The sequence below is a fragment of the Micromonospora cynarisoli genome (assembly GCF_030518815.1).
GTDB lineage: Bacteria > Actinomycetota > Actinomycetes > Mycobacteriales > Micromonosporaceae > Micromonospora > Micromonospora wenchangensis.
The window spans coordinates 2,519,701-2,576,508 of the sequence record NZ_CP130426.1 but is presented as its reverse complement, the minus strand read 5'-3'; the positions used below and the strand labels follow the sequence as shown (position 1 = coordinate 2,576,508).

General features: G+C 72.8%; 53 protein-coding genes and 2 pseudogenes (1 of these 55 only partly in view). 34 read left to right on the top strand and 21 right to left on the bottom strand.

Annotation, left to right across the window (positions count from 1 at the left end):
- Both Q2K16_RS10515 and Q2K16_RS10510 read left to right on the top strand, forming a co-directional pair.
- Window positions 1-63: the final stretch of a helix-turn-helix domain-containing protein gene (locus Q2K16_RS10515; RefSeq protein ID WP_302745058.1), read on the top strand. Its footprint begins 738 nt before the window's first position; the window shows 63 of its 801 coding nt (coding positions 739-801); its start codon lies beyond the left edge, outside the window; the stop codon is at window positions 61-63.
- Complete coding sequence (locus tag Q2K16_RS10510; RefSeq protein ID WP_302745057.1) at window positions 54-242, top strand: DUF397 domain-containing protein; 189 nt, start codon at window positions 54-56, stop codon at window positions 240-242. Before Q2K16_RS10515 ends, Q2K16_RS10510 begins: the two co-directional genes overlap by 10 nt.
- Window positions 243-417: 175 nt before the next feature.
- Here Q2K16_RS10510 and Q2K16_RS10505 read toward each other — a convergent pair whose 3' ends face one another.
- On the bottom strand, window positions 418-621 hold the full coding sequence (locus Q2K16_RS10505; RefSeq protein WP_067314937.1) for a cold-shock protein: 204 nt from the start codon (window positions 619-621) through the stop codon (window positions 418-420).
- 181 nt (window positions 622-802) lie between these two features.
- Between Q2K16_RS10505 and Q2K16_RS10500 the strand changes: the two genes are divergently transcribed.
- A complete protein-coding gene (locus Q2K16_RS10500) occupies window positions 803-1,486 on the top strand; it encodes a class I SAM-dependent methyltransferase (protein ID WP_302745056.1) in 684 nt (227 codons plus the stop codon).
- 127 nt (window positions 1,487-1,613) lie between these two features.
- A complete protein-coding gene (locus Q2K16_RS10495) occupies window positions 1,614-2,231 on the top strand; it encodes a DedA family protein (protein WP_302745055.1) in 618 nt (205 codons plus the stop codon).
- A 36-nt stretch (window positions 2,232-2,267) separates the two neighbouring features.
- Here the strand turns inward: Q2K16_RS10495 and Q2K16_RS10490 are convergent, their stop codons facing one another.
- Together Q2K16_RS10490 and Q2K16_RS10485 are read right to left on the bottom strand one after the other, a co-directional pair.
- Entirely contained in the window at window positions 2,268-2,921 is a 654-nt protein-coding gene (locus Q2K16_RS10490) for an MBL fold metallo-hydrolase (protein ID WP_302745054.1), read from the bottom strand.
- Between the two features lie 7 nt (window positions 2,922-2,928).
- Complete coding sequence (locus tag Q2K16_RS10485) at window positions 2,929-3,648, bottom strand: maleylpyruvate isomerase family mycothiol-dependent enzyme (protein ID WP_302745053.1); 720 nt, start codon at window positions 3,646-3,648, stop codon at window positions 2,929-2,931.
- 177 nt (window positions 3,649-3,825) lie between these two features.
- Between Q2K16_RS10485 and rsgA the strand changes: the two genes are divergently transcribed.
- The 3 genes from rsgA (at window position 3,826) to Q2K16_RS10470 (ending at window position 8,737) form a co-directional block, all read left to right on the top strand.
- Entirely contained in the window at window positions 3,826-4,905 is a 1,080-nt protein-coding gene (rsgA, locus tag Q2K16_RS10480; RefSeq protein ID WP_302745052.1) for a ribosome small subunit-dependent GTPase A, read from the top strand.
- A gap of 221 nt (window positions 4,906-5,126) precedes the next feature.
- Complete coding sequence (gene uvrA / locus Q2K16_RS10475) at window positions 5,127-8,072, top strand: excinuclease ABC subunit UvrA (protein WP_302745050.1); 2,946 nt, start codon at window positions 5,127-5,129, stop codon at window positions 8,070-8,072.
- 203 nt (window positions 8,073-8,275) lie between these two features.
- Window positions 8,276-8,737, top strand: a complete 462-nt coding sequence (locus tag Q2K16_RS10470) for a Rieske (2Fe-2S) protein (protein ID WP_302745048.1) — start codon at window positions 8,276-8,278, stop codon at window positions 8,735-8,737.
- A 48-nt stretch (window positions 8,738-8,785) separates the two neighbouring features.
- Here the strand turns inward: Q2K16_RS10470 and Q2K16_RS10465 are convergent, their stop codons facing one another.
- Window positions 8,786-12,028 carry a penicillin acylase family protein gene (locus tag Q2K16_RS10465; protein WP_302745046.1) on the bottom strand — a complete coding sequence of 1,081 codons (3,243 nt, stop codon included), beginning with the start codon at window positions 12,026-12,028 and terminating at the stop codon, window positions 8,786-8,788.
- A gap of 139 nt (window positions 12,029-12,167) precedes the next feature.
- On the opposite strand from Q2K16_RS10465, the gene Q2K16_RS10460 reads away from it, so the two are divergent.
- Together Q2K16_RS10460 and uvrC are read left to right on the top strand one after the other, a co-directional pair.
- Window positions 12,168-13,508 (top strand): jacalin-like lectin, encoded by a 1,341-nt coding sequence (locus Q2K16_RS10460; protein WP_302745045.1) that lies wholly within the window; start codon window positions 12,168-12,170, stop codon window positions 13,506-13,508.
- A 10-nt stretch (window positions 13,509-13,518) separates the two neighbouring features.
- Entirely contained in the window at window positions 13,519-15,459 is a 1,941-nt protein-coding gene (gene uvrC, locus Q2K16_RS10455) for an excinuclease ABC subunit UvrC (protein ID WP_302745044.1), read from the top strand.
- Window positions 15,460-15,697: 238 nt separating this feature from the next.
- Here uvrC and recQ read toward each other — a convergent pair whose 3' ends face one another.
- On the bottom strand, window positions 15,698-17,542 hold the full coding sequence (gene recQ, locus Q2K16_RS10450) for a DNA helicase RecQ (protein ID WP_302745043.1): 1,845 nt from the start codon (window positions 17,540-17,542) through the stop codon (window positions 15,698-15,700).
- Window positions 17,543-17,668: 126 nt separating this feature from the next.
- Here recQ and Q2K16_RS10445 point away from each other — a divergent pair, with 126 nt between their 5' ends.
- From Q2K16_RS10445 to Q2K16_RS10405, 9 genes are all read left to right on the top strand, one after another.
- Complete coding sequence (locus Q2K16_RS10445; protein WP_302745042.1) at window positions 17,669-18,145, top strand: hypothetical protein; 477 nt, start codon at window positions 17,669-17,671, stop codon at window positions 18,143-18,145.
- 221 nt (window positions 18,146-18,366) lie between these two features.
- Window positions 18,367-19,278, top strand: coding sequence for an RNase adapter RapZ (gene rapZ, locus Q2K16_RS10440; protein ID WP_302745040.1), 912 nt, complete (start codon window positions 18,367-18,369; stop codon window positions 19,276-19,278).
- Window positions 19,275-20,237, top strand: a complete 963-nt coding sequence (locus Q2K16_RS10435) for a gluconeogenesis factor YvcK family protein (RefSeq protein ID WP_302745038.1) — start codon at window positions 19,275-19,277, stop codon at window positions 20,235-20,237. Before rapZ ends, Q2K16_RS10435 begins: the two co-directional genes overlap by 4 nt.
- Before the next feature lie 54 nt (window positions 20,238-20,291).
- Window positions 20,292-21,272 (top strand): DNA-binding protein WhiA, encoded by a 981-nt coding sequence (whiA, locus tag Q2K16_RS10430; protein ID WP_067304387.1) that lies wholly within the window; start codon window positions 20,292-20,294, stop codon window positions 21,270-21,272.
- Between the two features lie 339 nt (window positions 21,273-21,611).
- A complete protein-coding gene (gene gap, locus Q2K16_RS10425; protein ID WP_302745036.1) occupies window positions 21,612-22,616 on the top strand; it encodes a type I glyceraldehyde-3-phosphate dehydrogenase in 1,005 nt (334 codons plus the stop codon).
- A gap of 52 nt (window positions 22,617-22,668) precedes the next feature.
- On the top strand, window positions 22,669-23,868 hold the full coding sequence (locus Q2K16_RS10420; protein ID WP_302745035.1) for a phosphoglycerate kinase: 1,200 nt from the start codon (window positions 22,669-22,671) through the stop codon (window positions 23,866-23,868).
- Window positions 23,868-24,659 (top strand): triose-phosphate isomerase, encoded by a 792-nt coding sequence (gene tpiA, locus Q2K16_RS10415; RefSeq protein ID WP_088645053.1) that lies wholly within the window; start codon window positions 23,868-23,870, stop codon window positions 24,657-24,659. The genes Q2K16_RS10420 and tpiA overlap by 1 nt, the downstream gene beginning before the upstream one ends.
- Window positions 24,660-24,754: 95 nt before the next feature.
- On the top strand, window positions 24,755-25,015 hold the full coding sequence (secG, locus tag Q2K16_RS10410; RefSeq protein ID WP_204959149.1) for a preprotein translocase subunit SecG: 261 nt from the start codon (window positions 24,755-24,757) through the stop codon (window positions 25,013-25,015).
- A gap of 122 nt (window positions 25,016-25,137) precedes the next feature.
- Window positions 25,138-25,482, top strand: coding sequence for an RNA polymerase-binding protein RbpA (locus Q2K16_RS10405; protein ID WP_302745032.1), 345 nt, complete (start codon window positions 25,138-25,140; stop codon window positions 25,480-25,482).
- Between the two features lie 46 nt (window positions 25,483-25,528).
- Here the strand turns inward: Q2K16_RS10405 and pgl are convergent, their stop codons facing one another.
- From pgl to tkt, 6 genes are all read right to left on the bottom strand, one after another.
- Entirely contained in the window at window positions 25,529-26,299 is a 771-nt protein-coding gene (gene pgl / locus Q2K16_RS10400) for a 6-phosphogluconolactonase (protein WP_088645094.1), read from the bottom strand.
- A 167-nt stretch (window positions 26,300-26,466) separates the two neighbouring features.
- Window positions 26,467-27,483 (bottom strand): glucose-6-phosphate dehydrogenase assembly protein OpcA, encoded by a 1,017-nt coding sequence (locus Q2K16_RS10395; protein ID WP_302745031.1) that lies wholly within the window; start codon window positions 27,481-27,483, stop codon window positions 26,467-26,469.
- Between the two features lie 46 nt (window positions 27,484-27,529).
- A complete protein-coding gene (gene zwf / locus Q2K16_RS10390) occupies window positions 27,530-29,071 on the bottom strand; it encodes a glucose-6-phosphate dehydrogenase (RefSeq protein WP_302745030.1) in 1,542 nt (513 codons plus the stop codon).
- Window positions 29,072-29,082: 11 nt separating this feature from the next.
- Window positions 29,083-29,310, bottom strand: a complete 228-nt coding sequence (locus Q2K16_RS10385) for a hypothetical protein (protein WP_302745029.1) — start codon at window positions 29,308-29,310, stop codon at window positions 29,083-29,085.
- A 75-nt stretch (window positions 29,311-29,385) separates the two neighbouring features.
- Window positions 29,386-30,588, bottom strand: a complete 1,203-nt coding sequence (gene tal / locus Q2K16_RS10380) for a transaldolase (RefSeq protein WP_302745028.1) — start codon at window positions 30,586-30,588, stop codon at window positions 29,386-29,388.
- Window positions 30,589-30,604: 16 nt separating this feature from the next.
- Window positions 30,605-32,734: a transketolase gene (tkt, locus tag Q2K16_RS10375; RefSeq protein ID WP_302745026.1), complete on the bottom strand. Its 2,130-nt coding sequence runs from the start codon at window positions 32,732-32,734 to the stop codon at window positions 30,605-30,607.
- Window positions 32,735-32,998: 264 nt separating this feature from the next.
- Between tkt and Q2K16_RS10370 the strand changes: the two genes are divergently transcribed.
- The 3 genes and pseudogenes from Q2K16_RS10370 to Q2K16_RS10360 form a co-directional block, all read left to right on the top strand.
- Window positions 32,999-33,958 (top strand): heme o synthase, encoded by a 960-nt coding sequence (locus tag Q2K16_RS10370; RefSeq protein ID WP_302745025.1) that lies wholly within the window; start codon window positions 32,999-33,001, stop codon window positions 33,956-33,958.
- A 302-nt stretch (window positions 33,959-34,260) separates the two neighbouring features.
- The gene (locus Q2K16_RS10365) at window positions 34,261-34,593 is read left to right on the top strand and encodes a hypothetical protein (RefSeq protein ID WP_302745024.1); all 333 of its coding nucleotides are present in this window, start codon (window positions 34,261-34,263) and stop codon (window positions 34,591-34,593) included.
- Window positions 34,590-35,513 (top strand): annotated as a pseudogene (locus Q2K16_RS10360) (ATP-grasp domain-containing protein); the annotation flags it as partial. The gene Q2K16_RS10365 and the pseudogene Q2K16_RS10360, both read left to right, overlap by 4 nt.
- Window positions 35,514-35,588: 75 nt before the next feature.
- On the opposite strand, the gene Q2K16_RS10355 reads toward Q2K16_RS10360, so the two are convergent.
- Window positions 35,589-36,554 (bottom strand): COX15/CtaA family protein, encoded by a 966-nt coding sequence (locus tag Q2K16_RS10355; protein ID WP_302745021.1) that lies wholly within the window; start codon window positions 36,552-36,554, stop codon window positions 35,589-35,591.
- Window positions 36,555-36,732: 178 nt separating this feature from the next.
- On the opposite strand from Q2K16_RS10355, the gene Q2K16_RS10350 reads away from it, so the two are divergent.
- From Q2K16_RS10350 to Q2K16_RS10310, 9 genes are all read left to right on the top strand, one after another.
- Complete coding sequence (locus Q2K16_RS10350) at window positions 36,733-37,476, top strand: helix-turn-helix transcriptional regulator (protein WP_489671910.1); 744 nt, start codon at window positions 36,733-36,735, stop codon at window positions 37,474-37,476.
- Window positions 37,473-38,903 (top strand): Fe-S cluster assembly protein SufB, encoded by a 1,431-nt coding sequence (sufB, locus tag Q2K16_RS10345; protein ID WP_302745018.1) that lies wholly within the window; start codon window positions 37,473-37,475, stop codon window positions 38,901-38,903. The genes Q2K16_RS10350 and sufB overlap by 4 nt, the downstream gene beginning before the upstream one ends.
- Before the next feature lie 54 nt (window positions 38,904-38,957).
- Window positions 38,958-40,100: a Fe-S cluster assembly protein SufD gene (gene sufD / locus Q2K16_RS10340; protein WP_302745016.1), complete on the top strand. Its 1,143-nt coding sequence runs from the start codon at window positions 38,958-38,960 to the stop codon at window positions 40,098-40,100.
- A 1-nt stretch (window position 40,101) separates the two neighbouring features.
- The gene (locus Q2K16_RS10335; protein ID WP_302745014.1) at window positions 40,102-40,446 is read left to right on the top strand and encodes a non-heme iron oxygenase ferredoxin subunit; all 345 of its coding nucleotides are present in this window, start codon (window positions 40,102-40,104) and stop codon (window positions 40,444-40,446) included.
- On the top strand, window positions 40,446-41,219 hold the full coding sequence (gene sufC, locus Q2K16_RS10330; protein ID WP_302745013.1) for a Fe-S cluster assembly ATPase SufC: 774 nt from the start codon (window positions 40,446-40,448) through the stop codon (window positions 41,217-41,219). Before Q2K16_RS10335 ends, sufC begins: the two co-directional genes overlap by 1 nt.
- A gap of 25 nt (window positions 41,220-41,244) precedes the next feature.
- Window positions 41,245-42,549: a cysteine desulfurase gene (locus Q2K16_RS10325; RefSeq protein ID WP_088645040.1), complete on the top strand. Its 1,305-nt coding sequence runs from the start codon at window positions 41,245-41,247 to the stop codon at window positions 42,547-42,549.
- On the top strand, window positions 42,549-43,025 hold the full coding sequence (gene sufU / locus Q2K16_RS10320) for a Fe-S cluster assembly sulfur transfer protein SufU (protein WP_302745012.1): 477 nt from the start codon (window positions 42,549-42,551) through the stop codon (window positions 43,023-43,025). The genes Q2K16_RS10325 and sufU overlap by 1 nt, the downstream gene beginning before the upstream one ends.
- Entirely contained in the window at window positions 43,022-43,537 is a 516-nt protein-coding gene (locus tag Q2K16_RS10315) for a metal-sulfur cluster assembly factor (protein WP_302745011.1), read from the top strand. The genes sufU and Q2K16_RS10315 overlap by 4 nt, the downstream gene beginning before the upstream one ends.
- Before the next feature lie 241 nt (window positions 43,538-43,778).
- Window positions 43,779-44,444 carry an acVLRF1 family peptidyl-tRNA hydrolase gene (locus Q2K16_RS10310; RefSeq protein WP_302745010.1) on the top strand — a complete coding sequence of 222 codons (666 nt, stop codon included), beginning with the start codon at window positions 43,779-43,781 and terminating at the stop codon, window positions 44,442-44,444.
- Between the two features lie 289 nt (window positions 44,445-44,733).
- Here Q2K16_RS10310 and ypfJ read toward each other — a convergent pair whose 3' ends face one another.
- Window positions 44,734-45,648: a KPN_02809 family neutral zinc metallopeptidase gene (gene ypfJ, locus Q2K16_RS10305; RefSeq protein ID WP_302746429.1), complete on the bottom strand. Its 915-nt coding sequence runs from the start codon at window positions 45,646-45,648 to the stop codon at window positions 44,734-44,736.
- A gap of 246 nt (window positions 45,649-45,894) precedes the next feature.
- Here ypfJ and Q2K16_RS10300 point away from each other — a divergent pair, with 246 nt between their 5' ends.
- Window positions 45,895-47,499, top strand: coding sequence for an ABC-F family ATP-binding cassette domain-containing protein (locus Q2K16_RS10300; protein WP_302745009.1), 1,605 nt, complete (start codon window positions 45,895-45,897; stop codon window positions 47,497-47,499).
- Window positions 47,500-47,611: 112 nt separating this feature from the next.
- Here Q2K16_RS10300 and Q2K16_RS10295 read toward each other — a convergent pair whose 3' ends face one another.
- Complete coding sequence (locus tag Q2K16_RS10295; protein ID WP_302745008.1) at window positions 47,612-48,214, bottom strand: cadmium resistance transporter; 603 nt, start codon at window positions 48,212-48,214, stop codon at window positions 47,612-47,614.
- A gap of 202 nt (window positions 48,215-48,416) precedes the next feature.
- Here Q2K16_RS10295 and Q2K16_RS10290 point away from each other — a divergent pair, with 202 nt between their 5' ends.
- The 3 genes from Q2K16_RS10290 (at window position 48,417) to Q2K16_RS10280 (ending at window position 51,567) form a co-directional block, all read left to right on the top strand.
- Window positions 48,417-48,644 (top strand): helix-turn-helix domain-containing protein, encoded by a 228-nt coding sequence (locus Q2K16_RS10290; protein ID WP_007072022.1) that lies wholly within the window; start codon window positions 48,417-48,419, stop codon window positions 48,642-48,644.
- Window positions 48,645-48,687: 43 nt separating this feature from the next.
- Complete coding sequence (locus Q2K16_RS10285) at window positions 48,688-49,455, top strand: enoyl-CoA hydratase/isomerase family protein (protein ID WP_302744990.1); 768 nt, start codon at window positions 48,688-48,690, stop codon at window positions 49,453-49,455.
- A gap of 126 nt (window positions 49,456-49,581) precedes the next feature.
- Entirely contained in the window at window positions 49,582-51,567 is a 1,986-nt protein-coding gene (locus Q2K16_RS10280) for an ABC transporter ATP-binding protein (RefSeq protein ID WP_302746428.1), read from the top strand.
- 231 nt (window positions 51,568-51,798) lie between these two features.
- On the opposite strand, the gene Q2K16_RS10275 is transcribed toward Q2K16_RS10280, so the two are convergent.
- From Q2K16_RS10275 to Q2K16_RS10245, 7 genes and pseudogenes are all read right to left on the bottom strand, one after another.
- Window positions 51,799-52,236, bottom strand: coding sequence for a hypothetical protein (locus Q2K16_RS10275; protein ID WP_302744989.1), 438 nt, complete (start codon window positions 52,234-52,236; stop codon window positions 51,799-51,801).
- A 233-nt stretch (window positions 52,237-52,469) separates the two neighbouring features.
- Window positions 52,470-53,102, bottom strand: coding sequence for a G/U mismatch-specific DNA glycosylase (gene mug / locus Q2K16_RS10270; RefSeq protein WP_489671873.1), 633 nt, complete (start codon window positions 53,100-53,102; stop codon window positions 52,470-52,472).
- Window positions 53,099-53,816, bottom strand: a pseudogene (locus Q2K16_RS10265) (SDR family oxidoreductase). The gene mug and the pseudogene Q2K16_RS10265 overlap by 4 nt, the downstream one beginning before the upstream one ends.
- 48 nt (window positions 53,817-53,864) lie before the next feature.
- A complete protein-coding gene (locus tag Q2K16_RS10260; protein ID WP_302744987.1) occupies window positions 53,865-54,359 on the bottom strand; it encodes an SCO6045 C-terminal-like domain-containing protein in 495 nt (164 codons plus the stop codon).
- Complete coding sequence (locus Q2K16_RS10255) at window positions 54,356-55,174, bottom strand: MbnB/TglH/ChrH family RiPP precursor modification enzyme (protein ID WP_302744986.1); 819 nt, start codon at window positions 55,172-55,174, stop codon at window positions 54,356-54,358. Before Q2K16_RS10255 ends, Q2K16_RS10260 begins: the two co-directional genes overlap by 4 nt.
- Window positions 55,171-56,118, bottom strand: a complete 948-nt coding sequence (locus tag Q2K16_RS10250; RefSeq protein WP_302744984.1) for a TIGR04222 domain-containing membrane protein — start codon at window positions 56,116-56,118, stop codon at window positions 55,171-55,173. Before Q2K16_RS10250 ends, Q2K16_RS10255 begins: the two co-directional genes overlap by 4 nt.
- Window positions 56,119-56,234: 116 nt before the next feature.
- Entirely contained in the window at window positions 56,235-56,807 is a 573-nt protein-coding gene (locus Q2K16_RS10245) for a TetR/AcrR family transcriptional regulator (RefSeq protein WP_088645028.1), read from the bottom strand.
- Between the last annotated feature and the right edge of the window lies 1 nt (window position 56,808).

Sequence of the window (56,808 nt, the reverse complement as noted above, 5' to 3'; positions counted from 1 at the left end):
GAGGCGCTGTCCCACGGGGCCACCGTCAAGCTGATCTCGGAGGCGGCAGACTCATGGACCTGACCGGCGCGATCTGGCACAAGAGCACCCGCAGCAGCGGCAACTCCGGTGACTGCGTGGAGGTGGCCGCCAACCTGCCAGGCGTCGTCGGCGTCCGCGACAGCAAGGACCGGTCCGGCCCGGTGCTCACCTTCGCGCCGACCGCCTGGCGGTCGTTCCTGCGCTACGCCAAGCGGCCCTGACCGGGGGCCACGCGCCCACCGGCGACGCGGCACCAACCGCAGCACGGTCGGCCGACGGGAGGTAACCCGGTCCGGGAACACCCGGCCGGGTTTCAGTGGATCCGGCAGCGGAGTCGACGGCTGCCGGAAGCGCTCGGTGGCGGCGGCCCCGGGCCGCCGCCACCGGCACGGAGACTTACAGCGGGCGGACGTTCTCCGCCTGCGGACCCTTCTGCCCCTGGGTCACATCGAACTCGACCTTCTGGGCCTCCTGCAGTTCCCGGTAGCCGCTGGTGGCGATCGCCGAGTAGTGAACGAAGACGTCGGGGCCCCCGCCGTCCTGCTCGATGAAGCCGAAGCCCTTTTCCGAGTTGAACCACTTGACCGTGCCGGTTGCCATGCATCTCTCCCTGTTTACAACGGGTGATCCCGCCGCTTCGGCGGACGATCGCCCTGTACTGCCCCGACAGTAGCCGGCCGAGGCGGTTTTTGCCGGCTGAAAAGCCGCAGGATGCGGACGGAAACTCGCAGGTCGCCGGAATGCCGCCCCGGCGGGAGGCCCGCTGCGGCACACTCGACCGGTGAACCGACCGTGCGTCGACGCGTTGACCGAGCTGGAACGCGAGATCGACGCGCCGGGCGGCGGGCTGGACCGGCTGCGGCTGGTACCCACCCCCTTCGTGCCCGAGGTGCGGCTGCACCTCGCCGAGGACGCGATCGTCTGGTGGGCCCGGATGGAGGCCAGCGCCGGGCACACCCTGCCCCCGCCGTTCTGGGCGTCGGCCTGGGCCGGTGGGCAGGCCCTCGCCCGCCACCTGCTCGACCATCCCGACCTCGCCGCCGGCCGCCGGGTGCTCGACCTGGCCGCCGGCTCCGGACTCGTCGCCATCGCCGCCGCCCTGGCCGGTGCCAGCCAGGTCGTCGCCAACGACGTCGATCCCTACGCGGTGGCGGCGGTGACCGTCAACGCGCGGGCCAACCGGGTCCACGTGCAGGCCAGCCACCAGGACCTGCTCGACGACGACGGCACCCAGGCCGACCTGCTGCTCGCCGGGGACGTCCTCTACGACCGGGACCTGGCCGTACGGGTGCTGCCGTACCTGCGGCGGGCCGCCGACGGCGGGGCGCAGGTGCTGGTCGGCGATCCGGACCGGGGACACCTGCCGCCGGACGTGCTGGAGGTGGTGGCCAGCTATCCGGTGCCGACCACCGAGCCCTCCGTCGACTCCCCGGTCCGCCGGGTCCAGGTGCTCCGACCCCGGTGAACCACTCCGCCGGAAAGCCCCGGGCCGCGCCGGCGCGCCACTCCCGGGGGGCCCACCGGAAAACTCGGGGAGTGATCAGGGTCGCGACCCGATGCGCCGGGACGCCCGAGGGTCGTAGCGTCATCCCGTGCCCGACGAACTGGCCCAGCTCGCAGACCTGCCGACCGCACTGTTGATGGCGGCGCTCGGGCTGGTGATGCTCGCCGACGCCGTACCCCTGCTCGGGGTGCTCGTCCCCGGCGACGTGGCGATCCTCGCGGCGGTGGGGGTGGGTCGGCCGGTCGCCGGCGTGGCCACCGTCGTCGCCGTGGTCGCCGGCTGCCTCACCGGCTGGTCCCTGAGCTTCCTCGCCGGGCGGATCTTCGGCGAGCGGCTGCGGCACAGCCGGGTCGGCGACTGGATCGGCGAGGGCCGCTGGTCGGCCGCCGAGCAACTGCTGCGCTCCGGCGGTGGGCGGATGGTGCTCGTCGCGCCCTTCCTGCCGGTGTTCAACACGCTGCTGCCGCTGGCGGCCGGCAGCCTGCGGATGTCGTACCGCCGGTTCGTCGTCTGCGCCGCGCTCGGCGCGGCGGCGTGGGCCGGCCTCTACCTGGCCCTGGGCACGGCGTCGCGGGCCCTGGCCGGGCTGCTGCCCGGCAATCCGCTGCTGGTCACCATGGCCGTCGGGCTGGTGCTGGCCGGCCTGGTGCTGCTCGGCACCCGGCGTCGGCTGCGCGCGGTGACAGGCGTCGGCCAGCCGGGCTGACCGACGCCTGACGGTCACCGACGGCGCGTCACCGGCTCACCAGCCGCGCGCCCGCCACTGGGGCAGCGACGCCCGTTCCGCGCCGAGGGTGCTGTCGGCGCCGTGCCCCGGGTAGAACCAGGTCTCGTCGGGCAGCCGGTCGAACAGCTTGTGCTCGACGTCGTCGATGAGCTGGCCGAACCGCTCCGGGTCCCGGTCGGTGTTGCCCACCCCGCCGGGGAACAGCGAATCGCCTGTGAACAGGTGCGGGGTGCCGGCCGGGTCGCGGTAGAGCAGCGCGATCGACCCCGGGGTGTGCCCCTTGACGTGGATCACCTCCAGCGTCTGGTCGCCGACCGCGACGGTGTCGCCGTCGGTCAGGGTCTGTGCCGCGATCGGCAGCCCCTCGGCGTCGTCGGCGTGCACCAGGGCGGACGCGCCGGTCGTGGCCACGACCTCCTCCAGGGCGACCCAGTGGTCCATGTGCCGGTGGGTGGTGACCACCGAGGTCAGCCCGGCGTCGCCGATCAGGTCGAGCAGCCGGGGCGCCTCGTTCGCGGCGTCGAGGAGCACCTGCGCGCCGGTGTCGCGGCAGCGCAGCAGGTAGGCGTTGTTGTCCATCGGGCCGACCGACACCTTGGTGACGGTGAGCCGGTCCAGTTCCCGCACGGCGGGTGGGCCGCCGGGGGTGACGTCTCCGGTGTAGCTCATGCGTGGTCTATATCCATTCCGGTGGGGTCGGCAGGGCACCGTCCGGGGTGACGGTCAGCCCGTCGCCGCTGCTGCGGCCGATCAACCAGGCGGCCAGCGCGGCGGAGGTGCCGGTGACCTGCGGGGCGTCCTGCGCGTCACCCAGCACCAGCTCCGGCCGGTTGCCGTCGGTGGGCCGCAGCACCAGCGCGGGCGCGTCGGGCCGTCCGGTGAGCCCACCGGCCACCTCGTGCAGCAGGTGCGGGGCGAACGCCGTCGGCCAGTCGGCCGGCCGATAGCCGGTGGCCAGGTCGACGTGGTGCACCTCCACCTCGCGCCACCGGGCCCAGACGACCAGGGCGGCCTGCCACGGGCCGCGTCGGGTCTGCACGGTGGCGCTCCACGCCGACGCCGGCATCGCGGCCACCGCCTCGGCGAACCGGTCGGTGCCGCGGCGCAGGTCGGCCAGCAGCTCGGCGGGCGGGCGGCCGGCGCCGGCGGCGATGTCGGCGTCGCGGGCGGCGGCGCTGGCGTACATCGGGATGTCCTCGCCGGTGCGGGCGGAGGTGAGCAGGTTGACGAGCCCGTCGGCGTTGCGGGCCAGGTGGGTCAGCACGTGGCCCCGGGACCAGCCGGGCAGCAGGCTGGGGGCGGCGACGGCCGCCGCGTCGAGCCCGGCCGCGGTGTCCAGTAGGCGGGCGGCCGAATCGGCCACCTCGCCTGTCAACAGCAGTGGATCCGTCGTCACGCCACGACCCTAACGGTCCGGGGGGCGTTGCGCCGCCGGGGAATTCGCTTTCGGCGCGTCGGTCGGCGGCCTACCGTCGGCCTGACACGGTACCGGGACGACGGACGGGGGTGGTGATCATGCCGGTCGCAGTACGCGTGTTGCGCCACGACCAGTTCCGACCCCGGTGAGGATGACATGACCATCGATCTGACCGCCCTCGGTCTCGACGCCGAACGGGCGGCGTACGCGCGGCGGCGTCCGGACCGTCGGCCCGGGCGGGTGGCCCGGGTCGACCGGGGGGTGTGCACCGTGCTCGGCGCGGACGGACCGGTCCGGGCCAGCCTGGGCCCGGCGGTGCTGGCCGCTGCCGCCCGTGACCTGACCGCTCTGCCGTGCGCCGGCGACTGGGTGCTGCTGGCCCGCTGGCCGGACGGCCCGGTGACAGTCGACGCGGTGCTGCCCCGGCGGACCGCGCTGGTCCGCCGTACCGTAGGCAAGGACGCCAGCGGCCAGGTGCTCGCCGCCAACCTCGACACCGCCGCGGTGATCGAGCCGGTGCACCCGGAACCGGACGCGGCCCGGATCGAACGGCTGCTCGCCCTGGCCCACGAGTCGGGGGCCACCCCGCTGGTGGTGCTCACCAAGGCCGACCTGGCCGCCGACCCGCAGGCGGTGGCCCGGCAGCTCGCCGCGGTCGCCCCCGGGGTGCCGGTGCTGCCGGTCAGCGCCGAGCGGGGCACCGGCCTGGCACCGTTGCGTCCGCTGGTCGCGGCGGGGCGCACGCTGGCCCTGCTCGGCCCGTCCGGGGCGGGCAAGTCGAGCCTGGTCAACGCCCTGGTCGGGGCGGAGGTCATGCCGACCCAGGCGATCCGGCGGGTCGACGGCAAGGGCCGGCACACCACCACCTGGCGGGCGCTGGTCCCGGTGCCCGGCGGCGGTGCGGTGCTGGACACCCCCGGGGTCCGGGCGGTCGGCCTGCTCGACGGGCACGCCGGGCTGGACCGGGCGTTCACCGACATCGCCGAGCTGGCCACCGGCTGCCGGTACGCCGACTGCGGGCACACTGCCGAGCCGGCGTGTGCGGTGCGCGAGGCGGTGGAGACCGGGGAACTGCCGGGCCGGCGCTTCGAGAGCTGGCGTCGGCTCCAGCGGGAGCTGGCGTACGAGAGCGGTCGCCGGCAGAGCCGGCTGGCGGCCGAGCGGCGGGGCGGCTGGCGGGGTGGCCGCCGGCGGCCGGCCCGGCCGACGACGCCGCCCCTGCCCGGCGGGTTCTGACCGTCCCGGTCCGGCCGGCCACGGCCGGTCGGACCGGGACGCGGGGCGCGTACGGCGGGTCGGCCGACCGGTGTGAGCTGGGGGAATGTTGGCGTGCGGGAAGTTGTCGTACCCCGGGGCTAGAGTTGCGCAGGCGTTCCTTCTGCGCCCGTAAAACCGCTCAGATCCCACTCGGAGCGGACAGATCCGCCTCATATTCTTCTTCCGGGAGCACCCGCACCGTGGCCGACCGTCTGATCATCCGTGGCGCGCGCGAGCACAACCTGCGTGACGTCAGTCTCGACCTGCCCCGGGACGCCCTCATCGTCTTCACCGGGCTGTCCGGCTCCGGCAAGTCGAGCCTGGCCTTCGACACCATCTTCGCCGAGGGGCAGCGCCGCTACGTCGAGTCACTGTCGTCGTACGCGCGGCAGTTCCTCGGCCAGATGGACAAACCCGACGTCGACTTCATCGAGGGCCTGAGCCCCGCCGTCTCCATCGACCAGAAGTCCACCTCGCGCAACCCGCGTTCCACCGTCGGCACCATCACCGAGGTCTACGACTACCTGCGGCTGCTCTTCGCCCGCATCGGCGAGCCGCACTGCCCGGTCTGTGGCGAGCGGATCTCCCGGCAGAGCCCGCAGCAGATCGTCGACCGGGTCCTCGCGATGGCCGAGGGCACCCGGTTCATGGTGCTCGCCCCGGTGGTCCGGGGCCGCAAGGGCGAGTACGTCGACCTCTTCGCCGAACTCCAGGCCAAGGGCTACGCCCGCGCCCGGGTCGACGGGGTGGTGCACCCGCTGACCGAGCCGCCGAAGCTCAAGAAGCAGGAGAAGCACACCATCGAGGTGGTGATCGACCGGCTCAGCGTCAAGCCCACCGCCAAGCAGCGGCTGACCGACTCGGTCGAGGCCGCGCTCGGCCTCTCCGACGGCCTGGTGCTGCTCGACTTCGTCGACCTGCCGGAGAACGACCCGGCCCGGGAGCGCCGCTACTCCGAGCACCTGGCCTGCCCCAACGACCACCCGTTGGCGATCGAGGACCTGGAACCCCGGGTGTTCTCGTTCAACGCGCCCTACGGAGCCTGCCCGGAGTGCACCGGCCTGGGCACCAAGAAGGAGGTCGACCCGGAGTTGGTCGTCCCCGACCCGGAGCGCACCCTGCGTGAGGGCGCGCTGCAACCCTGGGCCACCGGGCACAACCTGGAATACTTCCTGCGCCTGCTGGAGGCGCTGGGCGAGAGCCAGCACTTCGACGTCGACACCCCGTGGCGGGCGCTGCCGGCCCGGGCCCAGAAGATCATTCTGCACGGCTCCGACGACCAGGTGCACGTGCGCTACCGCAACAAGTACGGCCGTGAGCGTTCCTACTACACCGGCTTCGAGGGCGTGGTGCAGTGGATCGAGCGCCGGCACACCGACACCGAGAGCGAGTGGTCGCGCGACAAGTACGAGGGCTACATGCGCGACGTGCCCTGCGCGGCCTGCGGCGGCACCCGGCTCAAGCCCGAGGTGCTGGCGGTCACCATCGCCGGCAAGAGCATCGCCGAGGTGTGCAACCTGTCGGTGGGCGAGGCGGCCGAGCTGCTGGCCGGCATCGCGCTGACCGACAGGCAGAAGATGATCGCCGAGCGGGTGCTCAAGGAGATCAACGCCCGGCTGCGGTTCCTGCTCGACGTCGGCCTGGACTACCTCTCCCTGGACCGGCCGGCAGGCACCCTGTCCGGTGGCGAGGCGCAGCGCATCCGGCTGGCCACCCAGATCGGCTCCGGCCTGGTCGGCGTGCTCTACGTGCTCGACGAGCCGTCGATCGGCCTGCACCAGCGGGACAACCACCGGCTGATCGAGACCCTGTTGCGGCTGCGCGGCCTGGGCAACACACTGATCGTCGTCGAGCACGACGAGGACACCATCCGGGTGGCCGACTGGATCGTCGACATCGGCCCCGGCGCGGGCGAGCACGGCGGCCGGATCGTGCACAGCGGTTCGGTGCCGGCGCTGCTGGACAATCCCGAGTCGGTGACCGGGGCGTACCTGTCGGGCCGGCGGGAGATCCCGACGCCGCAGCAGCGTCGGCCGCAGACGCCGGGGCGGGAACTGGTGGTGCACGGGGCGCGCGAGCACAACCTGCGCAACCTCACCGTGCCGTTCCCGCTGGGCCAGCTCATCGCGGTCACCGGGGTCTCCGGCTCGGGCAAGTCGACGCTTGTCAACGACATCCTGTACGCGGTGCTGGCCAACCAGATCAACGGCGCGCGGCTGGTGCCCGGTCGGCACACCCGGGTCTCCGGGCTGGAGCACGTCGACAAGGTGGTCGGCGTCGACCAGTCGCCGATCGGCCGTACCCCGCGCTCCAACCCGGCCACCTACACCGGGGTCTGGGACCACGTCCGCAAGCTGTTCGCCGAGACCACCGAGGCCAAGGTCCGGGGGTACGGCCCGGGCCGGTTCTCGTTCAACGTCAAGGGCGGCCGCTGCGAGGCGTGCTCCGGCGACGGCACCATCAAGATCGAGATGAACTTCCTGCCGGACGTCTACGTCCCGTGCGAGGTGTGCAAGGGCGCCCGGTACAACCGGGAGACCCTGGAGGTGCACTACAAGGGCAAGACCGTCTCCGACGTGCTGGAGATGCCGATCGAGGAGGCGGCCGAGTTCTTCTCCGCCATCCCGGCCATCCACCGGCACCTGCGTACGCTGAACGACGTGGGCCTGGGCTACGTCCGGCTGGGCCAGCCCGCGCCGACGCTGTCCGGCGGTGAGGCGCAGCGGGTCAAGCTGGCCTCCGAGTTGCAGAAGCGCTCCACCGGCCGCACGGTCTACGTGCTCGACGAGCCCACCACCGGCCTGCACTTCGAGGACATCCGCAAGCTGCTGATGGTGCTGGAGGGGTTGGTCGACAAGGGCAACACGGTGATCACCATCGAGCACAACCTCGACGTGATCAAGACGGCCGACTGGCTGATCGACATGGGCCCCGAGGGCGGGCACCGGGGCGGCACCGTGCTCGCCACCGGCACCCCGGAAGAGGTCGCCGAGGTCGCCGAGAGCCACACCGGCCAGTTCCTGCGTTCGGTGCTCAAGCTCGACGGGCAGGCCCGGGGCGCGAAGGCGGCGGTGACCCGGGCGGCCCGGGCCAACGGCTCGACGCCGAAGGCGCGTACCCGCAAGGTGCCGGCCGGGGCCCGCTGACCCGGCGGGGCCGGCCCACGCCGGGCGTCGCCGGGCCCGCCCGGGTGCCGGCGACGTGTGGTGGGCCCGGTCGGTGGCGGGTGGGCCGCTCCGCAGGGGCGTCACCGGGTGGCCGGGGTGAACCGTCGGGCACAGTGGTGCGTGTGCTCCAGTGAGCCGCGCGGGTCGACGACCGGCGGCAGCAGTCGAGAGAAAGGCCGGAGATGACAGACGACCAGGTGCCGACCGGGCCCGGTACGCAGACCCGACGTGCCCTGCTGGCCGGGGCCGGCGCGGTGGGGGCGGCGGTCCTCCTGACCGCCTGCGGCGACGACTCCGGTGACGAACCGGCCAGCCCGGCCACCGGCGGACCGGCCGCGACCACCGGCGGGTCCGGTGCCGCCGCGATCGCCAGGACCGGCGACATCCCGGTCGGCGGCGGGCAGGTCTACGCCGCGCAGGGCGTGGTGATCACCCAGCCGACGGCGGGGCAGTTCAAGGGGTTCGACCCGATCTGCACCCACCAGGGCTGCCCGGTGTCGAACGTCGACGGCGGGACGATCAACTGCACCTGCCACAACAGCAAGTTCGCCATCACCGACGGCGCGGTCAAGCAGGGTCCGGCGACCCAGCCGCTCGCCGCCAAGGAACTCAAGGTCGACGGCGACCAGATTTCGCTGGCCTGACCGCTGCCGGCCGGCCCGGAGGTCACCCTCCGGGCCGGCCGGGCGGGTTCACTGCGCGTAGACCGCCAGCTCCCAGATCGAGTAGCCGTACGTGGTGGCTCGGGTCACCCCGTGCATCCGGACGTACCGGGCGGTCGTGGTGGGGAAGGCGGCCACGTCGGTGCCGCCGTCGCCGGCCGTGGTCGACCAGACCGTCCGCCACGTCGACCCGTCGGTCGACACCTCGATCCGGTACGACCGGGCGTACGCCGACTCCCAGGCCAGCGTCACCCGGCCCACCTGGCGGGCCGACCCGAGGTCGACGCTCAGCCACTGGTCGTCGGCCCAACTGCTCGCCCAGCGGGTGCCGAGGTCGGAGTCGACGGCCTTGGCCGCCCCGAAGAACAGCTCGCTGCCGGACGCGGTCGCCGTCCGCCCGGCGGCCAGGTTGGTCAGGTCGTCACCCCGCCGCGACGGGAACGACACCACCTGCTGGAAGGTGGGCCGGTTCTGCCAGGCGATGGTGGCGTGCTTGATCCCGCCCAGCGGCGACTGGACGATCGCGTCCGCGCACCACTGGTCACCGGCGGCGCAGCTCGCGTCGCCGGGGTACACCTGGGCCGCCGGGGTGGCCGCCGCCGTCCGCAACGTGTCCAGCAGCACCTGCCGGCAGCCGGCCAGGTTCCCCGCGCCGCAGAAGCCCCGGCCCAGCCCGCCGCGCACCGGGTCGCCGAGCACCGCGCGCAGGTCCTTGTCGACGTAGCCCCACCAGCCGTACTGGAAGGACGAGCCCTTGTGCGCCTGGGCCTCGTTGGCCGAGGTCGGCAGGTTGGACCTGTCGCCCTGCTGGTGCCCGGACGGGGACTCGTTGATCTGGATCGCGTTGATCAGCGACTGGTAGAGGTCCGGGCCGAGCTGGTCGCGGAACATCCCCCGGACCAGCAGCGGCCACCAGGCGTCGAAGGTGCGGATCGCGTCGGCGTGCCGGTAGACCTTCGACCCCTTCGCCGTCTCCACCCGCAGCGCGCCGTCCTGCCGCCACGCCCTGAGCCGGCTGATCTCGCTGGCCAGCGTGGCGTCGGCGACGGGCTGGCTCTCCAGCACCCGGATCAGCTCGTCGAGCACCTCGGCCCCGCGCAGGTCGGTCACGCCGGCCTGCTCCACCAGCGCGGTCAGCGAGCCCCGGTCGAACTTCCGGCCGGCGGCCAGGCCCGCCTTGAGCGGGCGGTCCAGCAGGTCGGCCCGGTGCACCGCGCCGAAGCTGTAGTTGCCGTCCGCGCCGCCGAAGTCCTTGGCCTGCTTGTTGTTCCAGCTGACGTAGTAGTCCTGGTTGACCGACCGGGGATGGGCGGCCAGCGGGGCGTAGCCTGCGGTGTTCGTCGCCGGGTCGAAGCCCTGCCACTCGTAGGCCGGCTCGGCCTTCATCGGCAGATTCGGGTTGGACCCGGCGGCTCGCACCGGGTTCAGCCCGGAGTTGAAGTACGCCGACTCGGTGGAGTTGACGTAGAACCAGTTGAACGCGTACTCGACGTTGTTGGCCGAGGCGACGAAGGCGTCCGCCGAACCCATCTGGGTCGGGTCGTTGAACATCTGGAAGCCGATCGCCGAGTCGGCCTCGTGCCGGTAGGTGGAGCGCAGCTGGGTGAACGCGTGCGGTTTGCCGCCGACGGTGCCCCGCCAGGAGACCAGGCCGAGCTTCGTCCGCCAGGCCACCAGCTTGTACGAGCCCTTGGCGGTGCCGTCGGCGAGGGTCGGGCTCCACTTGTTGACGTGCGCAAGTTGCTCCATCGCCACGCACTGCCCCCGGTAGAGGTAGTGGTCGGCGGCGAGGGTGGGGGCGCTGCCGTCGGTGGTGCACAGCGGCACCGCGTAGGTGTCGGTGATGTCGTGGATCGACGAGGTGGCGCTCCACGCGTAGTCCTGGCCCCGCCCGAGCAGCACGTAGAGGTTGAGACCGGCGAACGCCGCGCCCCGGGCGCTGATCCCCGGGCCCTGCAACTCCTGCACCATCAGCAGTTGCGGGGAGAAGTAGCCGGTCTGCGGGCCGAAGACCGCGACCGGGTGCCCGGTGGCCGAGTTCGCCGCCGAGACCACCGCCGCGTTGGACATGCCCCGGTGCGCCGGGCTGATGGTCAGCCCGGACAGCGCGGCGGCCAGCTCACCGGACGCGCCGACGCCTGTGGTACGGGCCGGGGCGGCGGTGCTGCCGGCGGAGCCGGTCGGGTCGGTGAAGATCGGCTCGACCCGGGCCGAGCCGGCGTCGGGCAGCGCCACGCTCGCCGCGTCCGGGGAGGCGTCGCCGTACGGGAAGCTCTGCCCGTCGTGCAGGGTCAGCACGGTCTCCGGGTCGTTCTGGTTGCGGAACGCCGTCCACACCCTGTCGCCCTCGGTGGTGCCGTACTTGGCGCGGGCGGCGATGCGGACCAGCGCGGACTGCATCTCGGTCCCGCCCCCGCCACCGAACAGTCCGCCCACCACGCCGGCGATGGCGATCAGGTCGGTGAGCTGGAACGGCTCCGGGCCGCCGGCGTTGGTGACCGCGTCCAGGTGGCCGGTGAGCACGTACTCGCCGGGGCAGTTGCGGGCACCCATGCAGACGCCGATGTAGGCGTTGATGCCGGCGATGTACTCCTGCACGTCGGCGTAGAGTTGCTGGCCGCGCGGCCCCTTCGTGCGCAGCGCCTCGACCTGCGCCTGGAGGTCCGCCTCGGTGTACGGCGAGTTGCGCCAGACGCTCTGCTCCAGCGCCCGGTTGCCGGGTGCGCCCCCGGCGAACGAGGTGAGGGTGCCCCGGCCCACGTGCCGCAGCAGGTCCATGGTGAACAGTCGGTCCTCGGCCCCGGCGTAGCCCGCGCCGTACATGGTGCCGCCCCGGGTGGTGCCGGTGACGTGCGGCACCCCGGTGGCCTTGTCCCGCAGGATGCGCACGTCGGAGCGGGGCGAGTAGTCGCGTTCGACCTGCCCCTGCGGCACCCCGAAGGAGGCGTCGTCGAAGAACGAGCCGATCTGTTCCTCGCGTAGCCCGGCGTAGCCGTAGACCAGGTCGGCGTACCGGTCGAGCTGGTCGGCGGAGTGCCGGGGCAGGGTGCCGAGGGTCTGGTTGCCCAGCACCTCGACGAGGGTGGCGTTGCCGTTCTGGCCGGGCGGCAGGATGTCGCCGCACTCGCCGAGGCAGTAGTCATCGGGGGCGAACGCGGCACGCGGCGGGGCGGCTCCGGCGGGTGCGGCGGGTGTCGCGGTGAGCAGGGCGGCGACGCTGATGCCGGCGGTCAGACCGGCGAGCAGGCGGCGGACGGTGGGGGGACGGGGCATGGCGATCCTCCGATGAGGATGGGGGTCTTTTACGTGAATAACATTCGGTTACCGGATGGTAATCTCCGTTCGTCGATATCGGAAGACGTCCATCGACCGGCGCGTCCGCCGGTCCCGCCGCTCCAGATTGGACCGCTCGATGAAGGTCGTCCGTCTGCTCGCGTCCGCGACGCTGCTCGCGGTCGCGCTCACCCCGTCCGGGCCGGCCGCCGCCTCGGCCGCCCCCGCCGGGACCGCCGCCGCCCCCACCTCGGGCGCGTTCTCCGTGCTCACCTACAACGTCGCCGGCCTGCCCGACATCCTGTCCAGCGGCGACCCGGCGACGAACACCCGGCCGATCGGCGAACGGCTCGGCGGGTACGACATCGTGCACGTGCAGGAGGACTTCAACTACCACGCCGACCTGTACGCCACCGACCGGCACCCGTACCGGACGCCGACCAGTGGGGGCGTGCCGTTCGGCAGCGGCCTCAACACGCTGTCGAACCACCCGTACAGCGACTTCGCCCGGGTGAAGTGGAACTCCTGCAACGGCACCGACTGCCTCACCCCGAAGGGCTTCACCGCCAGCCGCATCCGGCTCGCCGAGGGCGTCTTCGTCGACTTCTACAACGCCCACCCGAACGCCGGCACCACCGACGCCGACCTGGCCGCCCGGCGGTCCAACCTCAACCAGCTCTCCGCGTACGTGGCCGCCAACTCGGCCGGCAACGCGGTGGTGTTGATGGGCGACCTGAACGTCCGCTACACCCGTACCGGTGACAACATCCGCGACCTGGTGGCGGCCAACGGGCTCACCGACGTCTGGGTGCAGCAGGAACGGGCCGGCCAGCCGCCGGCCGCCGGTGACCCGGCCCTGGTCTGCGACGAGGCGAACGTGACCGACTCCTGCGAGGTGGTCGACAAGATCCTCTACCGGGGCAACCGGCTGGTCCGGCTCGCCCTGAACCGCTACCACAACGAGCACGCCCGGTTCCTCACCCCGGCCGGCGGACCGCTGTCCGACCACTACCCGCACGCCGCCTGGTTCGACTGGACCCTCGCCCCCGACCTGCGGGCCAGCGACACCTGGGGCGGCCCGCACGGCACGCCGTTCACCGACGCCGACCGGGCCGGCCCGGCGGTGACCCGGGTCACCCTGCGCGGCGGCTCCCGGCTCGACGCCGTCGGCGTCGACCTCGCCGACGGCAGCCAACTGCGCCACGGCGGCACCGGCGGGACCGAGACCGGCCTCACCCTGGCCCCCGGCGAGCGGATCACCCGGGTCACCCTGAGCCAGGGGCAGAAGGACGGCCGGACCCGGATCTTCTCGGCCCGACTCGACACCGACCAGGGGCGCACCCTCACCGCCGGCACGCCCACCTCCGCGGCGGTCACCTTCACCGCGCCGGAGGGCGGTCGGCTGGCCGGATTCTTCGGCCGCAGCGGCAGCGAGGTCGACCAGCTCGGCGTGATCTGGACTGTCGGGGGCAACGGATAGTCTCGGTGCCGTGGCTGATCCCTCGACCTACCGCCCCGCGACCGGCACGATCCCCGAGTCCCCCGGGGTCTACCGGTTCCGCGACGGCACCGGCCGGGTGATCTACGTCGGCAAGGCCAAGAACCTGCGCAGCAGGCTCAACTCCTACTTCGCCGACCCCTGGGGGCTACACGACCGCACCCGGCAGATGGTCACCACGGCCGAGTCGGTCGACTGGGTCACCGTCGGCACCGAGGTCGAGGCGCTCCAGCTCGAATACACCTGGATCAAGCAGTACGACCCCCGGTTCAACGTCAGGTACCGCGACGACAAGTCGTATCCCTACCTGGCGGTCACCCTCGACGAGGAATACCCGCGGCTGCAGGTCATGCGGGGCGCGAAGCGTAAGGGCGTGCGGTACTTCGGGCCGTACTCGCACGCCTGGGCGATTCGCGAGACGCTCGACCTGCTGCTGCGGGTCTTCCCCGCCCGCACCTGCTCCGCCGGGGTGTTCAAGCGGGCCGGGCAGGTCGGCCGCCCCTGCCTGCTCGGCTACATCGGCAAGTGCTCCGCGCCCTGCGTCGGCACCGTCTCCGCCGAGGCGCACCGGGGGATCGTCGACAACTTCTGCGAGTTCATGGCCGGCCGCACCGACACCATGGTGCGTCGCCTCGAACGCGAGATGGCCGAGGCCAGCGAGCAGTTGGAGTTCGAGCGGGCGGCCCGGCTGCGCGACGACGTGGCCGCCCTGCGCCGGGCCATGGAGAAGCAGACCGTGGTGCTCGGCGACGGCACCGACGCCGACGTGGTCGCCTTCGCCGACGACCCCCTCGAAGCCGCCGTGCAGGTCTTCCACGTCCGCGACGGCCGGGTACGCGGCCAGCGCGGCTGGGTGGTGGAGAAGACCGAGGAGCTGACCACAGGCGACCTGGTGCACCACTTCTGCACCCAGGTCTACGGCGGCGAGCAGGGCGAGGCGGACGTCCCCCGGGAACTGCTCGTCCCCGAGCTGCCCGCCGACGCCGAGGCGCTCGCCGACTGGCTCAGCACCCGGCGGGGCAGCCGGGTGTCGCTGCGGGTGCCCCAGCGCGGTGACAAGAAGACCCTGCTGGAAACGGTGGGCCGCAACGCGAAGGACGCGCTGGCCCGGCACAAGCTCAAGCGGGCCGGCGACCTGACCACCCGGGGCAAGGCGCTCGACGAGATCAGCGAGGCGCTCGGCATGCGGACCTCGCCGCTGCGCATCGAGTGCTTCGACGTCTCCCAGATCCAGGGCACCGACGTGGTGGCCAGCATGGTCGTCTTCGAGGACGGGCTGCCCCGCAAGAGCGAGTACCGCCGGTTCATCGTCCGGGGCGCCACCGACGACCTGTCGGCGATGTCCGAGGTGCTGCGTCGCCGCTTCGCCCGCTACCTCGACGCCCGCGCCGAGACCGGCGAACTGGGCGAGGAGACCGCGTCCGACCCCGACCGCCCGGGCATCGACCCGAACACCGGCCGACCGCGTAGGTTCGCGTACCCGCCGCAGCTCGTGGTCGTCGACGGCGGTGCCCCGCAGGTGGCGGCGGCGGCCCAGGCGCTGGCCGAGCTAGGCATCGACGACGTGGCACTGTGCGGGCTGGCCAAGCGGCTGGAGGAGGTCTGGCTCCCCGACGACGACTACCCGGTCATCCTGCCGCGCACCTCCGAGGGGCTCTATCTGCTGCAACGCGTCCGGGACGAGGCGCACCGGTTCGCCATCACCTTCCACCGGCAGCGGCGTTCCAAGCGGATGACCGAATCGGCCCTGGACACCGTCCCCGGGCTGGGCGAGGTACGCCGCAAGGCGCTGCTGCGGCACTTCGGCTCGCTCAAACGGCTCTCCGCCGCCACCGTGGAGGAGATCGTCGAGGTGCCCGGGGTGGGCCGGCGCACCGCCGAGGCGATCCTCGCCGCCCTCGACGGCGACACCGCCCCCACCCCGACCGACTGACCCCGTCGCCCCGGCCCCGGCCTGACCGGGCCCGTTGAGACTGGCGTGATCAACTCGACTGGGGCGAAGTTGCGGTATCCGGGGGTGGGGATGGTCCAACATCGGCCCACGCGAGTGGATCAACGGGGGTGGGGCCGCGAGCGGGCCGGTCAGGGGTGGGCCGGGGGGTGATGTTGCGGCATCCGGGGACGGGGAAAGCGCAACATCGGCCCACGGGAGTGGATCACGGAGGGCCGGGTCAGGGCTGGTCGGCGAGGACGGCGAGGATGGACTCGCCGTACTTGGCCAGCTTGTTCTCGCCCACACCGCTGATCCTCGACAGCTCGGCCAGCGACGTGGGGGCGTCGGTGGCGATCTGCCGCAGCGTCGCGTCGTGGAAGATCACGTACGCGGGCACGCCCTGTTCCTTGGCGGTGGCTGCCCGCCAGGCCCGCAGCCGCTCGAACAGCGACCCGGCCGCCGGGGACAGCTCGGCGACCACGGTGGCCGCGCCGCGTGGCTTCGCCGACCGGGTCGAGGCGACCTTCTCCGGCTCCCGGCGCATGGTCACCGTGCGGCGGCGGCCCAGCACCTCCGCGCTGGCCTCGGTCAGCGCCAGGGTGCCGTAGTCGCCCTCGACCGCCAACAGCCCCTCGGCGAGCAGCTGCCGGACCACCCCGCGCCACTCCGCCTCGCGCAGCTCGGTGCCGATGCCGAAGGTGCTCAGCGCGTCGTGGCCGTACTGGCTGATCTTGTCGTTCTGCTTGCCGAGCAGGATGTCGACGCAGTGCCCGGCCCCGAAGCGCTGGTTGCGTTCCCGGTCGAGCCGGTAGACGGTGGACAGCAGCTTCTGTGCGGCCACCGTGCCGTCCCAGGTCTCCGGCGGGGTCAGGCAGGTGTCGCAGTTGCCGCAGTCGGCCGTACCGGACTGGCCGAAGTATTCGAGCAGCTGCACCCGGCGGCATCGGACCGTCTCGCAGAGCGCCAGCATGGCGTCCAGGTGGGTGGCGAGGTTACGCCGGTGGGGGAGGTCGCCGTCCGACGTCTCGATCATCTTGCGTTGCTGCACCACGTCCTGGAGGCCATAGGCGAGCCAGGCGGTCGACGGCAACCCGTCCCGGCCGGCGCGACCGGTCTCCTGGTAGTAGCCCTCCACCGACTTGGGCAGGTCGAGGTGGGCCACGAACCGGACGTCCGGCTTGTCGATGCCCATCCCGAAGGCGATCGTGGCGACCATGACCAGGCCGTCCTCGCGCAGGAAACGCTGCTGGTTGGCGGCGCGGGTGCCCGCGTCGAGGCCGGCGTGGTAGGGCAGCGCGGCGATCCCGTTGGCGACCAGGAACTCGGCGGTCTTGTCCACCGAGGCGCGGGACAGGCAGTAGACGATGCCGGCGTCGCCCGGGTGCTCGTCGCGCAGCAGGGCCAGCAGCTGCTTGCGCGGCTCCTTCTTGGGCACGATCCGGTACTGGATGTTGGGCCGGTCGAAGCTCGCCACGAAGTGCTTCGCCCCGGTGAGCTGGAGCCGGGTGGCGATCTCGGCCCGGGTGGCGCTGGTGGCGGTCGCGGTCAGCGCGATCCGGGGCACCGCCGGCCAGCGTTCGTGCAGCATCGACAGGGCCAGGTAGTCGGGGCGGAAGTCGTGCCCCCACTGGGACACGCAGTGCGCCTCGTCGATGGCGAACAGGCCGATCCGCCCCCGGTCGAGCAGGTGCTGCACGCCCCGGGTGCCCAACGCCTCCGGGGCGAGGTAGAGCAGGTCCAGTTCCCCTGCGACGAACGCCTGCTCGACCGCGCGCCGGGCCGCGTAGTCCTGGGTGGAGTTGAGGAAGCCGGCGCGGACGCCGACCGCCGTCAGCGCGTCGACCTGGTCCTGCATGAGGGCGATCAGCGGGGAGACGACCACCGCGACGCCGTCGCGGACCAGCGCCGGGACCTGGTAGCACAGTGACTTGCCGCCACCTGTGGGCATCAGCACCAGCGCGTCCCCGCCGGCCACCACGTGGTCGATGACCTCCTGCTGGAAGCCCCGGAAGGCGTCGTAGCCGAAGACCCGGCGGAGCACGTCGAGGGCGTCGGAGGCACGCAGCCCGGTGGGGGAGACCATCCGGGGAGTCTACGGACCCGCCCCGACACCGCCGTCCACGACGCCCCCGTCGCCGATCCTTCCCCGGACGGCGGCAGGTACCGCCCCGACGTCACCGGCGTCGATCCGCTGCGGTTGGATGGCCCGATGGCGGTACGCATCGACATCGACGCGCTCCGGGACGCGGCCGGAACCGACGTCTGCGCAGCGGCGGACGAACTGACGGTCGCCGGCCAGCCGGCGGAGATCGACCCGGTCGGCGGCGGGGTGGCCGGGGTGATCCGCGAGGCGGGACAGCCGCCGTACGAGGTCTGGGTGGGGGTCACGGCGGACGGCTTCACCGCCGAGTGCGACTGCGCCGCCGGCACCGACCTGTGCGCGCACGCGGTGGCCCTGACCGCCGCCGCCCTGGCCGACGGCTTCGCGTGGTCCTCGACGGCCACCCCGCAGTCGGGCGCACCGGTCGACCCCCGGGTCGCGGAGCTGACCGTGCTCGCGCGTGCCCTGCCCGCACGCCGGCTGGCGGCGCTGGTCGCCGAGTGGGCGGCCACGGACCCGGTGTGGGAGAGCACGCTGCGGGCGCAGGCCGGCCACTCCGCCACCGCCGTGCACGACGACAGCTAGGCGACCGGGCCGCCCACCGCCGGGGCATGGAGGTGGCGACATGCGTCTGCCGTGCGCCGGGTGGTGCTCCGGACGCTCGTCACATGCCGGGCCGGACCCGGCGGTCAACCCGCCGCCGGGCGTGCCGGGATCGACGTCGCCCGCCGGGATAGAGTCGTCGACTGACCCTGTGCGGTACGCGGCCCCCCGGGGGCCCGCCGCCACGAAGCGGGAGTGGTGGGATGGTCGAGGCGCGGACAACCGGCGGGTACGTCGAGGGCGGCACGGCGGAGTCGGACACCACGCTGGTGGTCGTCACCGGTCTGTCCGGCGGTGGCCGCAGCACCGTCGCCCGCGCCCTGGAGAACGTCGGCTACTACGTGGTGGACAACCTGCCACAGGCGCTGATGCTGGACATGGCCGAGCTGGCGATGAAGGCCGGCGGGGCGGCCCGGCGTACCGCGATGGTGCTCGACGTCCGGTCGCGGGCCTTCTCCACCGACCTGGCCGGGGCGATCCGGGAGCTGAAGGAGCGCGGCTTCTCGCCCCGGGTGGTCTTCGTCGACGCCGACGACGAGGTGCTGATCCGGCGGTTCGAGAGCGTCCGCCGGTCGCACCCGTTGCAGGGTGAGGGGCGGCTGGCCGACGGGATCGCCGTCGAGCGGGCGCTGCTGGAGGAGGCCCGGGACCAGGCCGATGTGATCATCGACACCAGCCACCTCAACGTCAACCAGCTCCGTCGCCGGGTCGAGGAGCTGTTCGGCGGGGAGGACGCCCGTCGGCTGCGGCTCACCGTGCTCTCCTTCGGCTTCAAGTACGGCCTGCCGCCGGACGCCGATTTCGTGCTCGACGCCCGGTTCCTGCCGAATCCGTACTGGGTGCCCGAGCTGCGGGAGCACACCGGGCGGGAGGCGGCGGTCAGCGCGTACGTGCTCGGCCAGGAGGGCGCGGACGCCTTCGTCGCCTCGTACGCCGAGCTGGTCAACGCCACCACCGCCGGGTTCGAGCGGGAGGGCAAGCGGTACCTGACGGTCGCCGTCGGCTGCACCGGCGGCAAGCACCGCAGCGTGGCGATCGCCGAGGAGTTGGCCGAGCGGCTGCGCCAGTCGGGGCTGGCCGCCAACGCGCAACACCGGGACCTGGGGCGAGAATGACGGCGACGTCGGTGGTCGCCTTCGGCGGGGGACACGGCCTGTCCGCCTCGTTGCGGGCGCTGCGGCACTGCGCCGGGGAACTCGAACTGGACATCACCGCCGTGGTGACCGTCGGCGACGACGGCGGCTCCAGCGGCCGGCTGCGCGCCGAACGCGGCGGTCTGCCCCCGGGGGACCTGCGGCAGGCCCTGGTGGCGCTGGCCGGGGACCATCCGGCCACCCGCCGCAGCGCCGGGCTGTTCCAGCACCGGTTCGCCGGCGGCCCCCGTGACGGGCTGGCCGGTCACGCCGTGGGCAACCTGGTGCTCTGCGGCCTGATGGAGCAGCTCGGCGACCCGGTGGCCGCGCTCGCGCACGCCGGGGCGATGCTCGGCGCGGTTGGTCGGGTGCTGCCGATGTCCGCCCAGCCGGTGGACATCGAGGCCCGGGTCCGCGGGACGGACCCGACCCGGCCCGACGAGGTACGCACCGTGCGCGGCCAGCACCAGGTGGCGGTGACCATCGGCACGGTGGAGTCGCTGCGGATCACCCCGGACGCCCCGGTGGCCTGCGCGGAGGCGGTGGCCGCGGTCGGCGGGGCGGACTGGCTGATCTTCGGGCCGGGGAGCTGGTACACCAGCGTCCTGCCGCACCTGCTGGTGCCGGGGCTGGCCGAGGCGATCGTGACCAGCCCGGCCCGGCGGCTGGTCACCCTCAACCTGGCCGCCGAGCAGGAGACCCTGGGGCTCTCGGTGGCCGACCACCTGACCGCCCTGCGCTGGTACCTTCCGCAGCTCACGGTGGACTACGTGGTGGCCGACTCCAAGGCGGTGGGTGATCCCGAGCCGGTCGGGCGTGCGGCAGAATCGCTTGGTGCCCGGTTGGTCCTCGCCCCGGTCGCCGTCGACGACGGCACACCCCGTCACGATCCGGCCGCCCTGGCTGCGGCACTGGTGCCTGTCCTGGGCGCCGATCGTTAAGCACGTACGTAATCACCGGCGACACGCCGGTACCGGTCCGTGAGGGGGCGCACAATGGCGATGACGGCTGCGGTCAAGGACGAGCTGAGCCGGGTCGACGTGCCCAAGCCCTGCTGCCGGCGGGCGGAGATGGCCGCGCTGCTGCGGTTCGCCGGTGGGCTGCACATCGTCTCCGGTCGGGTGGTGGTGGAGGCCGAGTTGGACACCGGGGCGGTGGCCCGTCGGCTGCGCCGGGAGATCGCCGAGGTGTACGGCTATCCCAGCGAGATCCACGTCCTCGCCTCGGGTGGGCTGCGCAAGGGTAGCCACTTCATCGTCCGGGTGGTCAAGGACGGCGAGGCGCTGGCCCGGCAGACCGGCCTGCTCGACGTCCGGGGCCGCCCGGTACGCGGGCTGCCGCCGCACGTGGTGGCGGCGAACGTCTGCTGCGCGGTGTCGGCCTGGCGGGGCGCGTTCATGGCGCACGGCTCGCTGACCGAGCCGGGCCGCTCCAGCGCGTTGGAGATCACCTGCCCGGGTCCGGAGTCGGCGCTGGCCCTGGTCGGCGCGGCCCGCCGGATCGGCATCACCGCGAAGAACCGCGAGGTGCGCGGGGTGGACCGGGTGGTGGTCAAGGACGGTGACGCGATCGCCGCGCTGCTCACCCGGATCGGCGCCCACTCCAGCGTGCTGGCCTGGGAGGAGCGTCGGGTCCGCCGCGAGGTGCGGGCCACCGCCAACCGGCTGGCGAACTTCGACGACGCCAACCTGCGCCGTTCGGCGCGGGCCGCGGTGGCCGCCGCCGCCCGGGTCACCAGGGCGCTGGAGATCCTCGCCGACGACGCCCCGAACCACCTCACCTCGGCCGGTCAGCTCCGGTTGGAGCACCGGCAGGCGTCGCTGGAGGAGTTGGGCGCGCTGGCCGACCCGCCGTTGACCAAGGACGCGATCGCCGGGCGGATCCGCCGGCTGCTGGCGCTGGCCGACAAGCGGGCCCGTGACCTGGGCATCCCGGATACCGAAGCGGCAGTCACGCCGGACATGCTCGTGGTCTGATAGGACGGTGGGCCGCCATCCCGCGGGCGCGTGCGAGGCACGGGCCGGCGGGCGTGACGTGCCCCGGGTCGGGTGGGTGGGGCGTGCCGTGCCGTCGACCCGACGGGGTCACCACCCGCCGCATCGCGGCGGGGCACGCTCGGATAGGGTCGATGGGTACGGCAAGGGGGCCGGCACAGGCACTCCTCGCCGTGCACGCCGCCTCGGGCGGTCAGGTCCTCCCAGACCGTGGCGGGGTGGCCGAGACGAATCGTCAACGGCCGGCTCACCGGCCGGCGCACACACCTCCGCCGGCCCGGTTCTGACGTCGGCGGACCAGAACGCGAGGAGATGGGACCTGTGACCATCCGGGTTGGCATCAACGGCTTCGGCCGCATCGGCCGTAACTTCTTCCGGGCCGTGCTGGCGTCCGGCGCCGACATCGAGGTCGTCGCCGTGAACGACCTGACCGACAACGCGACGCTCGCCCACCTGCTCAAGTACGACAGCATCCTCGGTCGCCTGCCGCACGAGGTCAAGGCCACCGCCGACGAGATCACCGTCGGTGGCAAGACCATCAAGGCGTACGCCGAGAAGGACCCGGCGAAGCTGCCGTGGGGCGACGCCGGCGTGGACGTCGTCATCGAGTCCACCGGTTTCTTCACCGACGCCACCAAGGCCAAGGCGCACGTTGACGGCGGGGCCAAGAAGGTCATCATCTCCGCCCCGGCGAAGAACGAGGACGTCACGGTCGTCATGGGCGTCAACCACGACCAGTACGACCCGGCCAAGCACACCATCATCTCGAACGCGTCGTGCACCACGAACTGCCTGGCCCCGATGGCGAAGGTCCTGCAGGACACCTTCGGCATCGAGAAGGGCCTGATGACCACGATCCACGCGTACACCCAGGACCAGAACCTCCAGGACGCGCCGCACAAGGACCTGCGTCGGGCCCGCGCCGCCGCGCTGAACATCGTCCCCACCTCGACCGGTGCCGCCAAGGCGATCGGGCTGGTGCTGCCGGTGCTCAAGGGCAAGCTGGACGGTTACGCGCTGCGGGTGCCGATCCCGACCGGCTCGGCCACCGACCTGACCGTCGAGGTCGGCCGGGAGACCAGCGTGGACGAGGTCAACGCCGCGCTCAAGGCCGCCGCGGACGGCCCGCTCAAGGGCATCCTGGTCTACAACGAGGACCCGATCGTGTCCGCCGACATCGTCACCGACCCGGCGTCGTGCATCTTCGACGCGCCGCTGACCAAGGTCATCGGCAACCAGGTCAAGGTCGTCGGCTGGTACGACAACGAGTGGGGCTACTCCAACCGGCTCGTCGACCTGGTCAAGCTGGTGGGTTCCTCGCTGTGAGTGCGAGGAGTGAGCTTGCGAGCCCCGCAGTCACGAACGGAGAGTTAGCTCTGTGAGCATCCGCAACCTCGACGACCTGCTCGCCGAGGGGGTGTCGGGTCGGCGCGTGCTGGTGCGCGCCGACCTGAACGTCCCGCTCGACAAGCAGACCGGGGAGATCACCGACGACGGCCGCATCCGGGCCGTGCTGCCCACCCTGGGCGCGCTCGTGCAGGCCGGGGCGAAGGTCGTGGTCTGCTCGCACCTGGGTCGCCCGAAGGGCGCCCCGGACCCGCAGTACAGCCTCCGCCCGGTCGCCGGGCGGCTCGGTGAGTTGCTCGACGCGCCTGTGCACTTCGCCACCGACACCGTCGGCGAGTCCGCCCGCGCCACGGTGGACGCGCTGGCCGACGGCCAGGTGGCCCTGCTGGAGAACCTCCGCTTCAACAAGGGGGAGACCAGCAAGGACGACACCGAGCGGGGGGCCTTCGCCGACCAGCTCGCCGCGTTCGGCGAGGCGTACGTGGACGACGCGTTCGGCGCGGTGCACCGCAAGCACGCCAGTGTCCACGACGTACCGGCCCGGCTGCCGCACGTGGCGGGCCGGCTGGTGCTGCGTGAGGTGGAGGTGTTGTCCCGGCTGACCGGTGAGCCGGAGCGCCCGTACGTGGTGGTGCTCGGCGGTTCCAAGGTCTCCGACAAGCTGGCGGTCATCGAGGCGCTGCTGCCGAAGGTCGACCGGCTGCTCATCGGCGGCGGGATGTGCTTCACCTTCCTCAAGGCCCAGGGCCACGAGGTGGGCACCTCGCTGCTGGAGGAGGAGATGGTCGAGACCTGCGGCAACCTCCTGGCCCGCGCCGAGGGCAAGATCCTGCTCCCGGTCGACGTGGTGGCGGCCGACGCCTTCGCCCCGGACGCCGCGCACGACACGGTGCCCGCCGACGGCATCCCCAGCCACCGGCTCGGCCTGGACATCGGCCCGGAGACGGTGGCCGGCTTCACCGCCGCGCTCTCCCAGGCGAAGACGGTCTTCTGGAACGGCCCGATGGGCGTGTTCGAGATGCCGGCCTTTGCCAACGGCACCCGGGGTGTCGCCGAGGCGATCACCAAGACCGACGCGTTCACCGTGGTCGGTGGCGGTGACTCGGCGGCTGCCGTGCGGGCCCTCGGCCTGGACGAGTCGTCGTTCGGGCACATCTCGACAGGTGGCGGCGCGTCCCTGGAGTACCTGGAGGGCAAGACCCTCCCCGGCATCGCGGCCCTGGAGAACTGATGGCGAGCGTCACCCGCCGGCCGCTGATGGCCGGCAACTGGAAGATGAACCTCAACCACCTCGAGGCCAACCTGCTGGTGCAGAAGCTGGCCGCGAGCCTCACCGAGCAACAGCTCACCGCCGTCGAGACGGTCGTGCTGCCGCCCTTCACCGACCTGCGCACCGTGCAGACGGCGGTGGACGGCGACAAGCTGCTGATCGGCTACGGCGGGCAGGACCTGTCGCCGTACCAGTCCGGCGCGTACACCGGCGACATCTCCGGGGCGATGCTGGCCAAGCTGGGCTGCACGTACGTGGCGGTCGGGCACTCGGAGCGGCGGCAGTACCACTACGAGGACGACGCGATCGTCAACGCGAAGGTCGCCGCCGCGCTGGCCAACGGGCTCACCCCGATCCTCTGCATCGGTGAGGGCCTGGAGATCCGTGAGCAGCTGCGGCACGTCCCGCACTGCTGCGACCAGCTCGACGGCGCCCTGAAGGGGCTCACCGCCGAGCAGGTCACCAAGGTCGTGGTCGCCTACGAGCCGGTCTGGGCGATCGGCACCGGCAAGACGGCCACCCCCGAGGACGCCCAGGAGGTCTGCGGGGAGGTCCGCAAGCGGCTGGTCGAGACCTACGACCAGGGCACCGCCGACCAGGTCCGGATCCTCTACGGCGGCTCGGTGAAGTCGTCCAACGTCGCGTCGATCATGTCCCAGCCGGACGTGGACGGGGCGCTGGTGGGCGGGGCCAGCCTCGACGCCGAGGAGTTCGCGAAGATCTGCCGGTTCCCGGAGCACACGGTCGCCTGATCGCTCGCTATTCTTGACTCCGCCCGTCCACCGGTCGGTGCCGCCGTGCCCGATCTGTCCGGGCGAGGATCGTAACGAGAGGACTGACCCCAGCCATGCCGATCTGGTTCGCATACACGTTGATCGTGTTGCTGGTCATCACGAGCGTTCTGCTCACCATGCTCATTCTGCTGCACCGGGGTAAGGGCGGCGGGCTGTCGAGCATGTTCGGCGGTGGGGTCAGCTCCAGCCTGGCCGGCTCGTCGGTGGCCGAGAAGAACCTGGACCGCTACACCGTCCTGGTGAGCATCGTCTGGTTCGCCTGCATCATCGGGCTCGGCCTCTGGCTCCGGCTCCAGCTCAACAGCGGGTCCTGAGCGACTCGATCAGGTCGTACAATCTGCGCGCGGTCCGTCACGGACCGCGCGCAGTTCTTTTCTCCGCCACGTCGTCCACCGCCCGCCTCAGGCGGTGGTCCCCTCCGACGACAGGAGCGAACGTGCCCAGTGGCAACGTCATCCGCGGTTCACGAATCGGTTCGGGGCCGGAGCGCCCCACCGAACGGTACGAGCCGGCCCCCCGTCGCGCGGTCACCTACTGGTGCCGCAACGACCACGCCACCGAGATCCGGTTGGCGTTGGACGCCGAGGAGCCGGCCGTCTGGGACTGTCCGCGCTGCGGCCTGCCCGCCGGCCAGGACGCCCAGAACCCGCCCGGACGTACCCGTCCCGAGCCCTACAAGACCCACCTGGCGTACGTGAAGGAACGGCGTACCCCGGAGGAGGGGGAGGCGCTGCTGGCCGAGGCGCTGGCCGCGCTGCGCCGCCGACGCGGCCGGGAGTGACCGCCCCGGCGGCGTGAGCTGACCGGGCGGGTGGACCGCCCCGCGCTCAGCGCAGGCTGCGCAACCGGGCCGGCACGTCGGCCGCCGCCGCCCGGTCGAGCAGCCACAGGGTCCGCGAGACGCCCTGCACCCCGGCCGCCGGGAGCTGCTTCGGGCCGGCCCCGGCCAGCGCCATGCCCACCGCCCGCGCCTTGTCGGCCCCGCTGGCGACCAGCCAGACCTCCTCGGCGGTGTTGATCGCCGGCAGGGTGAGGGTGGTCCGCACCGGCGGCGGCTTCGGGCTGCCCCGCACCGCGCTGACCGGCCGGGTGTCGTGGTGCACCGGGTGCTCGGGGAAGACCGACGCCACGTGCCCGTCCTCACCGACGCCCAGCATCAGCACGTCGAAGTGGGGCAGCGCGGCGTGGCCGGGCCGGGCGGCCCGCGCCAGCTCCTCGGCGTACGCGGCGGCACCGGCCTCCGGGTCGTCGCCGGTCGGGCCGTCGGTGGCCGGCATCGGGTGCACCCGGGCCGGGTCCAGCGGCATCGCGTCCAGCAGCGCGGCGCGGGCCTGCGTCTCGTTGCGCTCCGGGTCGCCGGCCGGCAGGAACCGCTCGTCGCCCCACCAGACGTCCACCCGGGACCAGTCGACGGCGTCGTGGGCGGGCAGCGCGCCCACCGCCCGGTAGACCGCCGCGGCGATCCGACCCCCGGTCAGCACGATCGACGCCGCACCCCGCTCCGCCTGCGCGTCGAGCAACTTCACCACCAGCCGGGCCGCCACCGCCTGCGCCAGCAGGTCGGCGTCGGCGTGCACGGCGACACTCGCCTCACTCATGTTGGCCTCTCCTGACCGCGCGACGCGGTCCTGCTCGTCGTGGCGGAACCGGTAGGCCCGCCGGGTGCCGGTGTCACCGGGGATCTCGTCGTGCCGGCCGCCCGCCGTGGGCGGGCAGGCGCCGTACGCCGGTGGGCGGCCCCGCAGGACCGCCCACCGGCGTACGGTCAGGATGCCGTTCTGGTGCCGGCGTGCGCGCTGACGCCCGCCTCCGCCCGCCGTGCGGTGGCCGGGTCCTTCCAGACGTGCACCCGCTGCGACGGGCGCTGCTCCAGCCCGGACAGGCCGGCCGCCGCGCCCAACGCCTCGGCGTACACCTGGTCGGTGTCGAGGCGGCGCAGCTCCTCGGCCAGTTCGTCGCCGAGCGGCCGCCGCACCAGCGGCAGCACCCGGTCGTCCTGGCCGGTACGCCGGAACACCGCCAGGCTGTCGTCCCGGGTCAGCGTCAGCTCGTCGCCGTTGGCGCAGCGCAGCTGCACCTGACGCATCCTCGGGTGGTCGTCGGTGTGCTGCCACTGCGGGTCGATGCCGAGCCGGGCGGCCAGCCAACCCCGCATCAGCGCCGCCGTCGGGTCGGTACGCGGGGCCACCACGGTCGCCTCGGTCACCCGCGCCTCGGTGGTGTCGAACGCCCCGGCGACCAGGGTGCGCCACGGGGTGATCCGGGTCCACGCCAGGTCGGTGTCGCCTGGGGCGTAGTCCCGGGCCCGTTCCCGCAACGCCTCGATCGGGTCGATGGCCTGCGCGCAGTCGGTGATCCGCCGGTCGGCGACCACGCCGAGGAAGTCGGTGGCGATCTCCGCCGGCGGTTCGCCGTGCCACCAGGTGACCACCGGCACGTCCGGCACCAGCAGCGGCATCACCACCGACTCGGCGTGCAGGGCGAGCCGGCCGTACATGCGGGTCACCACCGCCTCGCACGGGCCCAACCGGCCGCCGACGACGATCTCCGCGTCCAACCTGTTGCGTTCCCGCTCCACGTCGGCGCGGACGACGACGAGCAGCCGGCACGGGTGGGCGGCGGCGGCGATGGTGGCCGCCGCCTCCGCGTCCCGGACCCGCTTCTCGTCGACCACGACGATCAGGGTGAGCGCCATTCCGCTGGCCACCCCGCCCGCGCTGCGCCGTTCGGCGGCGAGCGCCTTGACCACCTCGTTGCCGGTGGTGTCCCACAGCCCGATCACTGGTGCCTCCCGGTCCGCCCGCTGTGCCTGCTACCTGCCTGCCCGTTCACGCCCGCCGCCAGGCGCGGCCCTCGCGGGCCAGCATCTCGTCGGCGGCCCGGGGGCCCCACTCGCCGGCCCGGTACGGCTCCGGCCTGGTGCCCTCCCAGGCGTGCTCCAGCGGGTCCACCACCGCCCAGCTCTGCTCCACCTCGGCGGCGTCCGGGAAGAGTGTCCGGTCGCCGATCAGCACGTCCAGCACCAGCCGTTCGTACGCCTCGGGGCTGGACTCGGTGAACGCCTCGCCGTACTGGAAGTCCATCGCGATGTCGCGGACCTCCATCGTGGTGCCCGGCACCTTGGAGCCGAACTTGAGCACCACACCCTCGTCCGGCTGCACCCGGATGACGAGCTGGTTGGGGCCGAGGGACTCCATGTCGGCGGCGTTGAACGGCAGGTGCGGCGCCTTCTTGAACATGATGGCCACCTCGGTGACCCGCCGGGGCAGCCGCTTGCCCGCCCGGATGTAGAACGGCACCCCGGCCCAGCGCCGGTTCTGGATGCCCAGCTCCACGGCGACGTACGTCTCGGTGGTGGAGTCGGCGGGGACGCCCTCCTCGTCGAGGTAGCCGACGGCCCGCTGGCCGCCCACCCAGCCGGGCAGGTACTGGCCGCGTACGGTGCCCCGGGCCACGTCCTTCGGCAGGGTGATCGCCTTGAGCACCTTCAGCTTCTCGGCCCGGATCTCGTCGGCGTCGAAGCTGGTGGGCTCCTCCATGGCGACCAGGGCGAGCAGCTGGAGCAGGTGGTTCTGGAGGACGTCCCGGGCGGTGCCGACCGAGTCGTAGAAGCCGGCCCGGGTGCCGATGCCGACGTCCTCGGCCATGGTGATCTGCACCGAGTCGACGTACTTGGAGTTCCACAGCGGCTCGAACAGGTTGTTGGCGAACCGCAGGGCGAGGATGTTCTGGACCGTCTCCTTGCCGAGGTAGTGGTCGATCCGGAAGACGTCCTGCCTGGTGAACACGTCGTCGACCAGGTCGTTGAGTTCCTTCGCCGACGGCAGGTCGTTGCCGAACGGCTTCTCCACCACCACCCGCCGCCAGCCGCCGCACTTCTCGTTGTCGGCCATCCCGGTGCGGGCCAGTTGCTTGAGCACCACCGGGAAGGCCGTCGGGGGGATGGAGAAGTAGAACGCGGCGTTGCCGTGGATGCCGTGGCTGTCGCGCAGCTGGTTCAGCGTCGCGGAGAGCTTGTCGAAGGCGGCGTCGTCGTCGAACGAGCCACCGACGAACTTGATGTTGCCGGCCAGCCGGCCCCACACCTCCTCGCGCCAGGGTGTCCGGGCGTGCTGCTTGGCCGACTCGTGGGCCAGCGCCTCGAAGTCACCGTCGCCCCAGTCGCGGCGGGCGAACCCCAGCACCACGAAACCGGGGGGCAGCAGTCCCCGGTTGGCCAGGTCGTAAACCGCAGGCAGCAGCTTCTTGCGCGCCAGGTCGCCGGTCACCCCGAAGATCACCAGGGCGCACGGCTCCGGGATCCGGGGGAGTCGCCGGTCCTGCGCGTCGCGCAGCGGATTCACGCCGCCTCCTCGCTCCGTGTGGTCCATGTCGTCCATCGTCACGCCCGCCATCGTCCGATCGCATCCAGCAGCCGGGCCGGCCCGGCCGGCCTGTCGGTCAGGTGCGGCGGTGGCACCGGCCCGGGTCGGCCGGCAGGTGCCACCGGGCCGCCCCGCGTGCGCGGGACGGCCCGTACGGCGGCGGGCGCGGTCGATGCGACCGCGTCCGCCCCGTGCACCGCGAGACCGGCGGCGGCGTCGGCCGGGCCGGTCAACAGGTCACTCACATCGCCACCCCGTCGGGGTGCCGGCGGCGTGGGGCGTCGCGGGGACCGGCCCCGCGACGCGTCCGACGCCGTTGGTCACGCGTTCCCGCCGGCCCGCTGGGCCGCCTCGGCGTTGCCCTTGGCGGCCTCGTTCGGGGCGCCGGCGCCCTGCGCGGCGGCGGCCAGCGACGTGCGGACGCCGTCGAGCAGCTCGCCCCAGCTCGCCTCGAACTTCTCCACGCCCTCCCGCTCCAGGGTGGCGATCACGTCGTCCATGTCGATGCCGACGGCGGCCAGGTCGGCGAAGACCTGCCGGGCCGCGTCGTACGCGCCGGTGATGGTGTCGCCCCGGGTCTCCCCGTGCTCGGCGTACGCCGTCACGACCGACTCCGGCATGGTGTTGACGGTGCCCGGCGCGATCAGCTCCTCGACGTAGATCACGTCGCGGTAGTCCGGGTTCTTGGTCGAGGTCGACGCCCACAGCGGGCGCTGCGGGTGGGCGCCGGCGTCGGCCAGGGCCTGCCACCTGTCGGAGGAGAAGACCTCGGTGTAGCGCTCGTAGGCGAGCTGGGCGTTGGCCACGGCAGCGCGCCCCTTCAGTCCCAGCGCGCGCTCTTTGCCCGCCCCGTCGGAAGCCTCACCGGCCATCCGATCCAGTCGCTTGTCGATCTCGGAGTCGACCCGGGAGACGAAGAACGAGGCCACCGAGCCGATGGTGGACAGGTCGTGGCCGTTGGCCTTCGCCTGCTCCAGGCCGGCGAGGAACGCCTCCATCACCGCCGAGTAGCGGTCCAGCCCGAAGATCAGCGTGACGTTGACGCTGATCCCCTCGGCCAGGGTCGCGGTGATCGCCGCCAGCCCCGCCTCGGTCGCCGGGATCTTGATGAACAGGTTCGGCCGGTCCACCAGCCACCACAGCGCCTTGGCCTCGGCGACCGTCTTGTCGGTGTCGTGGGCGACCCGCGGGTCGACCTCGATGGAGACCCGTCCGTCGACACCGGCGCTGCCGTCGTACGACGGGCGCATCACGTCGCACGCCCAGCGCACGTCGTAGGTGGTGAGCATCCGGACGGCCTCTTCGACCTCGATGCCCCGGGTGGCGAGGTCCTTGAGCTGCCAGTTGTACTCGTCGGCGTCGCTGAGCGCCTTGGCGAAGATGGTCGGGTTGGTGGTCACCCCGGCCACGTGCTGCTCGCGGCGGAGCCGGTCCAGCCCGCCGGAGCTCAGTCGTACCCGGGAAAGGTCGTCGAGCCAGACCGCCACTCCGGCGGCGGTGAGGTCACCCAGTCTGTCCGTCATGTCGTCCACGCTCCCCTCAGTTGCCGGTCGTGAAACCGGTGATGTCGCCCACCCGGGTCAGCGCCGCGTGCGCGGCGGCGACGATCCGGTCGGGGGTGAAGCCGAACTGCTCGAACAGCACGGTGTGCGGGGCGCTGGCCCCGTAGTGCTCCAGGCTGACGCTCTCGCCCAGGTCGCCGACGATGCCCCGCCAGGACATCCCGATCCCGGCCTCGACGCTCACCCGGGCCTGCACCCCGCGCGGCAGCACCGACTCGCGGTACGCCTCGTCCTGCTCGTAGAACCACTCCTGGCAGGGCATCGAGACGACCCGGGTGGGGGTGCCGTCGGCCTCCAGCCGCTCCCGGGCGGTGAGGCAGAGCTGCACCTCGGAACCGGTGCCCACGATGATCACCTGCGGCTTGCCGTTGGACGCCTCGGCCAGCACGTAGCCGCCCTTGGCGGTGCCCTCGGCGCCGGCGTACCGCTCCCGGTCCAGGGTCGGCAGCGGCTGCCGGCTCAGCGCCAGCGCGGTCGGCCGGTCGGTGTGCTCCAGCGCCTGCCGCCACGCCCAGGCGGTCTCGTTGGCGTCGGCGGGCCGGACCACGTCCAGGCCGGGGATGGCGCGCAGCGCGGTCAGATGCTCCACCGGCTGGTGGGTCGGGCCGTCCTCGCCGAGACCGATCGAGTCGTGCGTCCAGACGTACGTCACCGGCAGCTTCATCAGGGCCGCGAGTCGCACCGAGGGGCGCATGTAGTCGCTGAACACCAGGAAGGTGCCGCCGTACGGGCGGGTGCCGCCGTGCAGGGCGATGCCGTTGAGGATCGCGCCCATGGCGTGCTCACGGATGCCGAAGTGCAGCGTGCGGCCGTACTCGTGGCCGGGGAAGTCCTTGGTGGCGTGGGCGGCCGGGATGAACGACGGCTCGCCCTTCATGGTGGTGTTGTTGCTCTCCGCCAGGTCGGCCGAGCCACCCCACAGCTCCGGCAGCACCGGGGCGAGCGCCTCCAGCACCTTGCCGGAGGCGGCCCGGGTGGCCACGCCCTTGGCGTCGGCGGGGAAGACCGGCAGCGCGTCCGTCCAGCCCTGCGGCAGGACCCGGCCGGCGATCCGGTCGTAGAGCGCCCTGCGCTCCGGGTTGGCCTGCGCCCAGGCGTCGAACTCGCCGGTCCACGCCTGCTCGGCCTCGGTGCCGCGGGTCAGCACCCCCCGGGCGTGCGCGAGCACCTCCTCGTCGACCTGGAAGCTCTGCTGCGGGTCGAAGCCGAGGATCTCCTTGGTGGCCTTCACCTCGTCGACGCCGAGCGCCGAGCCGTGGATCTTGCCGGTGTTCTTCTTGTTGGGCGCGGGCCAGCCGATGATGGTGCGCAGCGCGATGAACGAGGGGCGGCCGGTCTCGGCCTTCGCCGCCAGCAGCGCCTGGTGGAGCGCCTCCACGTCCTCGTGGTAGTCGCCCTGGTCGGCGTCACCGGCCCGCCAGTCGACGGTCTGCACGTGCCAGCCGTACGCCGCGTAGCGGGCCGCCACGTCCTCGCTCTTGGCGATGCGGGTGTCGTCCTCGATGGAGATCTCGTTGTCGTCGTAGATCAGCGTGAGGTTGCCCAGTTGCTGGTGGCCGGCCAGGGCGCTCGCCTCGTGGCTGATGCCCTCCTCGATGTCGCCGTCGGAGGCGATGCACCAGATCTGGTGGTCGAAGACCGACTGCCCCGGCTCGCTCTCCGGGTCGAACAGGCCCCGCTCGCGGCGGGCCGCCATCGCCATGCCCACCGCGTTGCCCAGGCCCTGACCGAGCGGGCCGGTGGTGGTCTCGACCCCGGGGGTGTGGCCGTGCTCCGGGTGGCCCGGGGTGAGCGAGCCCCACTGCCGCAGCGACTTCAGGTCGTCCAGGCTCAGCGGGTAGCCGGAGAGGAAGAGCTGGATGTAGAGCGTGAGGCTGGAGTGCCCGGCGGACAGGACGAACCGGTCCCGGCCGGGCCAGTTCGGGTCGGCCGGATTGTGCCGCATCACCCGGTTGAACAGCAGGTACGCCGCGGGCGCGAGGCTCATCGCGGTGCCGGGGTGGCCGTTGCCGGATTTCTCTACGGCATCCATGGCCAGGACGCGGACGGTGTCGACGGCCCGGCGGTCGAGGTCGGTCCAGTTGAGTGCGGGTCGGTTGGCAGCCACTATGGTTGTGCTCCTCGGCAGATGGGCGGAACCCTCACTGGTGACCCTATCGAGCGGGTCTAAACGTCCGCCCGGGGATCTCAGCAGGCAGTTACGTACGGGCCGACCGGATCGTTCGGTCACCCGTCAGGTGTGACGGCCCGCACCGTTGTCGGGTCGCCCGGGCAGCGAAAACGACGACGCGTAGTGTGTGGTCCGGCGTGTGGACCCCGACGGGGTCCCGCCGAACCGACTTCCCCTGCCGACGCCGGAAGGTGGCAATCCGTGAGCATGATCACCGAGCGCCCCGTCAGCAACTCTGCCGGGCAGCCGCCGGTGCGCACGGTGGGCGGGCGGCCGACGGCCCGCCGGCGGGACGTCCGGGCGGTGGTGTCGGCGTACGTGACGCTCACCAAGCCGCGCATCGTGGAGCTGCTGCTGGTGACCACGGTGCCGGCGATGATGCTCGCCGAGGGCGGCCTGCCGTCGCTGTGGCTGATGGCCGTGGTGCTGGTCGGCGGCTCCCTGGCCGCCGGTGCGGCGAGCGTGCTGAACTGCTACATCGACCGGGACATCGACCAGTTGATGCGGCGCACCAAGCGGCGTCCGCTGCCGGCGCACACCGTGTCGCCCCGCAGCGCCCTGGTCTTCGGGCTGGTGCTGGCGGCGGTGTCGCTCGCATTGATGGCGACGTTCACCAACCTGCTGGCCACCGCGCTGACGCTGGCCGCGATCGTCTACTACGACCTGGTCTACACGCTCTGGCTCAAGCGCACCACGACGGCGAACACCTTCTGGGGTGGGGCCTGCGGGGCGGCGCCGGTGCTGATCGGCTGGGCGGCGGTGACGGGGTCGCTGGCCCCGGCGGCGTGGGTGCTGTTCGCGGTGGTCTTCTTCTGGCAGATGCCGCACTTCTACCCGCTGGCCATGAAATACAAGGACGACTATGCCCGGGCGGGCATCCCGATGCTGCCGGTGGTGGCCTCGCCGCGGCGGGTCAACGCCGAGATCCTGATCTTCGCCTGGCTGACGGTGGCGACCTCGCTGGCGCTGTGGCCGCTGGGCATGAGCGCGGTCTACGGAGTGCCGACCGCCGTGGTGGGGGCCGTCTTCCTGGTCGAGGCGCACCGGCTCTGCCGGCGGGTGACCCGGGGCGGGCCGGTCAAGCCGATGCGGCTGTTCCACTGGTCGACGACCTACCTGACCATCGTGTTCGTCGCGGTGGCCCTCGACGCCCTGCTCTGACCTCCGCCGTGCCCGCCGGGCGGTGCCCCGGGGTGTCGCGGGGCCCGGTGGGGGTGCCCGGGCGGGCCGCGACACGCCGGGGACGGTTCGGATCTCCGCCCGGATGATGGGATTTTCTTCGGGTCCGGCGAGTGCCACAAGCTGGACACATCAGGACGATCGCGCCCGGTTGTTATGCCCGCACTTATCCGACATGCCCGGACAATGCGCTCGCGCTTTCCGATAAACCCTCGGGTAATTGGTATCACAAATACTTCATGATTCTCGCGCGTAGGGGTGGAAGTCTGCTTAGGCTTCGCGTCATGGCAGAAGGTTCCGATACGACGCTGACGGCCGAGCAGACCGCCGGAGCGGCCCCCACCGGGGTGGTCGCGGGCATCAGGTCCTTCGCCGCCGCCCACGGCGGCGCGAAGGCGGTCATCGAGTACGTCGGCAAGCGTGGTGCCCGGATCGTCCTGGTCGGCACCGACGGTGCCTGGGGCGACCAGTTCGCCGAGGACACCGTGACCGCCCGGGAGGCGTGCGCGCAGGCGGGAGTCGCCGTCGAGAACGCCTGGGAGCGTGAGCTGATGGACCAGATGCGGCCGAGCAACGACCTGTGGCGGTCGATGGCCCGGCGCACCATGTCCCGTTGACCGACAACCCCACCCACCACCAGTCGACCCGGGGGGAACCCCGGGTCGCTCTCGTCACCTGCTCCCGTTTCGCCGACCTCTACCCCGACGACAGGCTCGTGCTCGCCCCGCTGGCGGCCCGGGGCGTCACCGCCGAGGCGGCCGTCTGGGACGACCCCCGGGTCGACTGGGCCGGCTACGACCTGGTGGTGCTCCGCTCACCCTGGGACTACGCCCCGCACCGCGACGAGTTCGTCGCCTGGGCCGGCACCGTGCCCACCCTGGTCAACCCCGCCGACGTGGTGCGGTGGAACACCGACAAGCGCTATCTCGGCGACCTCGCCGCCGCCGGGGTGCCCACCGTGCCGACCTCCTGGGTCGCGCCGGGCGACGACTGGGTGCCGCCCCCGACCCCCGGCCGGTACGTGGTGAAGCCGTCGGTCAGCGTCGGCAGCCTCGACACCGGCCGGTACGACCCCGCCGACCCGACCCACCGGGACCTGGCCGTGGCGCACGTTCGCCGGCTGACGGCCGCCGGCCGGACCGCCATGGTCCAGCCGTACCTGGACGCGGTGGACGTTGCCGGGGAGACCGCGCTGCTCTTCGTGGCCGGCCCGGACGGCCTGGCGTTCAGCCACGCCATCCGTAAGGGGGCCATGCTCGACGGCCCGGACCGGGGAGTCGAGGGGCTGTACCGGCCGGAGCGGATCGACGCGCGCACCGCCACCGGGGAGCAGTTGGCCGTTGCCGGACGGGTGTTGGCCGAGGTCCCCGGCGGCCCGCAGCGGCTGCTCTACGCCCGGGTGGACCTGATCCCCGGCCCGGACGGCGCACCCGTGCTGATCGAGCTGGAGCTGACCGAGCCGTCGCTGTTCCTCGGTCACGCCGACGGCGCCGCCGAGCGGCTCGCCGACGCGGTGCTGGTCCACCTCGCCCGCCGCGGGGCCGGGCCCGGCGGTCGCACCGCTTCGCCCCGACGCGCACGGCCGATCCCGGCCGGTCCGCCCCGGTGATGCTCAGACGGTGGCCGGCACCCGCTGCTGCCCGGCCGGCGGCGACGCCGGGTCGCCGGTGGCCGGCCGGCGCTGCCGGGTCGACCAGAGCATCGCCAGGGTGGCCAGCAGCACCAGGCAGGAGCCGAGCATGTGCGCGGCGACCAGCACGGCCGGCAGGTGGGTGAAGTACTGCACGAAACCGATCAGGCCCTGCCCCAGCTCCACCGCGACCAGCACCAGGGCGGCGCGGGCCGGTCCGGTCGCGCCGACCGCCCGCAACGCCAGGACCAGCGCGACGGAGAGGCCGATCAGCAGGAACACCCCGTCGGCGTGCACCTGGGAGATCGTCTCCGGGGCCAGCCCGTTACGGGCGGCCCCGTGGTCGCCGGCGTGCGGGCCGCTGCCGGTCACCCAGGTCCCGACCACCAGCACCGCGACGCTGACGGCGGTGGTGAGCCGGGCGAGGGTACGCAGCGGCCCGGGCACCACCGGCACCGCCGGCCCGTCCGGGTCGACGATCCGCCGCCAGAGGGCGTACGCGGCGGCGATGACCGCCATCGAGGCGAGGAAGTGCAGCCCGACCACCCACGGGTTGAGGTCGGTCAGCACGGTGATCCCGCCGATCACGGCCTGCGCGGGGATGCCGAGGAACACCGCCACCGCCAGTCCCGTCAGCCCGGGGCGTCGGGGCCGGTGGGCCAGCACGGCCAGCAGGGTGGCCAGCGCGATCGCCCCGACGGCGAAGGTGAGCAGCCGGTTGCCGAACTCGATCACCCCGTGCACGCCCATCTCGGCGGTCGTGGTGTAGGACGCGTCGGTGCACCGGGGCCAGGTCGGGCAGCCGAGCCCCGACGCGGTGAGCCGGACGGCCCCGCCGGTCACCACGATGGCCACGTTGGCCACGATCGAGGCGTACGCGAGGCGGCGCAGCAGGGTGGTCGAGACCGGGAACCGGACGGATCGCTTCACGGAGCGAATCCTACGCACCGTAGTTGATCCCGATCGGGTGACTCCGTGACCCCGGTGGGCCGGATCACCGGGGTCGGGTTTGCGGGCCCCCGGCGAATTACGTAACGTTGGCGTTGTGAAAAAAGCGGCGGCGCTCTCCGGGCACCCGCCGACGGCCGCTCCGGCCGTCGGCGTCGGCGCGCGGTCCCGCCGTGCCGTGCGGCGCGGTACGGACGCCGTGCGGCGTGCCACGCCGCCCCCGACGCCTGACGCCCCCACCGACCTGTCGACCCGTGACCGGGTGACCCGGCTCCTGCTGGAGCAGGGGGCGGCCACCGCCGGCCAACTCGGCTCGGCGCTCGGTCTCAGTCCGGCCGCGATCCGCCGGCACCTCGACGCGATGCTCGCCGACGGCGACGTGGTCGCCCGGGAGCAGACCGTGCGGGGCAGCCGGGGGCGGGGCCGACCGGCGAAGGTCTTCCTGCTCACCGACGCGGCCCGGCGGCGCTGCGGCACCCACCACTACGACAACATGGCCACCGCCGCGCTGCGCTGGATCGCCCGCAACGGCGGCCCGGACGCGGTCGAGGCGTTCGCCGCCGACCAGGTCGCCGCGTTGGAGGCCCGCTGCCGGGCCGCCATGGAGGACGCCGGCGACGATCCGCTGGCCCGGTCCGAGGCACTCGCCGGTGCGCTCACCGCCGAGGGTTACGCTGCCAACGCGTCGACGATCGCCTCGGGCGGGCAGCTCTGCCAGCACCACTGTCCGGTGGCGCACGTGGCCGCCGAGTTCCCCCAGCTGTGCGAGGCCGAGACGGCGGTCATCTCCCGTCTGGTCGGCACCCACGTGCAGCGTCTGGCCACCATCGCGCACGGCGACGGGGTGTGCACCACGCACATTCCGGCCCAGCCGCGCGCCCAGTCCGGTAACACCGTCACCACTGTGAGGACAGATAGATGACCGAGCAGATCGTCCAGCCCCTGACCCAGGAAGAGCAGCTCGCCGCCCTCGGTCGCTACGAGTACGGCTGGGCCGACCCCGACGTCGCCGGGGCGGCCGCCCAGCGCGGTCTCAACGAGGCGGTGGTGCGGGACATCTCGGCGAAGAAGAACGAGCCGGCCTGGATGCTCGACCTGCGGCTCAAGGGCCTGCGGCTGTTCGGCCGCAAGCCGATGCCGTCCTGGGGCGCCGACCTCACCGGGATCGACTTCGACAACATCAAGTACTTCGTGCGCTCCACCGAGAAGCAGGCCACCAGCTGGGAGGACCTGCCGGAGGACATCAAGAACACCTACGACCGGCTGGGCATCCCGGAGGCCGAGAAGCAGCGGCTGGTCGCCGGCGTCGCGGCGCAGTACGAGTCCGAGGTGGTCTACCACAAGATCCGCGAGGACCTGGAGGAGCAGGGTGTCGTCTTCCTGGACACCGACACCGCCCTCAAGGAGCACGAGGACATCTTCAAGGAGTACTTCGGCACGGTGATCCCGGTCGGCGACAACAAGTTCGCCGCGCTGAACACCTCCGTGTGGTCCGGTGGCTCGTTCATCTACGTGCCGAAGGGCGTGCACGTGGAGATCCCGCTCCAGGCGTACTTCCGGATCAACACCGAGAACATGGGCCAGTTCGAGCGGACGCTGATCATCGTCGACGAGGGCGCGTACGTGCACTACGTCGAGGGCTGCACCGCGCCGCTCTACTCGTCCGACTCGCTGCACAGCGCGGTCGTCGAGATCGTCGTCAAGAAGAACGCGCGCTGCCGCTACACGACCATCCAGAACTGGTCGAACAACGTCTACAACCTGGTCACCAAGCGGGCCGTCTGCCACGAGGGCGCCACCATGGAGTGGGTCGACGGCAACATCGGCTCCAAGGTGACCATGAAGTACCCGGCGGTCTACATGACCGGCGAGCACGCCAAGGGCGAGGTGCTCTCGGTGGCGATGGCCGGTGAGGGCCAGCACCAGGACGCCGGGGCCAAGATGGTGCACGCCGCGCCGCACACCAGCAGCACCATCGTGTCGAAGTCGATCGCCCGGGGCGGCGGCCGTACCTCGTACCGGGGGCTGGTGCAGGTGCTGGAGGGCTCGCACCACAGCCGCAGCACGGTCAAGTGCGACGCGCTGCTGGTCGACACCGTCTCCCGCTCGGACACCTACCCGTACGTCGACATCCGTGAGGACGACGTGTCGATGGGGCACGAGGCGACCGTCTCCAAGATCAGCGACGACCAGCTCTTCTACCTGATGAGCCGGGGGCTGAGCGAGGACGAGGCGATGGCGATGATCGTGCGCGGCTTCATCGAGCCGATCGCCAAGGAACTCCCGATGGAGTACGCCCTGGAGCTCAACCGCCTGATCGAACTCCAGATGGAGGGCGCGGTCGGCTGACGCCGCCCGCCGCCCCACGACACCGTCGTCCCGGACAGACAGACCAAGGAAGAGATGACTACCCAGGCTTCCGCGCCGCCCAGCACCAAGTCGCAGGCGCTCCGCTCGTACGACGTCGCCGACTTCCCGGCCCTGACCGGCCTGGAGGAGGAGTGGCGCTTCACCCCGCTCAAGCGGCTCCGTGGGCTGACCGACGGGGCGCAGGCCGCCACCGGCACGGTCCGCCACGAGTACGCCGACCTGCCGGCGGGCGTCACCGTCGGGCGGATCGGCCGGGACGACCCCCGGGTGGGCAGCGTGCTCACCCCGGTCGACCGGATCAGCGCGCTCGCCTACGGCGGTGCCGGTGAGGCGCTGCTGGTCGAGGTCGCGGCCGAGGCCGTGCTCGACGCGCCGGTGAGCCTGCGGGTGGTCGGGGACGACGCCGCCGGGCTGGCCTTCGGGCACACGTTCGTCGACGTGGGCCGGTTCGCCGAGGCGGTGCTGGTGCTGGAGCACGTCGGTGCGGCGACGCTGGCCGACAACGTCGAGGTGGCGGTGGCCGACGGGGCGAAGCTGACCCTGGTCACGGTCGCCGACTGGGCCGCCGACGCGGTGCAGGCCCAGCACCTGAAGATCCGCCTCGGGCGCGACGCCAAGGTCTCGCACGTCCAGGTCAGCCTGGGCGGCGACCTGGTCCGCCAGTTCACCACGGTCGAGTACACCGGCCGGGGCGGCGAGGCCGAACTGTACGGCGTCTACTTCGCCGACGGCGGCCAGCACCTGGAGCACCGGCAGCTCGTCGACCACAACGTGCCTGACTGCCGCAGCCACGTCGGCTACCGGGGCGCGTTGCAGGGCGACGAGGCGCACACCGTCTGGGTGGGCGACGTGCTGATCCGGGCCGAGGCGACCGGCACCGACACGTACGAGATCAACCGGAACCTGCTGCTCTCCGACGGCGCGCGGGCGGACTCCGTACCCAATCTGGAGATCGAGACCGGCGAGATCGCCGGCGCAGGCCACGCCAGCGCGACCGGCCGGTTCGACGACGAGCAGCTGTTCTACCTGATGGCCCGGGGCATCCCGGCGGACGAGGCGCGTCGCCTGGTGGTCCGGGGCTTCTTCGCCGAGGTGATCAACAAGATCCCGGTCGAGCCGCTGCGTGAGCGGCTCGGCGACGCGATCGAGGCCCGGCTCACGAAGGCCGGGGCCTGACATGATCCGGATCTGCGCGACCGGGGACGTGCCGCAGGGCACCGTGATCAGCGCCGACGTGGACGGCGTCCCGATCGCCGTCGTGCACGGCACCGACGGCGGGTTCTACGCCGTGTACGACGAGTGCTCGCACGCCTCGGTCGCCCTCTCCGAGGGTGAGGTCGAGGGCTGCACGCTGGAGTGCTGGCTGCACGGTTCCCGCTTCGACCTGCGCACGGGTGAGCCCACCGGGCTGCCCGCCACCGAACCCGTTCCCGTCTACGCCGTCGAGGTCCGCGACGGCGACATCTACCTTCCCGTGGGCGCCGACGGCCGCCCGACGCCGAGCAATGGAGTGACCCGATAATGAGCACCCTGGAGATCCGCGACCTGAAGGTGTCGGTCAAGCTGCCCGAGGGTGAGCTCAAGCCGATCCTGTCCGGTGTCGACCTGACCGTGCGGTCGGGGGAGACCCACGCGATCATGGGCCCGAACGGCTCCGGCAAGTCGACCCTGGCGTACTCGGTCGCCGGCCACCCCAAGTACGAGATCACCGGCGGCTCGGTGACCCTCGACGGTGCCGACGTGCTGGAGATGACCGTCGACGAGCGGGCCCGCGCCGGCCTCTTCCTGGCCATGCAGTACCCGGTCGAGGTGCCCGGCGTCTCGGTGGCGAACTTCCTGCGCACGGCCAAGACCGCCATCGACGGCGCGGCCCCGAAGCTGCGTACCTGGGGCGGCGAGCTGCGCGGCGCGATGGAGAAGCTCCAGATGGACCCGGCGTTCGCCCAGCGCAACGTCAACGAGGGCTTCTCCGGTGGTGAGAAGAAGCGGCACGAGATCGTGCAGCTGGAGCTGCTCAAGCCCAAGATCGCCATCCTCGACGAGACCGACTCCGGGCTCGACGTGGACGCGCTGCGGGTGGTCAGCGAAGGGGTCAACCGGGTCCGCGACACCGGCGACACCGGCCTGCTGCTGATCACCCACTACACCCGCATCCTGCGCTACATCAAGCCCGACTTCGTGCACGTCTTCGTGGCCGGCCGGATCGTCGAGCAGGGCGGCCCGGAGCTGGCCGACAAGCTTGAGGACGAGGGCTACGAGCGGTACGTCGCCGGAGCCGGCGCGGCGCGGGCCTGAACACACACGGACGGGGACCGCTGAGATGACCACCATCGCCATCCCGGACGGGATGCCGCAGTACGACGACGTGCCGCGCTTCGACGTGGCCGCGGTGCGGGCCGACTTCCCGATCCTCGACCGGGAGGTCAACGGGCACCGGCTGGTCTACCTCGACAGCGCCAACACCTCGCACAAGCCCCGGCAGGTGCTCGACGTGCTCGCCGGGCACTACGCGATGCACAACGCCAACGTGTCGCGCTCGGTGCACACCCTGGGCACCGAGGCGACCGAGGCGTACGAGGGGGCGCGGGCCAAGATCGCCGCGTTCGTCAACGCGCCGAGCGTGGACGAGGTGGTGTTCACCAAGAACTCCACCGAGGCGATCAACGTGGTGGCGTACGCCTTCTCCAACGCCTCGCTGCGCGCCGACGCCGACGAGCGGTTCCGGCTCGGCCCCGGCGACGAGATCGTGATCTCCGAGATGGAGCACCACTCGAACATCGTCCCGTGGCAGCTGCTGGCCGAGCGGACGGGCGCGACGCTGCGCTGGTTCCCGGTCACCGACACCGGCCGGCTGGACGAGTCGGGGTTGGCGGACCTGGTCACCGAGCGGACGAAGATCGTCGCGCTGGTGCACACCTCCAACATCCTCGGCACGGTCAACGCCACCGCCCGGATCACCGAACGGGTCCGCCAGGTGGGTGCGCTGCTGCTGCTCGACTGCTCGCAGTCGGTGCCGCACCAGCCGATCGACGTGGTCGACCTGGACGCCGACTTCATCGTGTTCACCGGGCACAAGATGTGCGGGCCGACAGGCATCGGCGTGCTGTGGGGGCGGGGCGAACTGCTCGCCGCGATGCCCCCGGTCATGGGCGGCGGCTCGATGATCGAGACGGTGTCGATGGCCCGGTCCACGTTCGCCGCGCCGCCGGCCCGGTTCGAGGCGGGCACCCCGCCGATCGCCGAGGCCGTCGCGCTCGGCGCGGCGGTCGACTACCTCACCGGCGTCGGGATGCGGGCGATCCAGTGGCACGAGAAGGAGCTGACCGCGTACGCGCTGGACGCCCTCGCGACCGTGCCGGGGCTGCGGATCTTCGGCCCGACGGTGCCGGTCGGCCGGGGCGGCACGATCTCGTTCGCGCTCGGCGACGTGCACCCGCACGACGTCGGGCAGGTCCTCGACTCGCTCGGCGTGCAGGTGCGGGTGGGCCACCACTGCGCCAAGCCGGTCTGCACCCGGTTCGGGGTGCCGGCGATGACCCGGGCGTCGTTCTACCTGTACACCACCACTGAGGAGATCGACGCCCTGGTGGCGGGTCTCGAACAGGTGCGGAGGATCTTCGACTGATGCAGCTGGACCAGCTCTACCAGGACATCATCCTGGACCACTACAAGCGCCCGCAGGGGCGTGGGCTGCGCGACGCCGACGACCCCGACGCCGAGGTGGGCGAGGCGCACCACGTCAACCCGACCTGCGGCGACGAGGTCACCGTACGGGTGGCCGCCGTCGACGACATCGTGGTGGACATCTCGTACGACGGGGCCGGCTGTTCGATCAGCCAGGCGTCGGCGAGCGTGCTGTACGACCGGCTCTCCGGCCGGTGCGCGGAGGAGATCGCCGCCGTGCACGCGGGGTTCGTGGCGTTGATGTCCGGCCGTGGCCAGGTCACGCCGGACGAGGAACTACTCGGTGACGGGGTGGCGTTCGCGGGTGTCGCCCGCTACCCGGCCCGGGTCAAGTGCGCGCTGCTGCCGTGGATGGCGTTCAAGGACGCCGCGGCACGCGCGGGGGTGGGCGTGAGCCCGACGGAGGTGGAGGCATGAGCGAGAACACCGCTACCGCGGCGACGCCGGAGACCGGCGACGCCAGTACGACGACCGACGCGGTGACGCCGCCGGCCACCAACGGTGCCGCCGGCCCGGCGGACGCCGCCGCGACCCCGGCCGCCGACGGCGTCACCGGCACCCCGGCCGCCGCCGGCCCGGCGGAGGCCGCCGCGTCGACCGGCAACCGGGCGGCCCTCGCCGACATCGAGGAGGCGATGAAGGACGTCGTCGACCCCGAACTCGGCATCAACGTGGTCGACCTCGGCCTGGTGTACGGCGTCCACGTGGACGACCAGAACGTCGCCACCCTGGACATGACGCTGACCTCGGCGGCCTGCCCGCTCACCGACGTGATCGAGGACCAGGCCCGGCAGGCGTTGACCACCGGCCCCGGCGGGGGACTGGTCGACGACATCCGGATCAACTGGGTCTGGCTGCCGCCGTGGGGGCCGGACAAGATCACTGACGAGGGGCGGGACCAGCTCCGCTCCCTCGGCTTCAACGTCTGACCTCCGGTCCGACCTCGCGGGCGCGGCACCCCCACCGGGTGCCGCGCCCGCAGTCGTCCACCCGCCCTGCCCTGCCGGCCCAGTGGCGGCGGACAATCCGGGCTCAGCGCCCGTACCTCGTTGCGGGTCGGCGCGGCCGCCGCGTCGTCCCCGCCCGCCCCGGCGGCGTCCGACCGTCGGGCTGCCGACGTGCGGTGAGCCGTCCGCCGTGCCGCCGTCCGCCGTGCCGTACGGTCGGGTGATGAGCAGCCGACCTGCGGCCGGTGGCGGCCGGTGGATCGAGGTCGATCCGACCCGCGTCGCCCGCTGGGTGGAGGGCTTCACCGACCGGCACGGCCCACCTGCCGTCTCCCCGCAGGGGTACGGCCTGCTGCTCACCGCCGCCGACGGGGCGACCGCCGAGCTGCACCTCCCGCCGGGCGGCGGCACCGGGGCGGCGGCCCGGCCGGTCGACGACGTGCCGGGGTTCGTCGACGCCGCCGTCGCGCCCCGCCGGCTCGGGCTGCTGCTGGCCCGCAAGGGCGCGGTGGCGGTCGGTGTGGCGCTCGGCACCGAACTGCTGGTCTCCAAGGTGGACACCCGGTACGTACAGGGCCGCACCGCCGCCGGGGGCTGGTCGCAGCAACGGTTCGCCAGGCGGCGGGACAACCAGGCCAGGGCGGCCCTGGGCGACGCGGCGGAACTGGCCGTACGACTGCTGCTGCCGGAGGCGGCGACGCTGGCGGCGCTGGTCTGCGGCGGTGACCGGCGGGCCGTCGACACGGTCCTGGCCGACCGGCGGCTGGCCCCGCTCGCCGGACTGCGGGCCGAGCGGCTGCTCGACGTGCCCGAACCCCGGCACGCGGTGCTGGTCGGCGCGATCGCCGCCGCCCGCGCGGTGCACGTCCTGGTCCGCGACCCGGCCTGAACCCGGCCGACACCCCGCTGCGGCGGGGGACGCCGGCCGCAGCCCGGGACGGCACCAGCCAGGGCCGCAGCCGGGGAGCGCACCGGGCCGGGACGACGGCACGGCCGGGCCGACGATCGCAGCCGGCACGGCACCGGCGGTCACACCGTCCGGTACGGCGACGTCCCCGGGAACGGCGGCAGCCGCCGCGATGGCGACGACTGCCCGGGATGACGACACCGCCGGGAACGGCGACGGCGGCCGGGGGCGTGCGCCCCGCCGACCGCCGCGACCTGCCGACCGGTGCCGGTCAGAGGCTGCCGCCGAAGGTGTCGCAGGACTTCGGGTCACCGGTGGTGTAGCCCTTGGTGAACCACTGCTTGCGCTGCTCGGAGGAGCCGTGGGTGAACTCGTCCGGGTTGACCGGGCGGTTGGCCCGCTTGGAGATGGCGTCGTCGCCGATCTTCTCGGCGGTGTCGATCGCCTGCGCGATGTCCTGCTCGGTGATGCTCTTGAAGATCTTCTGGCCCTGCTCGTCGGCGGTGCCGGTGGCGTTCTTGGCCCACGCGCCGGCGTAGCAGTCGGCCTGGAGTTCCAGCTTGACCGAGAGCGCGTTGGCGCTGCCCGGGTCCCGCTGCTGCTGGCGGCGCATCTGCGCCTCGGTGCCGAGCAGATCCTGCACGTGGTGGCCGTACTCGTGGGCCAGCACGTACGGCTGGGCGAACTCACCCTCGGCGCCGAGCTGGTCGGCGAGGGTCTGGTAGAAGGTCAGGTCGATGTAGACCAGGTCGTCGGCGGGGCAGTAGAACGGTCCGACGCCGGAGTCGGCCTGGCCGCAGCCGGTGTTGACGCCCTGGCTGAAGAAGACCGTCTTGGACGGCTGGTACTGCTGGCCGAACCGCTCGGGCAGGGCGGTGCGCCAGTACGCCTGGATCGAGTTGACGTAGAGGGTGTTGCGGCAGTCCAGTTGCTTGAGCGCGTCGTCGGCGGAGCACTTCTGCTCCAGGGCCGTGTTGTCGCCCGTTTCGGACCCGCCGCCGGTCATGGCGTTCAGTCCGAAACCGCCGCCCACCAGGGCCACCAGCACGGCGATGATCAGGCCGACGATGCCGCCGCGCCCGCCGCCGCCCGGGAGCGGGATCGGGATGCCCCCGCCACCCCCACCGGACCCCCGCCGATCGTCCACCTGGCCGGTGTCGATCCGCGCGTTCTCGTTCAGCTCCATGTTGACCCCGATCACCGATTCGTCACGTCTGAGGGTTGCGCTACCGGACCGGGTCCGGACGGCGTTTTCGGTACCCGATGATCTTGTACGGTAATCCGGGCGGTGTGCGTCGGGCCGCCCGGTACACTTGTCGGGTGCTGCGCTGCGAAGGCTGAACCGCCCCGCGCCGACGGGAACCACTGACCCGCCGGCGCTTTCGCGTGCCCTGAGCCAGCCCTTCCAGACCCCCGAGAGCGAGTACCGGAAATGATCAGTGTCACCGGCCTGGAACTGCGTGCCGGCTCCCGGATCCTCCTGTCCGACACCACCCTGCGGGTGCAGCCCGGTGACCGGATCGGACTGGTCGGTCGTAACGGCGCGGGCAAGACCACGACCCTCAAGGTACTGGCCGGCGAGGGGCAGCCGTACGCCGGGCAGATCGACAGGCGCAGCGCCATCGGGTACCTGCCGCAGGACCCGCGTACCGGCGACCTGGAGGTCACCGGCCGGGACCGGGTGCTCTCCGCCCGGGGGCTGGACGTGCTGATGGCCCAGATGAACGAGATCGAGCAGCAGCTCGCCGACGGCGCCGACGACAAGCTGGTCCGCCGCTACGGTGCGCTGGAGGACCAGTTCGCCTCGCTGGGCGGGTACGCCGCCGAGGCCGAGGCCGCCCGGATCTGCGCCAACCTGGGGCTGCCCGACCGGGCGCTCGCCCAGACCATCGGCACCCTCTCCGGCGGTCAGCGCCGCCGTATCGAACTGGCCCGCATCCTGTTCCGCGACGCGGGGGAGAACGGCGGCGGCATCCTGCTGCTCGACGAGCCCACCAACCACCTCGACGCCGACTCGATCACCTGGCTGCGCGGTTTCCTCGCCAACCACAAGGGCGGGTTGATCGTGATCTCCCACGACGGCTCGCTGCTGGAGGCGGTGGTCAACAAGGTCTGGTTCCTCGACGCCACCCGCTCCGTGGTCGACGTCTACAACCTGGGCTGGAAGGCGTACCTGGCGGCGCGGGAGACCGACGAGCGTCGCCGCCGCCGGGAGCGGGCCAACGCCGAGAAGAAGGCAGGCGCCCTGATGGCGCAGGCCGACAAGATGCGGGCCAAGGCCACCAAGACCGTCGCCGCGCAGAATATGGCCCGCCGGGCCGAGAAGCTGATCTCCGGTCTGGAGGAGGTGCGCCAGGCCGACAAGGTGGCCAAGGTGCGCTTCCCGACCCCGGCGGCGTGCGGGAAGACGCCGCTGACCGCGTCCGGCCTGTCGAAGTCGTACGGGTCGCTGGAGATCTTCGCCGACGTGGACGTGGCGGTGGACCGGGGTTCCCGGGTGGCGATCCTGGGGCTCAACGGTGCCGGCAAGACGACGCTGCTGCGGATGCTCGGCGGCCTGCTCCCGCCGGACACCGGCGAGGTGCGGGCCGGGCACGGGCTGCGGCTGGGCTACTACGCCCAGGAGCACGAGACCCTCGACGTCGACCGGACGGTGCTGGAGCACATGCGCAGCGCCGCGTTCGAGCAGTCCGACACCGACCTGCGCAAGATCCTCGGCGCGTTCCTCTTCTCCGGCGAGGACGTCGACAAGCCGGCGGGGGTGCTCTCCGGCGGGGAGAAGACCCGGTTGGCCCTGGCCACCCTGGTCTGCTCCGGCGCGAACGTGCTGCTGCTCGACGAGCCGACGAACAACCTGGACCCGGTCAGCCGGGAGCAGGTGCTCGACGCCATCGCCCGTTACCCGGGGGCGATCGTCCTGGTCACCCACGACCCGGGCGCGGTGCTCGCGCTCAAGCCGGACCGGGCGATCCTGCTTCCCGACGGCGACGAGGACGCCTGGAGCGACGACCTCCTCGAACTGGTCGAACTGGCCTGACCGACCCCGCCCGCGACGGTTGGCGGGGCCGGCGGCCCGTGGTGACGGCCCGGTCGGTGGTCGGTCGGGCGACGTCGCCGGACAGGTGGTCGTGGACGAGGGCGTCCGGTGGTCAGCGGGCGAGGTCGGCCAACCGGCCGAGGACGCCCGAGCCGACCAGGATCACCAGGCCGATGGCGACGAAGACGACCGGGACCAGCCAGTGTCCGGCCCGGCCGACCAGGCGCACCACCCGGGGGTGCCCGCCGAGCAGCGCGGCGGCACCGCACCAGACGGCGACCAGGAGCGCGAAGACCAGCAGGTAGACCAGTCCGGTGGCCGGGTCGAGGGAGCGGAACACCGGCACGTAGACGGCGATGTTGTCCGCGCCGTTGGCGACCGTCACCCCGGCGACCCCGAGCAGGCCGCCGACCACGGCCGGCGGGGTGTCGTCGTCGGTGCGGGCCAGCAACGCCCGGACCCCGAGCGCGATCGGCAGCAGCCCGAGCAGGCCGGTCCACGGGTCGGGCACCACCAGCAGGCCGGCGGCGACCACCAGGGCCGCCGCGACGAGGGCGGCGATGCCCAGGTACTGACCGGTGACGATCTGCCACGGCCGGGGTCGTCCGGTGCTGCGGGCGGCCACGAAGAGTACGGTCAGCACCACGATGTCGTCGAGGTTGGTGGCGGCGAAGACGGCCGTCGCCCCGCTCACGTCGCCCAGCAGGTCGGTCACGACCGGCAGGCTACGGGCCGTCCACCAGGACCGTCACGGCGCGGTGCCAGCCGCTGACCGGGCGGAGGGTCACTCTATCGGGTTGACGACACTGCATAGCGTGTCGGTTGGCGAAGAGTTGATATCTGGCGCATGATCGTTCGAGACGGTCTAATAGGTGGGACCGTATCGAACCGCACAGTCTGGGACGTGAGGAATCAGCATGGCAGCCACTGGCACAGCCACCAGCACTGAGAAGGGTCGCCGGATCGTCGGAGCCGAGCGTCAGACGCTCGCCAAGGACCTGGTAAAGCGGTACACCGGCGGGGAGAGCATCCGCGCGCTCGCCGCCTCGACCGGGCGATCCTACGGGTTCATCCACCGCGTGCTCACCGAGTCCGGTGTACAGCTGCGACAGCGCGGCGGCGCCCGGCGTCGCAAGAAGGCGTGACCCGCCCACCAGCGTCGTCCGTCAGCACGCCCCGGGTGGTCCGGTGACCGCCGAGACGACCGGGGTGCTACTGCACTGCGACGGGCCGGTCGCGACGGTCACGTTGTGCCGGCCCGACGTGCTCAACGCCCAGACTCCGGCGATGTGGCGCGCGATGAGCGACTTCTCCCGGGACCTGCCCGGTGACGTGCGCGTCGTGGTGGTACGCGGCGAGGGGCGGTCGTTCTCCGCCGGCCTCGACCTGTCGGTGGCCGGTGCCCAGGGGCCGGGTTCCTTCGCCGAGCTGTCCACCCTGCCCGAGCAGGAGTGCGCCGACCGGATCGCCGGTTACCAGCAGGGCTTCACCTGGCTGCACCGCCCCGACGTGATCTCCGTGGCGGCCGTGCAGGGTCACGCGATCGGCGCGGGCTTCCAGCTCGCGCTCGCCTGCGACCTGCGGGTCCTCGCCGAGGACGCCACGCTGTCGATGGCCGAGGTCACTCTCGGTCTGGTCCCCGACCTGGCCGGCACCAAGCGGCTGGTCGAGCTGGTCGGCTACGCCCGCGCCCTGGAACTGTGCGCCACCGGCCGGCGGATGGACGCCGCCGAGGCCGACCGGATCGGCCTGGCCAACCTGGTGGTGCCGAACGCCGAGCTGGACGCGGCGGTCCGTGACCTCGCCGCCGGCCTGCTCGCCGGCGACCGGGACGCGGTGGTGGAGATCAAGGCGCTGCTCGCCGGTGCCGCCGGCCGCTCCCACACCGAGCAGCAGCGGGCCGAGCGTGAGGCGCAGACCCGCCGGCTGCGTGACCTCGCGGGCCGGGGCGAGTAGCCGGCCGACGGTCGGTAAGGACTGCCCGGGAAGAGCCGGGTTACCACCGGGGTTGTCGTAGGCGTCGGGAGAATTGACCCGACGGCGCGTGCTGCCACGACACGGAGGTGACCGATGTCCAACCCGATGACGGGCGGCAACATGGTCGGCTGGAGCATGCTCCGGTCGATCCGCCACGGCGACGACGTCTCCACCCACCGGCTCAAGCGCGGCACCGCCAAGCGGATCATGGCGTTCGCCCACCCCTACCGGCGGGACATCGTCATCTTCCTGGTGACCGTGGTGATCGCCGCCGTGATCGGGGTGGCCACCCCGGTGCTCGCCGGCCACGTGATCAACGCGATCAGCGGCGGCGGTCCGGAGGCCGGTGCCACGGTCGTGCGGTTCGCCCTCGTCATCGGCGGGCTGGCCGTCGCCGACGCGGTCTTCTCCCTCGTCCAACGCTGGTACTCGGCCCGCATCGGCGAGGGCATCATCCTCGACCTGCGGACCAAGGTCTACGACCACGTGCAGCGGATGCCGTTGCAGTTCTTCACCCGCACCCAGACCGGGGCCCTGGTCAGCCGGCTCAACAACGACGTGATGGGTGCCCAGCGGGCGTTCACCTCCACCCTGTCCGGGGTGGTCAGCAACGTCATCCAACTGGTGCTCACCGCCGGGGTGATGTTCACCCTCTCCTGGCAGATCACCACGCTCTCGCTGATCCTGCTGCCGATCTTCGTGATCCCCGCGCGGCGGGTGGGCAGGCGGCTGGCCGAGATCACCCGGGAGTCGTACAACCTCGACGCCAAGATGAACGCCACCATGACCGAGCGGTTCGGGGTTGCCGGGGCGCTGCTGGTCAAGCTGTTCGGCTCGCCCGACGTGGAGGCGGGTCGGTTCGCCGCCCGGGCCGAGCGGGTCCGCGACATCGGCATCCAGTCGGCGATGTACTCACGCACCTTCTTCGTGGCGATGCTGCTGGTCGCCTCGCTGGCCCAGGCGCTCACCTACGGGCTCGGTGGCTGGCTGGCGGTCACCGGTGCGGTCAGCGCCGGCACCGTGGTCACCCTCGCCCTGCTGCTCACCCGCCTCTACGGCCCGCTGACCGCGCTGTCCAACGTCCGGGTCGACGTGATGAGCGCGCTGGTCTCGTTCGACCGGGTCTTCGAGGTGCTCGACCTGCGCCCCGGCATCGAGGAGAAGCCCGACGCGGTGCCGGTGCCCCGGGGTGCCGGGCGGGTCGAGTTCCGCGACGTCCGGTTCCGCTACCCGGCCGCCGCCGATGTCTCGCTGGCCTCGCTGGAGGAGGTCGCCACCCTCGACCGGACGGCCGGCGAGCCGGTGCTCAAGGGGGTGTCGTTCCGGGTCGAGCCGGGGCAGATGGTGGCCCTGGTCGGGCCGTCCGGAGCCGGCAAGTCGACCCTGTCCATGCTGATCTCCCGGATCTACGACGTCACCGACGGCGAGGTGCGGGTCGGCGGGGTCGACGTGCGGGACGCCACCCTCGCCTCGCTGCGCGACGAGATCGGCGTGGTCACCCAGGACTCCCACCTGTTCCACGAGACGATCGCCGAGAACCTGCGGTACGCCAAGCCGGACGCCACCGACGACGAGATCTGGGCGGCGTTGGCCGGTGCCCAGGTGGCCGATCTGGTACGTGCCCTGCCCGACGGGTTGGAGACGACCGTCGGCGAGCGCGGCTACCGCTTCTCCGGCGGAGAGAAGCAACGCATCGCCATCGCCCGGCTGCTGCTCAAGGCCCCGTCGATCGTGATCCTCGACGAGGCCACCGCCCACCTCGACTCGGAGAGCGAGGCGGCGGTGCAGCGGGCGCTGGCCGTGGCGCTGACCGGGCGGACGGCGCTGGTGATCGCGCACCGGCTCTCCACGGTCCGCGACGCCGACCAGATCCTCGTCCTCGACGACGGCCGGATCGTCGAGCGGGGCCGGCACGACGAGCTGGTCGCGGTGGGTGGGCTCTACGCCGAGCTGTACCGCACCCAGTTCGCGGTCGCCGACTCGCCCACCCCGTACCCGGACGCCGTCGAGCCGTCCGAGCCGATCGTCACCACCGTGCCGATGGGCACCTACGTCGCCCAGGAGGCGCGGCCTCCGGCCGTGGCCAACTGACGGCCCGTCCCGGGGCGACGGGCGGTGTCGACGCGGGCCGCCTGGTGGTGGATGCGTCCGGTCGACGGCGTGCTGTCGCCGGCGGTACGAGACCAGGCCCGGGGGAGCGGGCCCCGGCCTGGTCTGCGGTGGCGACGGCGATCCCCACGCCGGGCACCGGGACGACTCACCGACTGGCCGGGCCGACGGTCGTCAATTCGGTGCCTGTTCCGTCATGCGGTGCGGTGCAACTCAGAAGTACACCGTGCGGGACTTCGTGTACGTCGTGTACTGGCTGCCCGGATAGAAGGTGGAACCGGATACGGTGACATCGATGTTGGTAAATCCGTAGGCGGAGACGAGGCCGCCGGTGAAGGTCTCGCAGTTCTGGTAGTAAACGGTGTGGCTGGCGCTGGCGGTGCCGCCCTTGATGGTCACCTGGGAACTCGGGTAGGTGCTCTGTCCGCACAGCGTCACCGAGTAACTCGCCTGGTTGCCGCCAGTCGTCCCGGAGACGGTTCCGGTGGCGGTGCCGAGTGGCAGGGTGTTGTTGTAGCCACCCGTGACCGAGACGGTGAACGATGAGGTGCCCGCCTGGGCGCTGACCGCGGGCAACAAGGCCACGGCGGCGGCCCCGGCGGCGCCCGCCGCCAGCAGGCGGACGAAGCGGGAAGAACGGACTTGTGGCATGACTGCTCCCGACGTGATGGGGAATTGCGTTAACGGCGCGTTGCCGATTGCGGACCCAATGTTAGACCAACGTGAACTCGAAAGCACGCTCGAAATAAATCTCTGCCAATGGGAACGCGATCCGTCGTTCGCAATTTCTTGCCTCAATGTCGGCATTTACACGACACATCGTGAACGCGCGACGCGACGTACCGTGAGTGTCCGGACGGTGGTCGTGGCCGGCGCGGCGGAGGTCAGCCGGCGGGGGACGGCGGGTGGCCGGCCACCGCCGCGCGCAGCTCGCCGAAGGCGGCCCCCAGGGTCTGCGGGGTGAAGTGGGCGTTCAGGCCACTCGGGTTGGGCAGCACCCACAGCCGCGCGCCGGCCAGCGGTTCCGGCTGCGGGCCGAAGCCGGCCCGGGGCCGGGCGAACCCGATCCGGTACGCGGTCACCCCGACCACGGCCACCCAGGCCGGCCGGTACCGGGTCACCTTGTCGGTGAGCGTCCGTGCGCCCGCCACCAGTTCCGCCGGGGTCAGCTCGTCGGCCCGGGCGCTGGCCCGCGCCACCATGTTGGTGATGCCCAGGCCGTACCCGGGCAGCGTGTCCTGCTCGCTCGGGTGCAGTTGACGCGGGGTGAAGCCGCCCCGGTGCAGGGCCGGCCAGAACCGGTTGCCCGGCCGGGCGAAGTGCCATCCGGTGGCCGCCGACCAGAGGCCCGGGTTGATCCCGACGAAGAGCACCGTCAGCCCGGGGCCGATCACGTCGGGGATGGTGCGGTCCGCCGCAGCGGCCAGCTCCGCCCGGTCCGGCCGTCGTGCCGGTCCGGGGGCGGGGCGGGGCGGTCCGGGGACGGCGGCGGGGCCCGTCGCCCGCTGCGGGGTCACAGGCTGCGCAGCGCGCCGCCGTCGACCGGCACGCTGACCCCGGTGACGTAGCCGGCGGCGGGGGAGAGCAGGAACGCGGCGCAGCGGGATGCCGGCCTCCGCGGCGGCGCGGGCCGTCTCGTCGTCGCCGAGCAACTCCCGGTTGCGGTCGGTCAGGAAGCGCCCGGGCAACAGGCCCAGTACCCGGACGCCGCGCGGGCCGTGCTCGTCGGCCAGGTCCTTGGCCACCCCGGCGAGGCCGGGCCGCAGGCCGTTGGAGATGCCGAGGCCGGTGATCGGGGTGCGGGCCGAGGTGGACAGCACCAGCCCGATCGCGCCGCCGTCGGTGAGCGCGGCGGCCACCGTCCGGGCCGTCCGTACGGTGCCCAGGAAGACCGTCTCGAAGGACTCCCGCCACTGCGCGTCGCTGACCTGGGCGGCGGTGCCGGCGGGCGGCCCACCCACCGAGACGAGCGCCCCGTCGAGCTGGCCGAAGTGTTCCCGGGCGGCGATCACCAGCCGCTCGGGCAGGCTGGGGTCGGCCAGGTCGGCGACGAGGCCGATGGCGTGGTCGGGCCCGCCCAGCAGCTCGACCGCCCCGGCGACCCGCTCCGGCGTCCGGGCCGACAGGACCACCCGCGCCCCGTCGGCGACCAGGCACCGCGCGGTCGCGAAGCCGAGCCCCCGGGAGGCGCCGGTCAACACGTACACCCGATCGGTGAGTCCGAGATCCATGCCCCGATCCTGCCGTACCCGGCGGTGGTCGGCGCGGCGGGCCGGCGGTCAGCGGCGGGTGGGGCGGAGCAGGCGTACCCGGCCGGCGAACTGGAGGGCGACGGCGTCGCCGCTGCGGGCCAGGGCCGGCAACCGACGGCGGCGGGGCGGGTGCCGCCCGTCGTAGCGGTGGGCGGCCTCGCGGGCGGCCAGCTCCTCCGCGCCGAGCGGGGGAAGGACGCCCCGGTCGCGCAACGCGCGGGCGAGGTCCCAGCCGTCGCGCAGCGATCCGGCGGTGGGCCGGCCGGCCGCCCAGTCGGCGAAGGTGGCAGGCCAGGCGTCGCCGAGGCCGGCGGCGAGCAGCGGCCAGTGGCGGGCGACCTCCCCCGCCCGCTTGCGCAGCAGCGCCCGCCGGGCGGCGTCGACCCGGTCGGTGGCGAAGCCGGCCGGCAGCGGGGCCCCCGCGACCAGGGCGGCGACGAGCGCTGCCTGCCGGGCGGCCAGCCCCACCGGCCCGGTGGCACCGGGCGGCGGGCCCGGCTCCACGGGGTGGGTCGTGCTCACGTGACGACCGGGTGCCCGGCGGCGGTGGCGAGGGCGTCCAGCTCGGCCCGCAGCACGTCGGCGGGCGGGTAGTGGCCGTCGCGTTCCAGCAGCAGCGCGGGCGGACGGCGGCCGGCACACAGCGCGCCGACCAGCTCCAGCACCTCGGTGGGCACCGGATCGGTGTGCGTGTCGTGGTAGAGCCCGCCGTGCTCGGCCCCGCCGGCCACGTGCACGTAGGCGATCCGTTCCAGCGGCAGCCGGTCCAGCAGGGCCTGCGGGTCCTGGCCCCGGTTGCGGGCGTTGGCATAGACGTTGGCCACGTCGAGCAGCAGTTCCGCGTCGGTGGCGTCGAGGATCTCGGTGAGGAAGTCCGCCTCGTCCAGCTCGTCGTCGGGCCAGTCGAACAGCGCGGCGATCGGCTCCAACGCCAGCGGCACCGGCAGCTCCGCCCGCGCCCGCCGGACGTTCGCCGTCACCGCAGCCACCGCCTCCCGGGTCCGGGGCAGCGGCAGCAGGTGCCCGGCCTCCAGCCCACCGGCCCGGACGAACGCGATGTGCTCGCTGACCAGTGGCGCGTCGACCAACTCGGCGACCCCGGCCAGGTGCGTCACCCGGGCCGGGTCGACCGGCTCCGCGCCGCCGAGGGAGAGCCGCACCCCGTGCGGTACGACGGTGACACCGCGCTCCCGCAGCGCGGCAAGCCCCGGTGGCAGGGGGCCGCCGGGGGCGAGCGACTCCGCCACCACCTCGACGAAGCGCAGGCCGGGCAGCGCGGCGACGAAACCGGCGATCTCCGGCCGCCAGCCGATGCCCACCCCCTGCGGCCGGGTCATCCGCCGCACCCGCCGCCACCGCCGCATCCTCCGCCGCCGCCGCAGGAGCTGCCGCCACCGCACGACGAGCCGCTGTCGCCCGACGAGGTGCTGCCGCCGCACGTGACACCCGAGGAACCGGTGTAGCCGCTGCCGCTGCTGGCGTTCAACGCCTGCCGCTGGATCTCCGCCTGCGCGGCGAATCCGGGGTCGAGGGCGTAGAGGGAGACGGTGCCGAACAGGGCCACCCCCATCGCCGCGCCGACCGGACCGTAGGTCGCGTAGGCCGGGGCGGAGTCGGGGGCGAGGTGGTGGTTGCTGCTGCGCAGGCGCCGCATCATCACGTTCGCCGTCCTGGTCCGTCGGGGCGTACGGGCCACCAGGGCGAACGCCACCCCGAGCCCGGCCAGGGCGAGCAGCAGCCAGCCGACCGGCCGGCCGTTGACCAGGCCGGAGACCAGCCGCACGACGCCCAGGGCCAGCAGCACCAGCAGCAGGTTCCGTCCGCGCCGCAGGGCCCGTACCCCGTCGGCGTCGATCAGCAGGCCGCGCTGCTCCAACCCCTGCCGCAGCTGCTCCAGGGCGCGGGCCACCCCGGCGTCGCGGCGTAGCTCGCGGGCGGCGACCGGCTGGCGGGCGGCGTGCCGGATCGCGTGGTCGAGCGGGGTGACCCCGCTGGGCGTCGGCCCGACGGCGATCAACCGGCGGTCCGGTTGGACGTCGATCGCGCCGGCGCCGCGCAGGCCACCCAGCGCCGCCCAGACGGCGAGCTGGTCGCCGCCGTTGAGGTAGGCCACCTGCTGCGGGCCGAGCTGTTCGGCACCTACCGTGTCGGGGCCGGCGGCCGTGCGCCGTCGGTGCACCAGCACACCCACCACGGCGACGACTGCCACCAGGAGGTAGAGCTTCAGGAAGAGCGGGCCGGGGATGCCCCAGGTGTCGCCCGTTGCGGCAAGGGTGTTCATGGGCTGCTCCTGTCGCGCGAGGGGGATCGCGGCCCCATTGTGGGGCAGCTCCGCCACGCCGGCACGGCGGCGGTGGGCGAGTTACCGAGCCGAGACCTGTCCCGCCCCGGGTGGGGTCAGCGGCGGCGGACGGCCTCCTCGACCAGGTCCAGCACCGGCCCGAGGTCGCCGGCGGGCCGGCCCATCGCCAGGTGCAGCACCAGCCCGTCGTACGCCAGCTCCAGGAACTGGGCCAGCACGTCGATGTCGATGTCCTCGCGGAGCACCCCGGCCTCGCGTTGCCGGACGAGCCGGTCCCGGGTCGCCTCGGCGATGGCGGCCGACCGTTGCGCCCAGCGGCGGGCGAAGGCCGGGTCGGTACGCAGCCGGCGGGACACCTCCAGTTGGCTGCCGAGCCAGCCGGTGGTGTCCGGGGAGACCGCGCGGGCGAGCAGGTCCCGCATCACCTGGACGAGGCCGTTGCGGGCCACCGTGGAGACCATGACGGCGGCGTCGTCCTCGGCGACGGCGAGGAAGAGGGAGTCCTTGTCGCGGAAGTGGTGGAAGATGGCGCCCCGGGACAGCCCGGTGGCCTCCTCCAGCCGGCGCACGGTGGCTCCCTCGTAGCCGTGCCTGGCGAAACAGGCCCGGGCCGCGCCGAGGATCTCCTGGCGGCGCGCGTCGAGCTGGTCCTGACTTACTCTGGGCACG

Bases quoted from the DNA above. Each gene is read 5' to 3' on its own strand.
- Q2K16_RS10510 (WP_302745057.1), top strand. From the start codon at position 54: ATGGACCTGACCGGCGCGATCTGGCACAAGAGCACCCGCAGCAGCGGC.
- Q2K16_RS10505 (WP_067314937.1), bottom strand. From the start codon at position 621: ATGGCAACCGGCACGGTCAAGTGGTTCAACTCGGAAAAGGGCTTCGGC.
- Q2K16_RS10490 (WP_302745054.1), bottom strand. From the start codon at position 2,921: ATGAGCTACACCGGAGACGTCACCCCCGGCGGCCCACCCGCCGTGCGG.
- rsgA (WP_302745052.1), top strand. From the start codon at position 3,826: ATGACCATCGATCTGACCGCCCTCGGTCTCGACGCCGAACGGGCGGCG.
- Q2K16_RS10470 (WP_302745048.1), top strand. From the start codon at position 8,276: ATGACAGACGACCAGGTGCCGACCGGGCCCGGTACGCAGACCCGACGT.
- Q2K16_RS10465 (WP_302745046.1), bottom strand. From the start codon at position 12,028: ATGCCCCGTCCCCCCACCGTCCGCCGCCTGCTCGCCGGTCTGACCGCC.
- Q2K16_RS10460 (WP_302745045.1), top strand. From the start codon at position 12,168: ATGAAGGTCGTCCGTCTGCTCGCGTCCGCGACGCTGCTCGCGGTCGCG.
- recQ (WP_302745043.1), bottom strand. From the start codon at position 17,542: ATGGTCTCCCCCACCGGGCTGCGTGCCTCCGACGCCCTCGACGTGCTC.
- Q2K16_RS10445 (WP_302745042.1), top strand. From the start codon at position 17,669: ATGGCGGTACGCATCGACATCGACGCGCTCCGGGACGCGGCCGGAACC.
- rapZ (WP_302745040.1), top strand. From the start codon at position 18,367: ATGGTCGAGGCGCGGACAACCGGCGGGTACGTCGAGGGCGGCACGGCG.
- Q2K16_RS10435 (WP_302745038.1), top strand. From the start codon at position 19,275: ATGACGGCGACGTCGGTGGTCGCCTTCGGCGGGGGACACGGCCTGTCC.
- whiA (WP_067304387.1), top strand. From the start codon at position 20,292: ATGGCGATGACGGCTGCGGTCAAGGACGAGCTGAGCCGGGTCGACGTG.
- tpiA (WP_088645053.1), top strand. From the start codon at position 23,868: ATGGCGAGCGTCACCCGCCGGCCGCTGATGGCCGGCAACTGGAAGATG.
- secG (WP_204959149.1), top strand. From the start codon at position 24,755: ATGCCGATCTGGTTCGCATACACGTTGATCGTGTTGCTGGTCATCACG.
- pgl (WP_088645094.1), bottom strand. From the start codon at position 26,299: ATGAGTGAGGCGAGTGTCGCCGTGCACGCCGACGCCGACCTGCTGGCG.
- zwf (WP_302745030.1), bottom strand. From the start codon at position 29,071: ATGGACCACACGGAGCGAGGAGGCGGCGTGAATCCGCTGCGCGACGCG.
- tal (WP_302745028.1), bottom strand. From the start codon at position 30,588: ATGACGGACAGACTGGGTGACCTCACCGCCGCCGGAGTGGCGGTCTGG.
- Q2K16_RS10365 (WP_302745024.1), top strand. From the start codon at position 34,261: ATGGCAGAAGGTTCCGATACGACGCTGACGGCCGAGCAGACCGCCGGA.
- sufB (WP_302745018.1), top strand. From the start codon at position 37,473: ATGACCGAGCAGATCGTCCAGCCCCTGACCCAGGAAGAGCAGCTCGCC.
- sufD (WP_302745016.1), top strand. From the start codon at position 38,958: ATGACTACCCAGGCTTCCGCGCCGCCCAGCACCAAGTCGCAGGCGCTC.
- Q2K16_RS10335 (WP_302745014.1), top strand. From the start codon at position 40,102: ATGATCCGGATCTGCGCGACCGGGGACGTGCCGCAGGGCACCGTGATC.
- sufC (WP_302745013.1), top strand. From the start codon at position 40,446: ATGAGCACCCTGGAGATCCGCGACCTGAAGGTGTCGGTCAAGCTGCCC.
- Q2K16_RS10325 (WP_088645040.1), top strand. From the start codon at position 41,245: ATGACCACCATCGCCATCCCGGACGGGATGCCGCAGTACGACGACGTG.
- sufU (WP_302745012.1), top strand. From the start codon at position 42,549: ATGCAGCTGGACCAGCTCTACCAGGACATCATCCTGGACCACTACAAG.
- Q2K16_RS10315 (WP_302745011.1), top strand. From the start codon at position 43,022: ATGAGCGAGAACACCGCTACCGCGGCGACGCCGGAGACCGGCGACGCC.
- Q2K16_RS10310 (WP_302745010.1), top strand. From the start codon at position 43,779: ATGAGCAGCCGACCTGCGGCCGGTGGCGGCCGGTGGATCGAGGTCGAT.
- ypfJ (WP_302746429.1), bottom strand. From the start codon at position 45,648: ATGGAGCTGAACGAGAACGCGCGGATCGACACCGGCCAGGTGGACGAT.
- Q2K16_RS10300 (WP_302745009.1), top strand. From the start codon at position 45,895: ATGATCAGTGTCACCGGCCTGGAACTGCGTGCCGGCTCCCGGATCCTC.
- Q2K16_RS10290 (WP_007072022.1), top strand. From the start codon at position 48,417: ATGGCAGCCACTGGCACAGCCACCAGCACTGAGAAGGGTCGCCGGATC.
- Q2K16_RS10280 (WP_302746428.1), top strand. From the start codon at position 49,582: ATGACGGGCGGCAACATGGTCGGCTGGAGCATGCTCCGGTCGATCCGC.
- Q2K16_RS10275 (WP_302744989.1), bottom strand. From the start codon at position 52,236: ATGCCACAAGTCCGTTCTTCCCGCTTCGTCCGCCTGCTGGCGGCGGGC.
- Q2K16_RS10255 (WP_302744986.1), bottom strand. From the start codon at position 55,174: ATGACCCGGCCGCAGGGGGTGGGCATCGGCTGGCGGCCGGAGATCGCC.
- Q2K16_RS10250 (WP_302744984.1), bottom strand. From the start codon at position 56,118: ATGAACACCCTTGCCGCAACGGGCGACACCTGGGGCATCCCCGGCCCG.